Origin of the sequence: Leclercia adecarboxylata, from assembly GCF_006874705.1 — a bacterium.
Classification (GTDB): domain Bacteria; phylum Pseudomonadota; class Gammaproteobacteria; order Enterobacterales; family Enterobacteriaceae; genus Enterobacter; species Enterobacter adecarboxylatus_C.
The window spans coordinates 1546179-1601706 of the sequence record NZ_CP035382.1 but is presented as its reverse complement, the minus strand read 5'-3'; the positions used below and the strand labels follow the sequence as shown (position 1 = coordinate 1601706).

Below are 55528 nucleotides of genomic sequence, written 5' to 3'. Positions count from 1 at the left end.
GTGAGGGAAACATTGCATTCGGTATGGCAGCGCAACAGCTTCGATTATTTGTTGAACAACGCAGGCGTGGGTTTATACGCCCCTTATGTTGAGACCACCGAAGCGCAGTTTGATGAGGTGATGAACATCCATTTCAAGGGCCCCTTCTTCCTGACGCAGTGCCTGTTACCCTTGATAAAAAACGGCGGGCGGATCCTGAATGTCTCCTCCGGTCTGGCACGTTTCACTCTGCCGGGCTCGAGCACCTACGCGGCGATGAAAGGGGCGATGGAAGTGCTTACCCGCTATCAGGCAAAAGAGCTGGGGGCGCGTGGGATCACGGCCAATATTATTGCTCCCGGCGCCATTGAAACTGACTTTGGCGGCGGGCGCGTGCGCGATAACAAGGAGTTGAACCAGCACATTGCTTCACAGACGGCGCTGGGGCGCGTCGGGCTGCCGGACGACATTGGCGATGCAATTGCGGCCCTGCTTAGCGACGAGCTTGGCTGGATGAATGCGCAGCGGATTGAACTCTCCGGGGGAATGTTTCTGTAACCTGGTGCCGGGGAGGGATCCCCACGGCACCCTTAGCGGTACTCTTTCTTTAACAGCCCAAACAGCCAGTCGTTGTGCCACTGGCCTGCCAGCCAGTAGCTTTCGCGCAGTTCCCCTTCCAGCACAAACCCCACTTTTTCCAGCAGGCGTTTCGAGGCCACATTGCCTGCCGTTACCGTGGCGGTTAAGCGGCGAATGCCTCCCTGGCCGAAGGCGTAATCGCACACCGCCTGTAAGGACTCAAAGCCGTAGCCTTTTCCCTGGGCCAGGGGAGCAAACAAGAATCCCACTTCGGCGCAATCCTCATCATGATGAATATACCCGGTGACCCCGAGCGGCATCTGGCTGGTATTATCGCGCACCACCAGGCACAGCCAGCGATCGCTGCCCGGCGACCATGCCGGCAGACGCGCATCAAAAGCCTCGCGAATGGCCTCCTCCGGGCGGGCTTCGGCCACGTAGCGCATCACATCGGGGTGCTGCTGAAGCGAGAGAAAAAAGGGCCAGTCTCCTTCCTGTAGCGGGGAGCAGGTTAAACGCGGGGTGTGCAATACAGGCATGCCAGGTCTCCGGAACTTTTGTAAATGATTTTAACATTATCACTGAAATAGTGACCGTTATCGGTTATGTTTAATCTGGTATAACCACTTGAAAAAAGACCGCTCTCCGACAGCTGCCTCTGCATATGTGCGCAGCACGTAAAGGAAAATGATGACCCTCAGTAAATCGCACCTGATCCGCGAGCAGTTCGAACGCTGTCTGGGAATTATTCGTCAGGCCTCCGTGGAAATTCTGCTCCTGTTAAAGGTGCACGTTGCCGAAGGCAAAGATCCCCGTTGGTTCCTTGAGCAGCTCGATTCCGCCAGGCTGGCGCTGGGGGGCTGGGCGAGGGTGGCAAAGCAGCTCAACCTGAACGATGCGGAACTGTCGCAGTTCACCTTACAGTTGCGGCTGTTACAGCAGCGAGTGCCGCAGTATGAAAGTGGACAGGATGTAAGCGACAACCAGCTGATCGCCGCGACGCGCTTTGTGACGGCGCTTGAACATTTGCGTTTGCAGCAGCCGCTGCTGACCTACAGTACGGAAATGGGCCCCAGCGATGAGCTACGTCAGCAGCACGCACAAAAGCAGGTGCGGGCGCTGGAGCTGATGATTAAAGGGCTGATTATGCAGGCGTGGCCGGATCCGACGCGCCTGAATAATCACCTGAAAACCCTGTTCAGCGCCGATCGGGTGCGCGGCTGGCTGCGGCAGGGGGAACGTAATGACGCACTCGGCGGCATGATGTTCAGCGAGCTGGCCCTGATGCTGGTGGATAAAAAAGAGTATTCCCGCTCCTACTCGGCGCTGTTCAGCGATCCGTCTCTGCTGACGCTGATGGTGGAGCCGCGTAAAACGCTCCAGTCCTTTCTTGATGATATCCGCCTGATCCGCAACAACATCATTGCCAGCCAGCCGCTGACCTCAGCGCAGACGTTGCTGCTGGATAACTACTATGCCCAGATCGCCGGTCCCGTGCAGCGGGCATTTGAAGAGGGCCGCACCGCCGTCAACCCGGCCGGGCTGATGGCTGAAGGCGTTCACGAGCTGAATCTCTTCTGGGAGAACGCGCGCAAAAAAAATAAAGCCACTGGCGACGATATTTTTGAGGTGCGCGATACCATTGATAAACCGAACCGTCGGCCTGCGCGCACTCCGGAGCAGCGCGATTACCTGATTTCCGTCGTGCTATGGGGCGCGGTTGGGGTCATGGTGATGGGGATGATGATGATGGGCACCTGGCTGTTAATTGAAAGCAGCGCCCCGACCCAGGCGGCCAGTACCGTAGCGCCCGTGAAGGCAGTGGTGGAAGAGATGCGCGAGACGCCTTCCTCCCGCGAAACGCTGACGCGGATGGGTGTCACCTGGGATGAGAATAACTTCCGCGCGGCGATAGACCGCAACGATACCCGGGTGGCACTGTTGTTCCTGAAAGCGGGGATGAACTGGAAACTCTCCTGGACGGAGCATGCGCTCTCCGTCGGCCATCGCGAGGTGCTGGAGGTCCTGATGCGCTATCGTCTGCAAATGGCGCAGCCAAAGCCCTGTCGGCAGTTTATTACCAACCTCGGCCATGCGATGTCAGCAGGGCAGCCGCTGACGGGCCTGCGTAAGGAGTATCTCCAGGCATTTTGTACCGTCCCGGCGGTGGTAGAACGTCAGCGACGCGAGATGGATCAGGCGAAGCGGCGGGCACAAGCGCAGCCGAACGAAAGCACTAAAAAATGGCAGTCGATCCAGACGGCCATTTATGAAGTGATTCGCTGATAGGTCGGGGAGCTACGGCTCCCCGTACAGGCCAATCAGGCGGCGAACCACGCCGTTGGTCCAGCCAAACCCGTCCTGCAGGGGGTACTCACCCCCGCCCCCTTCGCGAGGCTGGCTGCTGGCGATATGGTACTTCTCAATCAGCTTGTAGTGCGTCTTGTAGAAATGGTTAACCGTCTGCAGCCAGCTCCAGGCGATTTCATCCCCCAGCGAGTCGTTGCCGTACTGCTTGAAGCCCTGGATTGCCATCCACTGCAATGGCGCCCAGCCGTTGGGTTTATCCCACTGCTCGCCGGTTTCGTACTCGGTAGCCAGAATACCGCCCGGCGTCAGCAGGCGGGCTTTTACGGCATCCGACAGACGTTCAGCCTGCTCGTGGGTGGCCATACCGACGTACAGCGGCACAATGCTGGCGGCAGAAAAGAGCGCCAGTGCCTCCCGGCGCCAGTCGTAATCGCGATAGCAGCCGTTTTCCTCATCCCACAAATAGCGGTTTACCGCCGCGCGACGATCGCTCGCCTTCTGGCGGAAGATCTCTGCCGTCTCTTTGTCCCCCTTCGAGGCCGAGATATTGGCGATGGCGCTCTCCAGCTTGAACAGGAAGGCGTTGAGATCGATTGGGATAAACTGGGTGGTGCGAATACTCGCCAGCCGGCTCGGATCCCGCAGCCAGCGCGAGGAGTAGTCCCAGCCGGAAGCGGCCCCGGCGCGCAGATCGCGATAAACCTCGTTAGGCGGACGACCGGAGTGGCGGGCGGTTTCAACGTCCTCTATCCAGGATTCGTCCCGCGGAGTGTCGCGGTCATCCCAGTAGCGGTTAAGCAGAGAGCCATCCGGCATGCGCACCGCGCTGCGGTAGGCCTGGTTGAGCAGCAGCGACTCCGCGCCGTCCATCCAGAAGGCATACTCCATTTTCAGGTGATCCAGATAGCGCTTGGCGCCGCGCACGCCGTCCTCTTCAAACAGCTCAACCATCAGGGCAAACACCGGCGGCTGAGAGCGGCTCAGATAGTAGGTACGGTTGCCATTGGGAATATGGCCGTAGCGTTCAATCATCCACGCAAAGTTGTCCGCCATGCACTTAAGCATGTCGTGGCGTCCGCTTTCGGCCAGCCCCAGCATGGTGAAATAGGAGTCCCAGTAGTAGGTTTCGCTGAATCGCCCGCCGGGCACAATATAGGCCTGCGGCAGCGCCAGCAGCGACGACCAGGGGATGTGATCCTGCGGCTCACGGGTCAGCACCGGCCACAGGTTGTCGATATGTTCCTTGAGCGAGAGGGACGGATCGGAAACATACTCGCTCGACAGGACTTCCGGCAGCCAGAAGTGATTCTCCACAAACTGGCGCAGATTGAAGTCCCGGTGACGTCTTACCTTACGGTAGCGGATGAGGATATCGAGCGGATCCATTTTTGGTGCGCAGTCGGGGAAAGTTTTGCTGTCGGCAAACAGTCGCGTCGACTGCACATGCTCAAAGAGCTCAAGGTAGCGATCGGCAGGGGTGAGCGCATCGGATGCGGGCAGCCCTTCAATCATTTCAGGTTCCGGCTCCGCCTCGAGCATTTCATCCAGTTTTAACTCGCAGGGATCGATTTCGTAGAGAAGTTCTTGTTCTATATCGAACTCTACGGTCTCTACAGTGCGTATATTCTGGTTGAACATGGTGGTCAGGACCTCCGGTTAGCGTTGTCTCGGGTCTGGTTTTATCCGGTTGCCTACTAAGCTTAGACATTCGCTTCGGTCTGTGAAGAGGTATATGTGCGGTAGATCACATTTTACTGGAAGGGAAAAACCGGCACTGCGGGTGGCATGTTGATGTTATTGCAGGCAATAAACAGCCGATCCAGCAGTGCGGAGGCGATCTAAAATTCGGATCATTCGCTTTGCGACAGAGTATGAATCAGAAGGTTTCTTCTGCTTCATCGCTTAAGCGATATTCTTTAGCGCGTTCAAAAATACCTTCAGATGAGAGGCGAGCGCGGAAACCTCTCCCTTCTGGCTGAATCACGAATTGTAATGATTCGGACAGCGCTACGGGTTGATCTTTACTGTCAGTACCGATAATGCCAGTTGGGGCGAAAGGTGCAACCGCCTCAGCAAAGGCCTGCTGCATCTCCTCATGCGTTTTATAGTGGGCATCTTCAATATTGAGGGCGCAGTGAAGAAGAGCGCAGTCAAGCATGGTGCCCTGAAGCCAGTAACATGAGGAGGAATAGGCTGCGCACCAGGTCAGTTTGCTACCTTCGATGAACATTTCCAGTTTTTCAGTTTTACTGCCCGCAAAACATGAGCCCAGCATTAACCCTTTAATGTTGAATTTCTTTGATTTTTGATTAATGGCGTCGAGGATGTCGTCGAGCGAGACATCGCCGATACGGGTTTTACTGCCATGCGCCGCAATATAGACGAGAGTGTTATCAAATTTCTGACGGCACAAGCACTCCAGCGCAATCTCGAAGCTCTTTTTGTTATAAAAATTCAGGGAATAGACCTCGGTATCGCCATGCATTTTGGCGATCCCCTGCACAAACGGCAGCACTGACGAGCGGTTGGCATCATAATCATCGAGTTTCCACGGTGATTCAAATACCAGAATAGCGTTCTTACTTTTGCTGATTGGCATGAAATATTCCCTTAAGGTAAATTATATTTTTTTCTGGTTAATAACGCTGTGTATTTGCACTTTTATTTTATCGGCCAACTCTGCAAATAATTGTCCAAAATCGCCATTGTTTCGCTACGGGCATATAAGTAATAAAGGACTTCCACACCGTCGTCATCACTTCCGATGACTACTTCAAAACAGGAAATCCTTATGAACCTTAACGCGAAGCGTCAGGGCGTTACGCCTTTTACTTTTGCAAAGCCAGCTGACTATAAATCCACTATAACAGAACTGCAGGGGTTGCTGGAAAACCGCCATTTAGTGTGGCTGGATATTTGTGAAGGTGAGAACAAAGCTATTATATTTCGCTGCAATCTAAAACAAAGTGTGTTTCGTAATATTGAGTTCAGCAGTTTATTGATTAATCACTGCTATATCGACGGGCTCTGTTTTGAGAATTGCGATATGCGTAATGTCTTTTTCTCGAATAGCGTGATTACACAGCCGATCCGCTTGCGTCATTGCCAGGTCGCGGGGATGCGTCTGTTAGAAATGCCGCGCAGAATGTTTATTTTTGAGGAGTGTACCGGCGTCGAACAGATCCTGTTTGCCTGACACCGGTGAGGCAAAATCAGTGCGCCTGCCGTGGATCGCCAGTCAGTTTCTCCGTTTTTTGCTTCGTCTCTTCGCTCTGATTCAGGGCATTGCTGGCCGCTTTTTCCGCATGAGCCGCGCTATAGGCCGCCAGATGCGAAACCACGATAGCGTAAATACTCATCAGCGAGACCCAGAGGATACTGTTTTTCCACCACAGCAGGGTGGGTATGGTTAACAACGCCCAGACAAGGGCAAGAATCAGGTGGGATTTAGCCAGGCTTTTTGCGTTGATCTTCACTTGCATTATGTTTTCTCTAACCTTAAATAATCGATCCAGATAAGCAATTAATACTTTTTAAGATTAGCCAGGTCTGCCGCCGTTTCCGGTGAATTTTGTTACCGTTTGTACAGCCGGGCTGAGGGGGCATAAAAAACCGGCCACTGAGGACCGGTCTTTATAAGCGCAGAATCGCGAGTGGCAAAGCGTATTAACGCATGGTCACAAACTCTTCTGCCGCCGTTGGGTGGATCGCCACGGTGTTATCGAAGTCTTTCTTGGTGGCACCCATTTTCAGCGCCACGGCAAAGCCCTGCAGGATCTCATCCATACCGAAGCCAATACCGTGAATACCGACGATCTTCTCCTCCGGCCCAACGCAGACCAGCTTCATGCGGCATGGCTGACGGTGAGCGGTGACGGCGGTATACATGGCGGTGAAGGCCGATTTATACACTTTCACCTGGTCGTCGCCATACTGCTCGCGCGCCTGCGGTTCGGTTAAACCGACGGTGCCGATCGGCGGATGGCTGAAGACCACGGTCGGGATGTTGCTGTAGTCGAGATGCTCGTCCGGCTTGTTGTTAAACAGACGCTCGGAAAGACGACGACCCGCGGCCACGGCTACCGGGGTCAGCTCTACGGCACCGGTGTTATCGCCCACCGCGTAAATGCCCGGCACGCTGGTGTTCTGGAACTTATCGACAACGATATAGCCTTTCTCATTGGTCTCAACCCCGGTTACGGCCAGGTTGAAGTTGTCGTTTGCCGGTTCACGACCAATGGCCCAGATCAGGCAATCAACGGTCTGGCTGCGGCCATCTTCCAGCTCCAGGGTCAGGCTGCCGTCGGCGTTTTTCACGACCGCTTTCGGAATGGCTTCCGTATGCAGATGAGGGCCTTCTGCGTTCATCACTTCCACCAGCGTATCGACGATCAGCGGATCGAAGCTGCGCAGCGGGGCGTGTTTGCGCACGAACAGGTGCGCTTCCGCGCCCAGGCCGTTAATCACGCCCGCCAGTTCTACGGCGATGTAGCCCGCGCCCACAACGGCAACGCGTTTCGGCAGGGCAGGCAGCTCAAAGAAACCGTCGGAGTCGATGCCATATTCCGCGCCCGGAATAGACGGATGGCTCGGACGGCCGCCGGTGGCGATCAGGATATGATCGGCGGTGATCGTTTCGCCGTTCACTTCGATGGTCTTCGCATCCACAAAACGGGCGAAACCGCGGATTACATCGACGTTGTTCTTACCCAGCACGTTGTCGTAGGAGGTATGAATTCGGTCAATGTATGCCGTACGGCTGGCGATCAGGCGATCCCAGTCGAAGTTATTGATGGTGGTGTCAAAACCATAATCCGGGCCATACAGGTGGATGGCCTCACGGATCTGCGCCGCATGCCACATCACTTTCTTCGGTACACAACCGACGTTGACGCAGGTGCCGCCGAGGTCTTTCGCTTCAATCAGGGCGCACTTCTGGCCATACATGGCCGCACGGTTAATCGAGGCGATACCGCCGCTGCCGCCGCCGATAGCGATGTAGTCATAATGCTTAGTCATGGTCTTATCCTTAATCGTTAATTGCCGCGATTGTATACCTGAAATCAATAGCTTCCACCGATTGCTGTAATTACTCAGGCACGATCCAGCTGACGGTGGCGTGGCCGGTACCGGCCGGAACCAGCTTTTTGTGCAGCCACGGCAGAACGTTGTTCATCTGCGCTTCCAGCTTCCACGGTGGGTTAACCACGATCATGCCGGAGGCGGTCATGCCGCGGCGATCGCTGTCCGGAAGAACCGCCAGCTCAATTTGCAGGATCTTACGGATACCGGTCGCTTCCAGATCCTTGATCATGCGCTTGATCTGCGAACGCAGCACCACCGGATACCACAGGGCATAGGTGCCGGTGGCAAAGCGTTTGTAACCTTCGTGGATACCCGCCACCACCGCCTGATAGTCACTTTTGATCTCATAAGGCGGGTCGATCAGCACCAGGCCGCGACGGGACACCGGTGGTAATTTCGCTTTCAGCTGCTGGTAGCCGTCCGATTTCTCGACGCGCGCGCGGCTGTCTTTCTGGAATTCAGAGCGCAGCAGCGGGTAGTCGCTCGGGTGCAGTTCGGTCAGCTGAATACTGTCCTGCTCGCGCAGCAGCTGACGGGCAATCAGCGGCGAGCCCGGGTAGTAACGTAGCTGGCCGCTGCGGTTGAAGTGGTTGATCACGCTGATGTAGGGCTCAAGCTCGGCCGGCAGGTCGTCCTGCTGCCAGATACGGGCGATGCCCTCGAGGTACTCCCCGGTGCGCTCGGCGTGTTCACCGCTCAGCTGATAGCGGCCCGCGCCGGCATGGGTGTCCAGATAGAGAAAAGGCTTATCTTTCTCTTTGAGCGCCTCGATAATCAGGCTCTGAACGGTATGTTTAAGAACGTCGGCGTGGTTGCCCGCGTGAAAGCTGTGGCGATAACTGAGCATGGGTAGATATGTTCCGATAATGTCGATTGGCCACAGTTTACAGCAGAACGGCGCAGATTACCCGCAGGCCCGGCACGCACCGTCGCGGCGGCGGTTTTTCTGTCACCCCAGCCATTGAAATTCACTACACTTAACCCCATCCTGGAAACAATATGCTCGCGCAGGATGCGCGCTTCATTCACTCATTTAACAGGACAGTGCTTATGACCAACCCATTACTGACGCCTTTTTCGTTGCCACCGTTTTCCTCCATTCTGCCTGAACATGTTGTTCCCGCTGTCACCAAAGCACTGGACGATTGCCGTACCGCCGTCGAGAGCGTGGTTGCGCAGGGCGCCCCTTACAGCTGGGAAAACCTGTGTCAGCCGCTGGCGGAAGTGGATGATGTGCTCGGCCGCATCTTCTCCCCGGTCAGCCACCTGAACTCGGTGAAAAACAGCCCGGAGCTGCGTGAAGCCTACGAACAAACCCTGCCGCTGCTGTCGGAATACAGCACCTGGGTCGGGCAGCACGAAGGGCTGTATAAAGCGTACCGCGACCTGCGCGAGGGCGATAACTATGCGACCCTGAACATCGCCCAGAAAAAGGCGGTTGATAACGCCCTGCGCGATTTTGAACTGTCGGGCATTGGCCTCGCGAAAGATAAACAGCAGCGCTACGGCGAAATCGCGACCCGCCTTTCCGAGCTGGGCAACCAGTACAGCAACAACGTGCTGGATGCCACCATGGGCTGGACGAAACTGATTACCGACGAAGCCGAACTGGCGGGTATGCCGGAGAGCGCGCTGGCGGCGGCGAAAGCCCAGGCCGAGGCGAAAGAGCAGGAAGGTTTCCTGCTGACCCTGGATATCCCGAGCTATCTGCCGGTGATGACCTACTGTGACAACCAGGCCCTGCGTGAAGAGATGTATCGCGCCTACAGCACCCGCGCCTCCGATCAGGGCCCAAATGCCGGCAAGTGGGATAACACCCCGGTGATGGCGGAGATCCTCGCCCTGCGTCACGAGCTGGCACAGCTGCTGGGCTTTGACAGCTACGCGGATAAATCCCTTGCCACTAAAATGGCGGAAAACCCCCAGCAGGTGCTCGATTTCTTAACCGATCTGGCCAAACGCGCCCGTCCTCAGGGCGAGAAAGAGCTGGCCCAGCTGCGCGCCTTTGCGAAAGCGGAGTTCGGCGTCGATGAGCTGCAGCCGTGGGATATCGCGTATTACAGCGAGAAACAGAAGCAGCACCTTTACAGCATCAGCGACGAGCAGCTGCGTCCGTACTTCCCGGAAAACAAAGCCGTTAACGGCCTGTTCGAAGTGGTGAAGCGCATCTATGGCATTACCGCTAAAGAGCGCAACGATGTGGAAGTGTGGCATGACGACGTGCGTTTCTTCGAGCTGTATGACGATAAAAACGAACTGCGCGGCAGCTTCTACCTTGACCTGTATGCCCGTGAGAACAAGCGCGGCGGGGCGTGGATGGATGACTGCGTAGGCCAGATGCGTAAAGCCGACGGCTCGCTGCAAAAGCCGGTGGCCTACCTGACCTGTAACTTCAACCGTCCGGTCAGCGGTAAACCTGCGCTCTTTACCCATGACGAAGTGATCACCCTGTTCCACGAGTTCGGCCACGGTCTGCACCATATGCTGACCCGTATCGAAGCGGCAGGCGTGGCCGGTATCAGCGGCGTGCCGTGGGATGCGGTCGAGCTGCCGAGCCAGTTTATGGAAAACTGGTGCTGGGAGCCGGACGCGCTAGCGTTTATCTCCGGTCACTACGAGACCGGCGAGCCGCTGCCAAAAGCGCTGCTGGATAAGATGCTGGAAGCGAAAAACTACCAGGCGGCGATGTTTATCCTGCGCCAGCTGGAGTTCGGCCTGTTCGATTTCCGTCTGCATGCCGAGTTCAGCCCGGAGCAAGGGGCGAAGGTCCTCGAAACCCTGGCGGAGATCAAGAAGCAGGTGGCCCTGATCCCTGGCCCGGCATGGGGTCGCTTCCCGCACGCGTTCAGCCATATCTTTGCTGGCGGCTATGCGGCGGGTTACTACAGCTACCTGTGGGCGGACGTGCTGGCGGCAGACGCTTACTCCCGCTTCGAAGAAGAGGGGATTTTCAACCGCGAAACCGGTCAGTCGTTCCTCGATAACATCCTGACCCGCGGCGGTTCCGAAGAGCCAATGGAGCTGTTCAAACGCTTCCGTGGCCGCGAGCCGCAGCTGGACGCGATGCTTGAGCATTACGGCATCAAGGGTTAGTTGATTCGTGAAGATTCACTTAGTAGATGAGACAGGCGCCGGAGACGGCGCCTTATCTGTTCTGGCGGCCCGCTGGGGGCTGGAACACGATGAAGAAAACCTGATGGCGCTGGTGATGACTACAGCGCATCTGGAGTTACGTAAACGTGACGAACCGAAACTCGGCGGGATTTTTGTCGACTTTGTCGGTGGCGCCATGGCACATCGGCGCAAGTTCGGCGGCGGACGTGGCGAAGCGGTCGCCAAAGCGGTCGGGATCAAAGGCAGCTATCTGCCGGACGTGGTGGATGCCACCGCCGGACTGGGGCGCGATGCCTTTGTGCTCGCCTCTGTAGGCTGTCGGGTGCGGATGCTGGAGCGCAACCCGGTGGTCGCCGCCCTGCTGGATGATGGCCTTGCTCGCGGCTATGCCGATCCGGAAATCGGCGGCTGGTTGCAGGAGCGACTACAGCTGATCCACGCCTCGAGCCTGACGGCACTGACGGATATCACCCCGCGTCCGCAGGTGGTCTATCTCGACCCAATGTTCCCGCATAAGCAGAAAAGCGCGCTGGTGAAGAAAGAGATGCGGGTGTTTCAGTCGCTGGTGGGGCCGGACTTAGACGCAGATGGCCTGCTGGAGCCTGCTCGCCTGCTGGCAACAAAGCGGGTAGTGGTGAAACGTCCTGACTATGCGCCGCCGCTGGCGGAGGTCGCCACCACCAATGCGGTGACCACCAAAGGGCACCGGTTTGATATCTACTCCGGTACGCCGGAATAAAAAAGCCGGGAGGCGGCTTCGCCTTACCCGGCCTACGTGTAGTGCCATTTGTAGGCCCGGTAAGCGTTAGCGCCACCGGGCTTTTTTACACTTACTCGTCGTCTTCGTCGCGCAGCGGCACAATCAACATGTCCACGTGCACGGTGTTAATCAGCTGACGTGCTGACGACATCAGCTTGCTCCAGAAGTCCTGGTGATGACCGCAGACCACCAGATCCATATCGTATTTCTTGATTGCATCAACCAGCACCTGGCCCAGGTCGCCGCTGCCGCTCAGGGTTTCGGTGATCGGATAGCCCGCGTTGGTGGAGAGTTCGGTCAGCGCCTGGTGGGTCTCTTCGGAGATACGCTTCTGCATGTCGCCCAGATTCACGTCAATCAGGCCGGTATAGAGATCGGAGTAATTCACGTCCACGTGAATCAAGGAAACTTTCGCATTGTACGGACGCGCCATGGATACCGCTTTATCAACCAGGACTTTGCTCTCCGGGGAGAGGTCAACCGCGATAAGAATGTGTTTATAAGCCATAGTGTTACTCCTTCCTTAAGTTATCGATGACCAATGCGTGTAGCAGTCGTCTACCTGCCTTCATTACGGCCCAGTTAAACAAAATTTTCAAGCATTGGTGTTGATAACGATTAACCTTGTGGCAAAAAAATTAGCGGATCTCCTACACTATTGAATAAGCCGTTCGGATACTAAAATGTGAAGCCGATCGGCTTTTGAGTCTCTCTTTCACTGAACCGTCTGTCAGGGCATGGGTGCGGTAGTCCCGGAGCATTGCTTCGCGGGCGGACGCCGGGGAGGAAGTATGATTAGCACCGTCGCATTATTTTGGGCGTTATGTGTAGTTTGCATCGTGAATATGGCGCGTTATTTCTCGTCTTTACGCGCCCTGTTAGTGGTACTGCGTGGCTGCGATCCATTGCTTTATCAATATGTGGACGGCGGGGGATTTTTCACCTCGCACGGGCAGCCCAGCAAACAGATGCGCCTGGTGTGGTATATCTACGCCCAGCGTTATCGGGATCATCATGACGATGAGTTTATCCGCCGCTGTGAACGCCTGCGTCGTCAGTTCATCCTGACCAGCGCACTGTGCGGCCTGGTGGTGGTGAGTATGATTGCTCTCCTCATCTGGCATTGAGCGCAAAAAAAAGCGGGCCAGTTACCTGACCCGCTCTTCGCGTAACCTGCCTGCAATTACAGGAATTGCAGGGAGATCCAGTACAGACCACCAGACAGCAGAATCGATGCCGGCAGGGTAAACACCCAGGCCATCAGGATGCTGGTCACGGTTTTGCGCTGCAGACCACCGCCATCAACCAGCATGGTACCCGCCACGGACGAAGAGAGAACGTGGGTTGTGGATACCGGCATACCGGTGTAGCTGGCCAGACCGATAGAGACCGCTGCCGTCATCTGAGCAGACATCCCCTGGGCATAGGTCATGCCTTTCTTACCGATCTTCTCGCCAATGGTTGTCGCCACGCGACGCCAGCCCACCATCGTACCGAGACCCAGCGCCAGTGCGACCGCCATGATGATCCAGATCGGTGCGTACTCGATGGTATTCAGCATGTCGACCTTCAGCTTCTTCAGCAGACGCTTATCGTCAGCAGAGACTTCAGGCAGCTTCGAGACTTTCTCGGTCACGTCAGAGATGCACAGCATGATGCGACGCATCTGGCCACGCTGCTCCGGAGTGAGCTTCTCGTAGCTTTCGACATCCGTCAGCATGCCTTTTGCCCGCTCCAGTGCGTTAATCGCATTGGCCGGATGGCAGTGGAACTCAGCCGGTTTGGTTGCGCCTGCTTCCGGAGAAGGGATCAGCTGATCAACGCCAGTCGCCTTTTTCAGCAGGTCGGGACGCTGCTGGAAATAGGTTTCGACGTTGTTGATGGCGTCGCGGGTACGGGTAATTTCGTAACCGGTGGCATTCATGTTCACCACGAAGCCCGCAGGTGCCACACCAATCAGCACCAGCATAACCAGACCAATCCCTTTCTGACCGTCGTTCGCGCCATGAGAGAAGGCCACGCCGATAGCAGAAACGATCAGGGCGATACGCGTCCAGAATGGCGGCTTTTTCTTACCGTCTTTCTTTTCACGCTCGGCTGGCGTCAGGTGGATACGGGCACGTTTTTTGGTGCCGCTCCAGTAACGACGCAGCAGGAAAATTAAGCCACCCGCCACAACCAGACCGACAATGGGAGAAACAATCAGTGAACCGAAAATACCCAGAACTTTAGGAATATTCAGTGCGTCCACCACAGACGTACCGGTCATCAGCGCATTGGTTAAACCAATACCGATGATGGCGCCGATGAGCGTGTGAGAACTGGATGCTGGCAGGCCGAAATACCAGGTACCGAGGTTCCAGATAATTGCAGCAAACAGCAGAGAGAACACCATGGCCAGGCCATGGCCGGAACTGACATTCAGTAGCAGATCCGTTGGCAGCATATGCACAATGGCGTAGGCTACGCTCAGACCCCCCAGAAGAACACCAAAGAAGTTAAACACCGCAGCCATCACAACCGCAACCTGCGATCGTAAAGCACGGGTGTAAATAACGGTTGCGACTGCGTTCGCAGTGTCGTGGAAGCCGTTAATCGCTTCGTAGAACAATACAAAGGCCAGAGCAAGCAAGAGTAAAAGCCCGGTATGAAAATCCAGGCCGGCAAACAAATGTAGCATAGGACGTTACGCCATCTTGAGGACATGAACGCGGCGCATTATCCAGGACAAATGCGCAACGGGCAAAGTGAAATATAGACTTTTTTTGATTTGCCTACTGACATAAGCGTAGCAGTAAAAGAATTATTTTTTAAATTTCAATAAAATGAACGAGATCGCGGATATTTACGCTGGCACGCTTCTTGAGGAAACTTTACAATCCGCGCCCTCAAAACCAGGAGAATCGAGACGTGGAAAAGTATGATGCCATCATTATTGGCGCCGGTGCGGCGGGTTTATTCTGTGCGGCAATGGCCGGACAGGCAGGGCGCCGGGTTCTGCTGCTCGATAACGGTAAAAAACCTGGTCGTAAAATCCTCATGTCTGGCGGGGGGCGCTGCAACTTTACTAACCTTTATATCGAACCCGCGGCCTATCTGAGCCAGAACCGCCATTTTTGTAAATCTGCTCTTGCCCGCTATACCCAATGGGACTTTATTGACCTGGTGGGTAAACACGGCATTGCCTGGCATGAGAAAACCCTGGGCCAGCTGTTTTGCGACGATTCGGCGCAACAGATTGTCGATATGCTGGTGGCCGAGTGCGAAAAAGGCCAGGTTACCCTGCGTCTGCGCAGTGAAGTGCTGGAAGTCGCCCGTGACGAGGCGGGATATACCCTGCAACTCAATGGCGAAACGGTGAGCGCGGAAAAGCTGGTGATCGCCAGCGGCGGGCTCTCGATGCCGGGGCTGGGCGCGTCGCCGTTTGGCTATAAAATTGCCGAACAGTTTGGCCTGAAGGTGCTTCCGACCCGAGCCGGTCTGGTGCCGTTCACCCTGCATAAACCCTTGCTGGAGCAGCTGCAAACCCTCTCCGGCGTCTCGGTGCCTTCGGTCATCACGGCTGAAGACGGCACCGTATTCCGTGAGAACCTGCTGTTCACCCATCGCGGCCTCTCCGGCCCGGCGGTCCTGCAAATCTCCAGCTACTGGCAGCCGGGGGAGTTCGTCACCATTAATCTGGTGCCGGACTGCGATCTAGCGAGCTTCCTGGATGAACAGCGCGCGGCGCACCCTAACCAGAGCCTGAAAAACACGTTAGCCATGCAGCTGCCGAAGCGGCTGGTGGAGTGCCTGCAGCTGCTGGGGCAAATTCCCGATGTGTCGCTGAAACAGCTCAACAGCCGTGACCAGCAGACGCTGGTGGAGACCTTAACCGCCTGGCGCGTCCAGCCCAACGGCACCGAAGGCTATCGCACTGCGGAAGTGACGCTCGGCGGGGTGGACACCAACGAACTCTCCTCGCGCACCATGGAGGCCCGCAACGTGCCGGGGCTCTATTTTATCGGTGAGGTGGTGGACGTGACCGGCTGGCTGGGCGGCTATAACTTCCAGTGGGCGTGGGCCAGCGCCTGGGCCTGCGCAGAGGCGCTGGCGGCAGAGAATAAAAACTGACCGGGTATGCAGAACCGCGTTGATGTGAGTTAAAATAGACTATCCGGCGCAGGTACATCCTGCGCCGGTTTACTTCTTAAGGGGAGAAGGCTGTTAACGGCCCCCCCTTTTTCTTTACTGGCTTCGCCAGTCTGCATGGTTTGTATTTTGTCTTCAAAAAGGGTTGTGTATGTCATCTGCTCATCTCGGTTTCCCGACGGAAACCGTTGTTGTATTCGTGGTTATGGCTGTCGGGGCGATGTTTATCGACCTCTTCATGCATCGCCATGACAAACCGATTTCACTGAAAAGTGCTTCGCTCTGGTCGATCTTCTGGGTGATGACCGCGATGGCGTTCGCCGGATTCCTGTACGTTCACCACGGTGCTGAGGTGGCGAGCCTGTTCCTCACCGGTTACGCGCTGGAAGAGGTGCTCTCCGTCGACAACCTGTTCGTGATGATGGCGATCTTCGCCTGGTTTGGCGTACCGGATCAGTACCGTCACCGGGTGCTTTACTGGGGGGTGATTGGCGCTATTGTCTTCCGCGGGATCTTCGTCGCCATCGGCACCAGCCTGCTGAGCCTCGGGCCGTACGTGGAAGTGGTCTTTGCCCTGATTGTGGCCTGGACGGCGGTGATGATGCTCAAGCGCGGTGAAGAGCAGGACGAGATCGAAGATTACTCTCAGCACCTGGCCTACCGCGCGGTCAAACGCTTCTATCCGATCTGGCCAAAAATCACCGGCAACGCCTTCCTGCTGAGCCAGAAAGAGGTGGATGCCGAGCTGGAAAAACCAGAGAACCAGGATGTGATGGTCGGCCGTGTGAAGAAGGCGAAGCGCTATGCCACGCCGCTGCTGCTCTGCGTGGCGGTGGTGGAGCTGTCAGACGTGATGTTCGCCTTTGACTCGGTGCCGGCGATCATCGCCGTTAGCCGCGAGCCGCTGATTATCTACAGCGCCATGATGTTCGCGATCCTCGGCCTGCGTACCCTCTATTTCGTGCTGGAGGCGCTGAAGCAGTATCTGGTCCATCTGGAGAAAGCGGTGATCGCGCTGCTGTTCTTTGTGGCCTTCAAGCTTGGTCTGAACGCCACGGATCACTTCTGGCATCACGGCTACGGCATCGGCGCCACGGCGAGTCTGTTAGTGGTGCTGGGCGTACTGGCGGTGGGGATTGTGGCGAGCCTGCTGTTCCCGGGGAAACGGGAAGCCTGAGTGGTATTGCCCGGCCTGTGGATGTTGTAGGCCGGGTAAGGCGAAGCCGCCACCCGGCATGTTTTACGGTTTAATAGGTGAATTCCGGCGCGCGCGCGGCGGGTGGAAATGCCGCCAGTGCGGATCCTGCGCCGCGGCCAGCAGCTCGTGATCGCCGCGGGTGTCGCCCCAGGCGCGCACGTGGTAATTGGTCAGGCTGCCATACACGTGCTCCAGCCGGGCCACCTTCTGCGCACAGCGACAGTTATGGCCGGTGATCCGCCCGGTCAGCTTGCCGTCTTTCACTTCCAGCTGGGTGCCGATAAGCTTAATGCCAAGCTTGTCGGCCCAGGGCTGCAATACCAGGGCCGGCGAGGCGGAGCAGATCGTCACTTCCGCACCGGAATTGACTTCCGCGGCCACCGCCAGTACGCCCTGCGGGCGCATCAGTTTGTTCCAGTATTTCTCGCAGAACAGCTCTGCCTGCTGACGCAGCCAGTGCTCATCCACGCCGGTCAGAAAGGTTCTGATCAGCACCTCTTTCAGCTCATCACGGGTCAGCTTGCGGCGCACACAGTGCAGGGTAGGCAAGGCCATCCGGACCAGGCGACCGGCAAAATAGCGTTTGCCGAACGCAAAGCGTAAGAAAGGGATAAAGCTGTCGTGATGCGTCAGCGTGCCATCGAAGTCGAACACCGAAAGTACGCTGGATTTTGCCACTGCCTCATCGGCAATCATATTGGTCATAGCTACGTCTTAGCTGAAATACACATTCTGCCCATCAGTTTACCTGCTTTAGCGTCAGATGCCACCCGCCAGCGGACGGGCGGCAACGGCATGGCTAGATAATATCGTCCACCACGCCGCCATCGACGCGCAGCGCCGCGCCGGAGGTAGCGGACGCCTGCTGTGAACAGACGTAGACCACCATGTTGGCGACCTCTTCTACCGTGGCGGCCCGCTGAATAACCGAGCTCGGACGGTGCGCCATGACAAACTCTTTCGCCAGCGTCTCCAGTGATTTGCCGGTTTTCTCTATCTCGTCTTTCATCATGTCGGCAAAGCCGTCCGACATCGTCGGGCCCGGCAAAACGCTGTTCACGGTAACGCCGCTGCCCGCGACAAATTTCGCCAGCCCGCGCGCCAGCGACAGCTGGGCGGTTTTGGTCACCCCGTAGTGGATCATGTCTGCCGGAATATTGCAGGCCGACTCCGAGGAGATAAACACCACCCGGCCCCAGCCCTTTTGCACCATGCCGGGCAGCAGGGCGCGCGACAGGCGTACGCCGGACATCACGTTAGTTTGCCAGTAGCGATCCCAGGTCTCATCGTCGGTGGCGTAAAAATCCTGCGGCCCGTAAATCCCGGCGTTGTTCACGAGGATATCGACGCCGGTGGCGACCTTCAGCAGAGCATCCACCCCGTCAGGGGTGCTGAGGTCGGCAATCGCCGCCCGCACCTGCACGCCGGGTATGACCTGCTGCAGCTGTTGGATCCCCCGGTTGACCGAGTCGACGCTGCGCCCGTTAACAATCACCTCGGCACCGCTCTCCGCCAGCCCTCTGGCAATGGCGAAGCCAATGCCGCCTGTGGAGGCGGTTACTAACGCCACTTTTCCCGTAAGATCGATTTTCACGGTCTGCTCCTTTTCATAGTTGAAGTTCAGACCGTTAAGCGTAGCAGTTCACCTTTACGACGGCTGGCGGAAGAGGTGCAGTAAGGTCTCAACCTGTTCGTCGAGCGGGGCGAGCGTGTGTTTTACAATCAGATGCAGCGGTGTAGCACGGCGCGTGCCGTGGTTCAGGGGCAGTGTTTTCAGCACACCGCTTTCCAGCTGTTGCTGAATTCGCTCTTCCGGCAGCCAGCCATACCCCACCTGATACATCACCGCATCGATAGCGGCATCGATGGTGGAGAAGGTCCAGGCTTCGCCGCCGGGAGGCGCGGCGTAGTTCTGCCCGGCGATCTGGATGAGTGGCCAGGGGCGTAGCATTTCATCAGTGAGCGGCGTGTCGCGTTCAAACAGTGGATGCTCCCGATGCGCCACGGCGACAAAATCGATATTCATCAGCCACTCGCCGCGCCCGGTCACATCCTGGCGGCGGGTTAGCACCATCACGTCGGCTTCGCTCTGGGTCGGCGCCTCGCCGGCGTTCTCAAGTATTTCGGTCAGATGCACCTCGGTTTGCGGATAGCGCTGTTGAAACTGGCGCAGAATGGCAAACAGATGACGGCGAGGGAAAATGCTGTCCACCACCACATCCAGTCGGGTACGCATCCCGTTGCGTAGCGTCGTGGCGCGAGTCTCCAGCAGGGTAAAGGCGTTTAGCAGCGGTTTGACCTGATTTAACAGCAGTTCCCCTTCCGGGGTCAGCACCGCCTTACGCCCCGCCTGAACCAGGAGCGCCACGCCCAGCCGCTCCTGCAACAACGCCAGGTTATAACTGACGGAAGATTGGCTGCGGTGCGTCTCCTCTGCGGCGCGGGCAAAGCTGCCTAACTCAACGACGCGTTCAAGCAGCGACCACTGCTCAAGGGTAGTTTTGTGCATGACTCATCTAATTTTTGAATAAATTTGATTAAATCATAGCGTTATTCATCCAATTTTTGCAGGCGTAAGATGGGCTCATTGAAACAGAGGAGACAGAATATGAGCCATTTTGATAAACATGATTTGAGCGGTTTCGTCGGCAAACATCTGGTCTACACCTACGATAACGGCTGGAACTACGAGATTTATGTCAAAAACGAGCAGACCCTCGACTACCGTATTCACAGCGGGATCGTGGCAAACCGTTGGGTAAAAGATCAGCAGGCTTATATCGTTCGCGTGGGCGAGAGTATTTATAAAATTTCGTGGACTGAACCGACCGGTACCGATGTGAGCCTGATTGTGAACCTCGGCGACAGGCTGTTCCACGGCACTATCTTCTTCCCGCGTTGGGTGATGAATAACCCGGAAAAAACCGTCTGCTTCCAGAACGATCATATTCCGCTGATGGTCTCTTATCGCGAGGCGGGCCCGGCCTACCCAACCGAGGTTATTGATGAGTTCGCCACCATTACCTTTGTGCGCGACTGCGGTGCCAATAACGATGCTGTCATTGACTGTGCTGCCAGCGAGCTGCCGGCAGACTTTCCGAATAATTTGAAATAAGCGGGTTACAGAACCTGAAGCGCACCGTTATGGAGGGTGAAGGGCGTTGGCGTACAGACGGCGAGGCTGAGTTCGCCGTGCTGGACGTGGCTGACGCTCAGCGCGGAGGTAAAGGTGCTATCGACGCTGACAATTTGCCAGGCGCTCCCGCCGCGCTGTTTGACGATAGCCTCTTTGCGCGTCCAGATTCGCCAGAAGGCCGACAGCTTTGCCTCGGGCGCCTCCCGCTCCAGCTCGTCGTGTTCCGCGACGCTAAAGACGGCATTCGCCAGCGCCTGCCAGTTATCCCGGGGGCGGATCACTTCGATGTCGCAGCCCACTTCGCCCTCATCGCTTAACAGCAGGGCGATATCATCCCCGCTGTGGCTGAGGTTAAACCAGTACGGATGAGCATCAACGAAGGCGGGTTTACCCTGTTCACCAAAGACGATCTCCGGCACCGGGGAGGGCGATAACGCCCGGGCGAGCAGGGTCCGCCCGGCCAGCCAGGGAGTGCGACGCGCGCCCTCAGGCGCCTGTTCGGCCAGCGCTGACGCCAGAGGGTCAGCGCTGAGGGTAGAAATTTTTCCCAGCAGGAACTGGTACATAGTCACGCCCAGCGTTTAATGATTATGGAAGTATTAATGCCGCCGAACGCGAAGTTATTGCTTTGCAGATATTCGCAATCAATGTGACGGGCTTTCCCCATAATATAATCTAACGCGCCGCATTGCTCATCTGGTTGTCTTAAATTGATGGTCGGTGCGAACCAGCCCTCGCGCATCATCTCCAGACTCATCCAGGCTTCCAGCGCACCGCAGGCACCCAACGTGTGGCCGAAATAACTCTTCAATGACGAGACAGGTACGCTGTCGCCAAACACGGCGGCGGTGGCCAGGCTTTCGGCAATATCCCCCCGGTCGGTGGCGGTGCCGTGCGCCGAAATGTAGCCAATATCCTGCGGACTCAGTCCGGCGATGCGCAGCGACTTTTCCATGCAGATCTGCATGGTTTCCCGCTGCGGCTGGGTGATGTGCGCCGCGTCGCAGTTGGTGGCGAAGCCGACAATTTCCCCGTAAATGCTCGCGCCACGCGCTTTCGCATGCTCCAGCTCTTCCAGAATCAACGTTCCCGCCCCTTCGCCAATTACCAGCCCATCGCGCTGGATATCGAAGGGTGACGGGGTGGCTTCCGGATCGTCATTACGCTGGCTGGTGGCGAAAAGGGTATCGAATACCGCCGCTTCCGACGGGCAGAGCTCTTCGGCCCCTCCTGCCACCATTACCGTCTGATAGCCGTGGCGGATGGCTTCCCACGCATAGCCTATCGCCTGGCTGCCGGAGGTACAGGCGCTGGAGGTCGGGATCACCCGCCCGCGGAGGCCGAAGAACAGGCCGGTATTGACTGCCGTGGTGTGCGGCATCATCTGCACGTAGGTGGTGCCGGTGATGTTGTTGGTGTGCTTCTCGGTGAGCATGGTGGCGAACTCGCTGACCGGGCCGGTGCTGCCGGTCGACGAGCCGTAAGCAATGCCGGTTTCGCCCTGAGTCAGGATCGGATCGTCAATCAGCCCGGCCTGCGCCAGCGCGAGTTCGGTGGCGCGGGTCGACAGTAAAGACACGCGGCCCATGGCGCGGATGCGCTTGCGGGTGTAGTGCTCCGGCAGGGTAAAATCATCGATTGGTGCCGCCAGCAGGGTATGCAGACCCTCATACACCGTCCACTCCGGCATCTTGCGTACCGCGTTTTTATACTCCAGCAAGCGGGCAGAAACCGACTGCCACTCTTCACCGAAGGCGGTCACGCCGCCCATGCCGGTAATCACCACCCGACGCGTCATAACATGCCCCCGTTAATGGAGATCACCTGGCGGGTCACATAGCCCGCAATATCCGACATCAGATAGCTGGCCAGTCCGGCCACCTCGTCTGCCTGACCCATCCGTTTCATGGGGATCATGGCCATTGCCTCTTTCAGCGCGGCCTCTTCCATCTCGATCATCCCGGTATCTATCAGCCCGGGTGCGATGCAGTTGACGGTGATTTTGCGCTTCGCCAGCTCCATCGCCAGGGCTTTGGTGGCACCGATAATGCCCGCCTTTGCCGCGCTATAGTTCACCTGACCCCGGTTGCCCATTACCCCGGAAACGGATGAGAGGGTGATAATACGCCCGCCTTTGCGGGTGCCAATCATGGGCATGATGCAGGGGTGAATGACGTTGTAAAAGCTGTCGAGATTGGTGTGGATCACGCTGTCCCAGTCCTCGTCGCTGAGCGCCGGGAAGGCACCATCCCGGGCGATCCCGGCGTTGCTGACCACGCCATACCAGGGACCGTTAACGTCCATATCCTGCTCCAGCACCTCGCGGCACTGCGCGCGATTGCCCACGTCAAACGAGAGCAGACGCCCGTTTCCCCCCGCCTGCTCGATAGCATTCAGGGTGTCCTGTGCGCCAGCGACGTCGCGGTGGTAATGCACGCCGAGGGTGAACCCGTCTGCGGCAAGTTTGAGGGCGATAGCCCGGCCAATGCCTTTGCTGGCACCGGTGACCAGAACGGAACGACTCATTGATTCACTCCCTGTTTAAACAGTGATGCTAATTCCTGCTGGCCTGGCTGGAAGGTATTGACGCGCCCGGTTGCCAGCGTCTCTTCATCTGTGAGGATGGCGCACTCGAAGCTGCTAAAGCGTTCATCCTGCATCAGCAGCGTGACCGTGATGGTTAACAGGCTGCTGGCCGGGAAGCACCCTGCGGCGCAAACCAGTTCCCGCGCCCCCAGCACCATGCCGAGCGAAATGCTCTCCTGACCCTTCTGCTGACGGTGCCAGCCTGACCAGATGCCAACGGTCTGGGCCATCAACTCAAGGGCGTACCAGCCCGGCAGATCGCCCGCGGTGTTCAGAAAGGGCGCCAGCACGCCCTGCGGACTGACGGTGACGCGGCAGACGGCAGACTCAGCGGTCACGCTGTGGACAGATTCCAGCAGCAGCATGGGGGCATCGTGGGGCAGATACTCGGTCGGGGATAAATAACTCATGACGTTCTCCCCAGCAGGATGCTGGCGTTATTGCCGCCAAAGGCGAACGAATTTGACAAGATCACCGCTTTTTTCAGCGCGGTGGGCTGATGCAGCACGCCGCAGGGGGCGAGCGTCGGATCCGGTGTATAGCGGGTGAAATCCTGGGCGGGTAAGGGGAGGTCACGGGTCAGGATCAGCCAACTCAGCGCCGCTTCGGTGATCCCCGCCGCCCCCAGCGTATGGCCGGTCAGGTGCTTGGTGGAGCTGCAGGGCACCGCCTCGCCAAACAGATCGTGCACCACCTGCGATTCAATCTGGTCATTCAGCGGCGTTGCCGTACCGTGCAGATTGATGTAGCCCACCTCATCCGGTTTTATTCCGGCCTCCTTCAGCGCCTGGTTAATGGCGCTGATGGCCCCTTCACCCTGTGGATGGGGGGCGGAAATATGGTACGCGTCGCTCGACTCGCCGGTACCCAGCAGCGCCACCGGCTGCGGCTCGCGGGTGAGAACCATCAGGGCTGCCGCTTCGCCAATGGTGATCCCCCGCCGGTCACGGCCAAAGGGCTCGCACAGCGTGGTGGAGAGTGACTCAAGGCTGTTAAAGCCATTCACCGGCATCCGGCTTAGCGTATCTGCCCCGCCGACGATAGCGATATCTGCCAGCCCGGCATCAATCAGCCGACGCCCGCTGATGATCGCCCGCGCGCTGGAGGAGCAGGCGGTCGAAAGGGTGTAAGCCGGGCCCTCCAGACCGAGCCAGTTCGCCAGAAAGCGCGACGGATCGCCCAGTTCCTGCTGAGCGTAGCGCCAGTTGACGCTGGCTTCGCCGCTCATCGACAGACGCACATGTTCGTCGCCCTCGTCGAGCCCGGAGGTGCTGGTGCCCATGACCACCGCCACCCGGTCACGGCCGTAGCGGGCAATGGCCTCATCCACGACAGGCTGGATCTGCGCCAGCGCCGCCAGCAGGAGCTGATTATTGCGCGAGCGGTGCAGGGCAAAGCTTTCCGGGATCGCAGGCAGCTCGCCGTCGACGCCGCCCAGCACCGCATCCTGACCCTGTAGCCAGCCGCTGCGCAGGCGCATGCCGGGGGCGACCCCGCGCGTCAGGTTAGCGGCAATCTCGTCAGGCGAATTGCCCAGGGCATTGATCAGGCCAACGGCAGAAATGTAGATCATCTCAGTCATCCAGATATTGAATGGTGATGTGGTAGTGGAACACCTGTTGTTCGATGCTGATCGGCACGCGCTTGCCTTTGCGCTGCAGGTAGACAATCTCCGTCACCAGCTTGCCGTCGGCATTGCGCAGCTCGCGACGGTCGCCGCGATCCTGCAACGTCCAGCCCTTCGGCAACTGCGGCAGCCAGGCGTCGATCGGCCAGTGGCTGAGCATCACGTCCGCCAGTACCTGGCTGGCCGGAGGCAGCTCTGGCGCAACAATCGACTGTTCAGTATGGATGCCCGTTTCATTATAGGTGGCGAGGAACAGGCGAATACCCACCGATGACAGCCCGGCGAGGGTCACCTTCTGCGCATCGGCATTCAGCATCACCAGCAGCGACTGGGTCTTGCCATTAAAGCTGCCGGTCAGCAACTGCTGGGAGCTCAGCGCCGGAGTAATACCCGGCGGCGGTAGCGTCACCCGGGTACCCGGCTGGAGCCATGCCTGCGGTCGGGCATCGTCACGCTTCGGGGCCGTGTGGCTGCAACCGGTCAGCAACAGCGCGCCGATCAGGGCGGCGGCGCGGTAAAAAGGGGTGATCATTGTTTTCTCTCTTTTTGGGCTGGCATCGCCAGGGGAGCCAGCAGAAAGGCGGTGAAAATACCGCTGACCAGTACAATGCCGAAACTGCCGATCGCCTGCGTGGCGCTGAATACCAGCATGCCGAGGGTTAACAGGGTGGTCATCATCGCCAGGGTAATGGCCAGCATTGAGGTCAACGGCGTGCCGCGCGGGTTGTTGAAGAATAGCGTGTAGTTGATCCCGATGCCGAGTACCAGCACCAGCGCCAGCAGGGAAAACAGGTTAACCGGATGACCCGAGACCGCCAGCGCGGCGAGGCCGCAGCCCAGCGACACCAGCGAGGGCACGAGGGTTATCAGCCCCTTACGCCAGCCGAGGCGCAGCATGGCACCGCAGGCGATCGTCGCCAGGGCGACAACCAGCAGGCCGGTCAGCACTGCGCGGTAGAGGGCAAACAGGCTGTCGAAACTCGCCTTGCGATCCACCCACACCACGCCCGGATGTTGCTCCGCCAGCTCGCGCAGCGCCGGGCTGTTTTTCACCCCATCCACCGGTACCAGCACGCCGCTTTCGCCGCCGGGCAACGTGAGCCACAGCAGACGCCAGCCTTCACTGGCCGGGCTGGCAAGCCACGTATCGACCTGCACCGGGGTGGCATTCAAATCCGGTGATACCGTCGTCATCCCGGCGTTTTGCAGGACCCTTGTCACTGCCGGAGCCGCCTGGCGCAGCAGCGCCAGATCGCGCTCTTGCTGCGCCAGCGAGTTCAGCGGCAGGGTGCGCCAGGATTTCAGGTCACCCGCCTGCTGCGCCCGGGCCAGCGTCGGGGTAAAGGCCTCCAGCCGCTCCAGCGTCTGCTGGGCCGATGCGCCATGCACCACGAACCATTTCTGATCGACACGCTGCCCGGTCAGGGCGGTAATGGTTTTCTCCTGAGCCAGAATATCCTGCGGCAGGGCCTGTAGCTGGGCGATATCGTCATCCACCCGCAGCGTGGCGATACCCGCGAGAGCGGCCAGGGCCAGCGCAACCGGCAGGCCAACCGACACGCGTCTGTCGCGCCATGCCGACAGCCAGCGCAGCATGAGCGCCCTCGCCGGAACCGGACGCACCGGTAAGCCGCGGCACAGCCACGGATGCCAGAAAATGACCGTCAGGCAGGCGGCGCTTAAGCCCGCAGCGGCAAACACCGCCATCTGGCGGATGCCCGGGAAGGGCGCCAGCATCATGATGAAATAGGCCGCCACGGTGGTGAGCAGCGCCAGCAGCAGGGCGTTGCGCACTTTCGCCAGGCTTTGCCACGGCGAGTCCTGGCCGCCGTGAACCATCCGCTCGGTCAGGTAATAAAGCGTGTAGTCCGCCGAGATGCCGATGATGCTCATGCTCATCACCAGGGTCATCAAATGCAGTTCACCAAACAGCAGCAGCGTCGTGACCGTGCCGGCCAGCGCGCCCATGGCGATGGAGAGCAGGCACAGGAGCAGCGGGCGCAGGGAGCGGAACACCGCCACAATCAGCAGGATCACCCCCAGCACGGTGGCGACGCCGAGGGTCGAGATATCCCGCTTTGCCTGCTGGCTGGCGTAGTCGCTGTAAAACACCGTGCCGCGCGACAGCAGCTGCGCCTGCGGATACTGCGTTTTCAGCTGGCTTTCGAGGTCGTGGAGCCGGGTCACCAGCCGGTGGGTTTGCTGCATATCGAACGACGAACCGGCCAGCTCGCCGTGCAGCAGATACCAGTAATTTCCGGCATCGTCTTTGGTCACCAGCCAGCCGTCCATCAGCCGTAGCTTCTGGCTGTTTTGCGCCAGCGCCAGCTGGGAGCCGCGCATCAGCATCAGCGGGTCTTTTTGCAGCTCTTTACCGCTGACTCCGGAGAAGGCCGAATACAGCTGGGATAAAATCCACTGGGCCTGCGCCTCGCCGCCGTTTTGCAGGCGCGCGCGGGTGGCAGGGTCGATCAGGCCGTTGCGGTGCTGCCAGAAAAACGCCCCCCAGGCTTTCTGCCCGGCGGCGTCCATCGGCCCTTTTACCTCGTGCAGCGACCCGGACTCGTGCAGCAGGCTCAGCCAATGCTGCGCCACCTGCGGGTCGGGTTGTTTTCCGGGGCTGACCAGCCACACCAGCTGACGATCGAGGCGTTCAATAAAGCCGTCGTTCAGGGCCGGGGGGATCGCCCCGAGGCTCTGTTTGGGCAGCATCGCCAGCACGCTGCTGTTCAGCCGCGCCCCCGGCAGCAGCGTCAGCAGCATGCCCAGCAGCGCCAGGCATACCGCGGCCCACACCAGGGCCGGGCGTCGGGCGTTACGGTGCGGCAAAGCGTTGGCGTTCGGCATCGGTCAGGCTGGCGGGCGTGAGCTGGTGGCGGGAGAGGGCGATAGCGGTACGATCGCCCTGCTTATCGTTCAGCACGATGGATTCCACATAGGTTGCACCACTCAGATCCAGCGAGGCGAAAATCTTGTCCAGCGGCGTGGTGGTGGGAGTCAGCACCAGCGACCAGCGATCTTCACCAAGATCTTTAAAGTTGATGCGGAAATTCTCCTCCAGCACCTTGCGATCCGCCTGGAACAGGGCGCGCAGCAGGTGATTGAACTGGAACATCTGCGGGTTGTTTTCAGCGGTGATGGTCTGCGGCGGCTGGCCGTTGATGACCTGCACCATCCGTTTGTCGTCCAACAGCAGCGTCATCGGGAAAGGCGCTTTTTGATCCCACAGCAGCCCGCTGTCGCGGGCGATCAGCATCTCACCCTGGGATCGCAGCGGCTGGGGCAGATCCTTGATGGTGCGGGACTGCTCAAAGTGGGCGCGTACTACCGGCTGTTCGGTAAAGCGCTGCTGTAATTCATCCAGCGTGACGGCGTTGACCCACGGACTGATCAGCAGGGCAAGCAGCAATAATCTCTTCATGGCGTAACTCCCATACGCTCAAACAGGATCGCCGGGCTGACAAAACACAACTCGCGGCTCTTCTCTTCCACCGCCACCTGAATGGTGTAGCCGGTGGTGGTCCGTTTGCCGCTGGTGGCGTCAAAAATCTGATAGGCGATACGCAGGCGGTTCTCAAACTCTTCGATATGGGCCCGGACGCGGATCCGTTGCTCAAAGGTGAGGACATCACGGTATTTCACCCGGGTGTCGACCACCGGCCAGAGATAGCCGGATGCCTTCATCTGGCGATAGCCATAATCGAACTGGTTGAGCAGGGCCTCGCGGGCAATCTCAAAATAGCGGAAATAGTTGCCATGCCAGACCACGCCCATCATATCGACGTCGTGAAACGGCACGGTCAGTTCTACTTCGGTCGTAAAGCGGGGATCGGTCAGCACCCTTTACTCCTTCTCTTTGGCATCCGGCAGACGCCAGAAATCGAAAAAATTAAACCAGTCGAGCGGGGCCTGCAGCGCAAAGTGCTCCAGCCGTTGGGCATAACGGTCGACGGTCTGCTGTAACGCCTGCTGGCGCCCGCTGCGCGGTAACAGTAGCGGATCGGCAAAGTCTTCGCAGTGGATATGCAGCTTCTGCTGCTGGCGCAGGGCGAAAATCAGCATCACCGGGCAGCGCATCAGCGAGGCGAGAATAAATGGCCCCTCAGGAAACGGCGCAGGCTGGCCCATAAAGTCGCTCCATACCACGCGCCAGCTGCCGCCGCGCTGCGGATCGACGGCGATCCGATCCCCGACGATCGCCACCCATTCCCCGTGATCGATCTTCTCTTTCAGGAGGATGGCGGTCTCCGGGCCAATATCGGTCACCGGGATCAGGTTCAGCCCGGCCTGCGGCGCCATCTCCTGCATAATCTGTTTGAAGCGTTGGGCGTTATCGCTGAAGACCAGCGCATTGATGGTCTTGCCGCCGTCGAGCTGCGCCAGGGCGCGGCACGCCTCGACATCGCCGAGATGGGAGGCCAGCAGCAGCTTGCCCTCAGGCACGCTAAGATCGAGCTTTTCCCGTGCGCCAGGGGCGAAGACCACGTCCCTGCCCAGTCTGAGTTCGCCCTGCCAACTGGCGACCTTATCCAGCATCGCATTGCCAAAACGCAGGAAGTGGAAAAAGCTGTTCAGGCGCGCGGGCTTTGGCTGCTGGCGCAGCGCCAGCGTCTCGCTCACGCGGGCGATCCACTGTTGCGATGCCTGGCGGGCCGGGCGGGCCGTCAGCCAGTAGACGGCAATCACCGGCCACAGCAGGAGGGTAAACGCCCTGCGCCCGAGCAGCTGCCAGACCCGTAACATCAGGCGCATGCCGTACAGGCCTTTCACCTCCTGCTGCTGCGCCCAGTGCTGGCTGCGGCGGCGAAAGAGCAGGGAAGGGATGCGCGGCAGCATGCCGAAGAACAGCCGGGTGTGCATCCAGGAGATGCGCAGGTTGTCGTTCAGGGCATCGAAATGGGAGATGCCATCCTGCGGATAGGTCACCCGGGTGGGCAGAAAATAGCTGGTATTGCCCTGCCAGTAGAGGCGCACCATGATTTCGGTATCAAAATCCATTCGCTTGCCGAGCGGCACACTGTTGATGACCTGTAACGTCGGGGCCACCGGGTAGACCCGGAAGCCACACATGCTGTCTTTGAGCTGCAATGACAGGGTTTCGATCCAGACCCAGACATGGGTGATCCAGCGGCCATACAGTCGCGAGCGGGGGATCGAGTCATCAAAGACCGGCTGGCCGGAGATCAGCGCCTGCGGGTGGCGCTCTGCCAGCGCCAGCAGCCGGGGGATGTCCTCAATGGCATGCTGGCCGTCGGCATCCACCTGCACCGCATGGGTAAAACCTGCCCCGGCGCAGACTTTCAGTCCACGGATCACCGCCGCCCCTTTGCCGGCATTGTGTATCAGCCGCACCAGCGTCACCTGCGCATTGTCGGCAGCCAGGCGATCCAGTTCCTGACGGGTGCTGGCATCGCTGCCATCGTCGACCACAATCACCGGCAGCTGAAACGGCGCCAGACGGCTCAGGACGTTCGCCATCATCGCCCCATGGTTGTAGCAGGGGATCAGAATGCAGGGGCGAAAGGTTAACGGCATAAGCGAATCTTCCCGCTGCTGGCCAGGAGGCGCTGTTCACCGTCGTGGCGTTGATAGCTGAAGGTGAGGGTCTGGCGCTCCGCGTTCCAGTCGAGGGTCAACGTTACGGTGGCATCGGGGAGCAGCGGTGCCTGAAATTTAACGTTCTGGATACTGTGAAAACGATACTCCGGTGCCAGCAGCGTGGTGGCGTAGTGCATTACCCAGTCAAGCTGAGCGACGCCGGGCAGCAGCGGCTGCACGGCAAAATGGCCCTGGAACCAGAACAGCGCCGGATCGAGGTGCAGGACGATCTCAAGTTGCTGCGGTTGTGCCTGATGGCGCTCGATTTCATGGATTTTCATGAAATAACTCCTGTAACTGCGCATAGACACGCTTGTTCATACTGTTTACCGGCATTTCATCAATGATGCGCCAGTAGCGAGGGATCGCGACCGGTTCGAGCCACGGCCGCAGGGCGCGTCGCCAGGCCATGATCTGCGCTTTAATGCCGCGCTGGTGCAGCTGTTGACGCGCGGCGTCATCCAGCACCAGCAGTACGCCAACGCCCTGGCGTCCACCGCGCGTAACCGGCAGCGCCGCCGCTTCGCAGATGCCGTCCAGCGCCAGCAGACGCTGTTCAACCTCGGTCAGCGAGATACGTTTCTCTTCGATTTTCACCACCCGTCCCTGGCGGCCAATAAGACTGAACTGACCATCATCCCCGACGTGCAGAATATCGTCGAGCAGAACGCCGTCCGCCTCATCGATCAGCGGCGAGGTAACGCGCAGGGCGCCATTATCGCGGCTAAAGGTCACCCCGGGGAAGGGTTGCCAGAGGCATTTGTCCGCCTGACGGTAACGCCAGGCGAGGACGCCGGTTTCGCTACTGCCGTAAATTTCATCCGGCCAGAGTCCCAGCCAACGGTAGGTATTGCAGGCCGACTCCCACATCAGTACGCCTCCGGCCGAGACCAGGACGGCAACGGGCGGCGGGGCGAGCTGCGTATCGAGCCGCTTCAGAAACGCCGGGCTGCTGATAAACAGGTAGCGCCGGGTATGATCCACGGCCGCCAGCTGTTCGGCATAGGAGATCATCTCCGCATGCAGCGGCAGCGCCAGCGACATCGGCAATACAATGCGAAACGTCAGGCCGTACAGATGCTGGGGCACAACCGAGGAGACCACGCAGCAGCCGTTCAGCCGCTCGCCAAAGCGGGCTGCCAGCAGCCTGGCTTCCCGATCGAGCTGGGCGACACGCTTGACGATCCGTGCAGGGGCTCCGGTCGAGCCGGAGGTGAACAGTTCGATAACGCGGGCGTCATCAATGGCCGGCAGCGGCATGAACGGCGGCGCACTGCGGCGGGCAGAGCTGACCACCAGCAGGCGGCCCCGGAAGCTCAGCGTCCTGTCGCTCAGCACGCCGCTGAACAGTCCCTGCTGCTCCTCCAGCAGCGATTCCCGGCTGTGTCCGGGCAGCACCGGGGTTTTGCCCGCATGCAGCGTTGCCAGCAGGGCAACGATAAACAGATAGCTGTTGTCAAAACAGAGCGCCCAGCGATCGCCTTCCTGCTGCTGCAAACAGGCCGTCAGGGCGCTGACGTCGTCGCGCAGCTGCCCGAGCGTCCAGCAGCGATCGCCAGACCAGGCGACAGGGGTGTCGTCCGGGCGTGGGGCGTTCAGCCACTGGCTCAGCGGGAGGGGGTTATGCATCGCGCTGCTCTTTTTTGATTATCCGTTGACGCACTATCCACTCGCTTGCCATTAACGTTCCCATCAGGATATAGGCGATCATGCCGTTCCACAGCGTCCAGAGGTGCATGTCACCCCGCAACACGGTGAACAGCGCCATTCCCCCGTTGAAGATGAAAAAGCCGCACCAAACCCGGGTGACAACGCGGGTATAGCGCACACCGGAAGGGGATAAATTCGGTTCCCGCAGTCGCGCCAGCCGTTCGACCAGCGGCATCGCCGTCCACAGCGACCCGCCGAAAACGACCAGCATCGCCAGGTTAACGATCACCGGATAGAACAGCAGCCACTGATGCGCTTTCAGGAGGTAGCTGGCGGCGCACAGGACGATACCCGCCAGGGCAACGCTCTGGGTCACATAGCGCATCGGCCCGGAATTAAGCCGCGCCTGGCGAAAACGGAACAGCAGCAGGATTGCCATCAGCGGCAGCAGCCAGTGCAGGCTGTTGTGCGACAACCCGAAGCCAATCAGAAAGGGCCATGCGACCAGCATTAACCCCGTCAGCAGTGGGATTGCCGGGAAGGATCGTCCGCCACGCATGGTGTCTTATGCTTCACGCAGGAGCTTTTCTACCGCATCCACTACGTCCTGCACGGTACGTACCGACTTGAAGGTTTCCGGTTTGATTCGGGCGCCGGTTCGTTTCTGCAGGTGAACAACCATGTCGACGGCGTCGATGCTGTCCAGCTCCAGATCCTCATACAGGCGCGCCTCCGGGGTGATGGCTTCCGGCGCAATTTCAAACAGGGTGATCAGGAGAGTGGTGACTTCCTGATAAACGGATTTGTGTTCTGTAGTCATGGTAAATTCGGTCTCAGGCGCGTTGGGCGGTGATGAAAGAGGCCAGGGTGGCGACGGAGTAAAAATGTTGACGCATCTCTTCGCTTTCGGCAGACAACACCACGCCGTACTGGTTTTTTACCGCCAGCCCCAGCTCAAGGGCATCGATCGAGTCAAGGCCCAACCCATCGCCAAACAGCGCGGCATCCGTATCGATATCCTCTGCGGTCAATTCGTCCAGATTGAGGGTAGTAATGATAAGATTTTTAATTTCAAGGTAGAGCGCTTGCATCATTCATTCCTGACAAAGATTGAAGACCGGATGTTAAGCGATGCTGCAGGTGCCGGTTGAGCTGTCTTGCCGCCAGGGCTGGCTCCTGTACTGCTGCATCGTAAAAATCACTAATACTGACCCGCTCACGGACATCGACCGTGAAAAAGGGTTTGTCTGGCGGTATGTCATACCACCGGCTGTGTTTATCAAGCAGGTGCTCGCTGCAGTGGATGAGCACCACCCGCAGGTCGCTGGCGCAACGCACGGCAATATTGGCCGCACCGCGTTGCAGCGTGATGGCTTTCCCCGCCTGCGTGCGCGTCCCTTCCGGGAAGATCAGCAGGGTGTCGCCCTGGCTCAGCCGTTGCTGACAGGCGCTTAACAGGGCGTCGGCTTCGCTGTTGATCAGGTAATCGGCCGCCCGGATCGCCCCGCTGAGAAAAGGGTTACGCAGCAGGGCGCTTTTCACCAGGCAGTCGGTTTCCGGCATCACCGACGCGATCAGCACGTAGTCGATAAGCGTCGGGTGGTTCGCCACTACCAGACAGCCGCGTTCGTGGCGCAGCGCGTCGAGGTTATTGAAGCGGTAATCGAGCACGCCGAGGGTGCGGGCGACGGTTAAAAAAGCACGGAAGCTGGCGGCAATACTGCGTCGGGCGAGGCGACGACGACGCACGCGATCGCGCTGGACCAGGTTCAGCAGGTTGAACCACACCAGCGACAGCAGCAGTCCGCCCGCGCCAAACAGCACGAAGCACAAGCCGGTCATCACCAGCCGCCAGCCGCGGCTGAGGGCCGCCCTTACGCGTATCATGCGCGGGTCCACTGCCACAGCAGGCGCTCGCCGGGCACCACAAACTGCCGATCGCCTCGCAGGTAGTGGCGCAGGAACAGCAGGCTCTGCGGCAGCGAGAGCGCTTCGGGGCAACGGACGGATTGCGTTTCGCAGCGCAGAGTGTCACCGGCTTCGATGACCAGCGCCAGGGCATAGGGCCAGGTCGGCATCTGCGGCGGGAGTGCAGAGCGGTAAAAATCGGGCAGGGCGCCATCGAAATCGACCATTAACACCCGCGTATATCCGGCATGCAGCAGGCTCAGCACTTCGCACAACCCCTGCTGGAAGGTGTCCATTCCGGCGGAGAGGGATGACGAGACAATCGGCTGACGCGCCGCGATAGTCAGATTGCCCACCGCAGAGTTGTGGACCGACATGGCGAAATCGGTCGGGGAAACATCCTGTCCGGTCGCCAGCGCATGCAGGAGGCGATAGTTACGCTCCAGCTCACCGTGACGGCTGGTGTAAACCACGGCATCAATGGCATGTTTTCGCACCATCGCCATACCGCAATCGACCGCCAGTTTACTGCCGGAACTGAGGCGGCGGGCGGTCATCATCGGCAGTTCGGACAGTTTGGCCTGCGGCGCAGCAGGATCGATGGCATGCAAACCCTGTGACCATGCCTGCCAGTGGCTGGCATCACTAAGGCCTGGCGCTCTGGCTTGCCAGTCGAGAATGTTAAGTGCAAATTTCATCTGCGCGCGTCCGCGATAAACCCGTTATCCAGTAACGCAGCCGAAGGTCAGGGCGCGTTATTGTTTATTTTCTGGCAAATCAATAAGGTGTGGCCCACACCGAGATTGTCATGCCGTTGTTCTACCCGGAATCCTGCTCTCTCCAGATAGTGATAAAATTTCTCTACGCTGTAAAAACGGCTGTTGCCGTTCGCCATACAGGTGAAATAGAGCGAGGTTGCGTTCAGGCTGAAGGAGGCCGCTTCGAATCGTTGCGCATCCCAGAACAGCTCCAGAATGCACAGGCGGGCACCTGGCTTCATCACCTTCGCCACGTTGCTCAGCAGGGTCACAATCTGATCGGGAGAGAAGCAGTCCAGAAACTGGCTCATCCACCAGATATCAGCGTCATCCGGCAGAGCAGCGTCGCTAAGCATATCGACAGGATAGAGCCCAATACGATGAGATAATCCTGCTTTTGCGATATTTTCCTGGGCCAGGGCAATTTGCTGCGGCAGATCGAGCAGCGTCACGGCGATATTTTCATCGTAACGACAGCAGCGTAGCGCCCATTTACCCGTATTTCCGCCGACATCGTACAATTTTGTCGGCGAGCTTGCGAATATATAGGGTAACGCGGCATCAAATGCGCCATCGGAATAGAAGTGATCGAAAGCAAACCAGCTCCGCTGCGCCTGTTCGGGTAGGGCGGAGAGTGCCGGATAAATGGTTGGCCACTCGCCAAAGACGGTGAGCCCGGCCGGTTTTTCCGCTTTCAATGCATCGGCAAGATGAAACAGGCCCTGATAGCAAACATCCTGGGTGAAATCCATATTGACGCGGGTCATGCTGTCATGCAGCAGATAGTGACCAATTTTGGCCAGATAATATCGCCCCTCGCTGTGGGTCACTATCCGCCCGCTTAATCCCATATCCAGCAATACGCCAGCGCCATATTCGCTGAGCGTGCTGTTCGCCACGATCTCCTCGAGAGAAGCGCCCCGCGTGCCCTGTTTATCCAGCCAGGCGAGGATGCCGGTGTTACGCAGACAGAGCGCGGTCTGAAACAGCATCGGGGCAAAGGCGATACGTTGCGCTTCGGTGATGGCCTCCAGCGCGCTGAGGGTGTCCTTTTCGTACATGCGTTATCCCGGTAAGCGGCTTTTCGGTCGGCCCGGGCCGAGCAGGATCGCCAGCTTGCTGCCCCCCTGGGTGGTCTCCATCCAGATCTTACAGACGCTGGTCAGCGGAACGGACAATAACATCCCGACCGGGCCCAGTAACCAGCCCCAGATCAGTAACGACAGGAACACCACCATGGTGGACATCCCCAGCCGGTGGCCCATCATCCGGGGCTCAACGATATTGCCCAGCACCATATGGACGATCAGGAACAGCGCCCCCACCATGGCGCATTCATAGAGACCATTGAACAGAAACGCCTGGATCATCGGCGGGACGGCGGAGATGACCGCGCCAATATTAGGCACATAGTTCAGCAGGAAGGCCAGCACACCCCACATCAGGGCGAACTGTACCCCCAGCAGCGTCAGCCCCAGCCAGACAATCGCGCCCGTCCACAGGCTTAACAGCGTTTTCAGCGCCAGATAATGGGAAACACCCTTCAGCGCCCGGTGCAGACCGGCGATGTGGATCTGCGGGTTATTGAGGGCAAAACGCATTTTGTACGGCACGTGGCGCACTTCAAACAGCATAAACACCACCGTCATCACCAGCAGCAGGACGCTGGCCATCGCCCCGGAAAGCTGGGTCATCAGCGCGGTGGCAAAGGTCATCACCTTTTCCGAGTCCATCCGTTTCAGCATCCGCTCCGGGGAGATATGCAGGTTGAGGAACGGAAACATCTCCTGCACATCGACCAGTTTGCGCGTCAGCTCTTTATTGTATTTCGGCAGCAGGGCGGCAAATTCATTGAGCGAGGCCGCCAGCACCCCAAACAGCGCCGTCAGGCCAATCAGCATCACCACCACCACAATGGTGATGGCCAGGGGGCGGCTAAATCCGCGACGCAAAAACCAGGTGACGAGGGGGTTGAGGACGATGGCGAAAAAGAGCGCCAGCAGCAGCTGCACGAGAATATCCGCTGCGGCGTGAATACCTGCGAGGATCACCACCAGGCAGGCCAGTTTGAGCAGAATATGAAGACCGGATTTATCAGGCTGTGTAAGACCCGGTTTACCGGGTGGCGTGGTTAACATAGTGTTTCCTCTTATGAGATGCTCATAAGTGTAGTGCGCGCGCAGCGCTTCGGCGGAGGCCGTTAATCTTAAAGTCGCTGCTGCATTTCGGCCCCTGTCATGGTAATAGTGAAACACTGTTGTAAAAATTCTGGTGAACCTGATGCCCGAACCCGCCGCCGAACCGGCACTGAGTGGATTACGCCTCAACCTGCGTATTGTTTCCGTCGTTATTTTCAACTTTGCCAGCTACCTGACCATCGGCCTGCCGCTGGCCGTGCTGCCGGGCTATGTCCATGACATTATGGGCTTTAGCGCCTTCTGGGCGGGCCTTGTGATCAGCCTGCAATACTTCGCCACGCTGTTAAGCCGCCCTTACGCGGGGCGCTATGCCGACCTGTTTGGCCCGAAAAGCATTGTGGTGCTGGGGCTCTGCGGCTGCTTCCTGAGCGGAGTGAGCTATCTCCTCGCCGGGTTAACCAGCGCCTGGCCGATGGTGAGCCTGGCGCTGCTCTGTCTTGGTCGGGTGATCCTTGGGGTCGGGCAAAGCCTCGCCGGAACCGGCTCCACGCTGTGGGGCGTCGGGGTGGTGGGAGCATCGCACATCGGGCGGGTGATCTCCTGGAACGGGATCGTCACCTACGGGGCGATGGCGATGGGGGCCCCGCTCGGCGTGCTCTGCTATCGCTACACCGGCCTGAGCGGGCTGGCGCTTACCATTATGGTGGTGGCGCTGCTGGCGATTTTATTTGCGCTGCCGCGACCGAAAGTCAAAGCCAGCAAAGGCAAGCCGATGCCGTTTCGCGCGGTGCTGGGGCGCGTCTGGCCCTACGGCATGGCGCTGGCCCTTGGCTCGGCAGGCTTTGGGGTGATCGCCACCTTCATCACCCTGTTCTACGCCGATAAAGGCTGGGACGGCGCGGCCTTTGCGTTGACCCTGTTCAGCTGTGCCTTCGTCGGGACGCGGCTGCTGTTCCCGAACGGCATCAATCGACTGGGCGGGCTGAACGTGGCCATCATCTGCTTTAGCGTCGAGATTGTCGGCCTGCTGCTGACCGGTATCGCCGATGCGCCCTGGATGGCACGGATCGGGGTGTTCCTCGCAGGCGCGGGCTTCTCGCTGGTGTTCCCGGCGCTGGGGGTGGTGGCGGTGAAAGCGGTGCCGCAGCAGAACCAGGGCGCGGCGCTGGCGACCTATACGGTGTTTATGGATATGTCGCTGGGGATCACCGGGCCGCTGGCCGGGCTGGTGATGGCGTGGGCCGGGGTACCTGTTATCTATCTGGCGGCAGCGGGGCTGGTGGCGGTGGCGTTACTGCTGACGTGGCGGCTAAAAAAATGGCCTCCGGAGGAGGCCATCTCATCGTGAGAACTTACTGAATCACGAGGGTATTGATGATGTTCTCTGCGGCAGTTTGCGCTTTCTGCTGATCGTCAGCAGGCAGCGTGATCTGCAGGGTCAGCAGCTTGTTGTCCACTTTGCCCAGCACTACGGAGGAGTAAGCCGTCTGGCCTTTGGCAGAGATAATGCTGTCCAGCTGTTGCAGCTTGTGGTCTTTCAGCTCGATGGCTTTATTGGTCACGACCTGCAGCTGCGGGTCGCGGCTGCGCTGCTGATCTTCCAGACGCTTCGCCAGCACGCCCAGGTCTTCATTGGTGTCATCACCAACGATCACGATCACCGCTTTTTGCCCGGTAGCATCGGAATAAACGTGCATGTTGTTCGCCTGGGTGCCCAGCTTGCCGCTCTGATCGGTCATATCCGCCGGCAGAGAGAAGCTGAGTTTGCCATCCATCAGGCTGACCGGTTGGCCCGTGGCGTTGCTTTCAGCAGACGCAGCCTGAGCAGGCGTTTTGGTGTCGCTGTTATCACAGGCTGCCAGCCCCATCACCAGCAGGCCAATCCCGACATATTTAACCAGATTGCGCATTACATTCTTCCTTTCGATAAACGGCCATAACGGCGCATCAATCCATCTTATCACAACTGTTCAGGGGAACCCTTAACCAGCCTGCAATCCCGGGATTTCAGATTTATCCGCGAATCTTTTCAGCAACATATTCAGCAGCACGCCGTACATCGGCAGGAAGAAGACCAGGCTGATAAGCACCTTAAAGGCGTAGTCCACGAGCGCAATTTCCATCCAGTGTTGCGCCATGAACGCATCCGGGCTGCGCCAGAAGGCGATAAAGAAAAAGGCCAGGGTATCGCTGACGTTGCCAAACAGCGTGGAGGCGGTCGGCGCCATCCACCAGCGATGGTTCTGCCGCAGGCGGTTAAACACATGTACGTCGAGGATCTGTCCCAGCGCATAGGCCATAAAGCTGGCGGCGGCGATACGGGCGACGAACAGGTTAAAGTGCGTCAGCGCCTCAAAGCCCTGCCAGCTGCCCATATAGAACAGCGAGGAGATCACGTACGAAACAAACAGCGCCGGAAGCATGACGGCAAAAATAATGCGTCGGGCCAGCGGGGCGCCAAAGATACGGACGGTGAGATCGGTCGCAAGGAAGATAAACGGGAAACTGAATGCGCCCCAGGTGGTATGAAAACCAAAAATGGAGATGGGCAGCTGCACCAGGTAGTTACTGGAGGTGATCACCAGCAGATGAAAAAGCGAAAGCCAGAACAACGCTTTTACGCGCTGCGATTGAGAGAACTGCGTCATATTGTGACCTTTTTGATTAGAATTTGGGGTGAGGGAACCCAATATGAATCTGGCCCATTAGGCTATTTTATTCGCCATTCTGAATCCGGGCAGTGCTCGAAATCCTCACGTACTAAGTGTACGCTCCGGTTTCTGCGCGCTGTCCGTCTCCAGACTGGCTTCAACAATAACGCCTAATGGGCCAGATTCTGAAAGCCGCCGCATGATACTGCTTTAACGACAGTTTGCAATGGCTAATTTTCACGCAATCGTTAACCTGGTTTGCTTTGCCCGGCTCGCGGCGTAAACTACTGCCGTTTTTATCTGGACGAGACCAAGATGACCGATCTGTTTACCCACCCGGACCACACCCTTGACGCGCAGGGCCTGCGCTGCCCGGAACCCGTCATGATGGTGCGCAAAACCGTGCGCACGATGCAGTCCGGCGAAACGCTGTTAATTATCGCCGACGATCCGGCCACGACCCGCGATATTCCGGGCTTCTGTACCTTTATGGAACATGAGCTGCTGGCGCAGGAGACCGGGGTATTGCCGTACAAATATCTTATCCGCAAAGGGTAATAGACCTTGTAGGCCGGGTAAGGCATCGCCGCCACCCGGCGTGCCCGGCGGCGCTGCGCTTGCACGGGCCTACGATTGCCATTTCGTTTGACCTCCATCACCCAAATAAACCACCATTTCATTTTTTAGCGCTTTTTGTGAAGTGCTTCACCTACGCTTTCCAGGCAGTAGTCTAGTTTTTAAACGTTCAAAACTAAAACAACGTTCCGATACTTACCTCACTACCCTGGAGTTGACTCAATGAAAACGACCCTCAAGCCGTTGCTGGCCGCTCTGTGCCTGTCTGCTTTTGCCTGCTCTGTTTCTGCTCAAACCATTAAAGCCGCTGATGTGCATCCCGAAGGCTACCCGAACGTGGTGGCGGTGCAGCACATGGGTGAAAAACTCAAACAACAAACCGACGGCAAGCTGGAGATCAAAGTTTTCCCTGGCGGCGTGCTGGGCGATGAAAAGCAGATGATTGAGCAGGCGCAGATGGGGGCCATCGATATGATTCGCGTCTCCATGGCCCCGGTTGCCGCCATCCTGCCGGATATTGAAGTCTTTACGCTCCCCTATGTCTTCCGTGACGAAGACCATATGCACAAAGTGATCGACGGCGATATCGGGAAATCGATCGGCGATAAACTCACCGCCAACCCGAAATCGCGGCTGGTGTTCCTCGGCTGGATGGACTCCGGCACCCGTAACCTGATCACCAAAGATCCCATTGTTAAACCGGAAGATCTGAAGGGTAAGAAAATCCGCGTGCAGGGTAGCCCGGTGGCGCTGGCCACGCTGAAAGATATGGGAGCCAACTCGGTGGCAATGGGGGTAAGTGAAGTCTACAGCGGCATGCAGACCGGCGTTATCGACGGTGCCGAGAACAACCCGCCGACCTTTATCGCCCACAACTACATGCCTGTCGCCAAAAACTACACCCTCAGCGGCCACTTCATCACCCCGGAAATGCTGCTCTACTCCAAAGTGAAATGGGACAAGCTGAGCGCCGACGAACAGCAAAAAATTCTGACCCTGGCCCGCGAAGCGCAGTTTGAGCAGCGCAAGCTGTGGCAGGCCTATAACGACGAAGCTCTGCAGAAGATGAAGGCGGGCGGCGTGCAGTTCCACGACATTGATAAAGCGGTCTTCGTGAAGGCGACAGAGCCGGTGCGCGCCCAGTATGGCGACAAGCATCAGGATCTGATGAAAGCTATCGCTGACGTCCAGTAACCCCCTCGTTGTGGAGGACGTATGTCCGAACGCTATTTGAAGTGGATGGATCGCCTGTACCTGCTCGCCATGGCGGTGGCGGGCATTTCGCTGCTGGTGATGACCATCGTGATCCCGATTGGGATTTTTTCCCGCTACGTCCTCAACCGCGGCGAGTCGTGGCCGGAGCCGGTAGCCATTATCTGCATGGTGACCTTCACCTTTATCGGGGCCGCCGTGGGTTACCGCGCCGGATCCCATATCGCGGTAAATATGCTCACCGACCGCCTGCCTGCGGCGTTAAAAGCGTTGTGCGCGAAGGTGGTGGATGTGCTGATGCTGCTGATCTCGCTGATTATCTTCTGGTACAGCTATCTGCTCTGCGTCGAGCTGTGGGAACAGCCGGTGGCGGAGTTCCCGATCCTGACCTCCGGTGAGAGCTATCTGCCGCTGCCCATCGGTTCGGCGATCCTCATTTTGTTTGTCCTGGAGCGCCTGATGTTTGGCTCTCAGGAAAACCGCCCGGTCGTGATGATCGGCAACCACGGTTAAGGGGTGAATCATGGACGCGTTTGTTTTGCTCTTCACCCTCGCCATTTTACTGGCGCTGGGGATGCCGGTGGCCTTCGCCGTCGGCTTAAGCGCCGTGGCTGGCGCGCTGTGGATTGACCTGCCGCTGGAGGCGCTGATGATCCAGATCACCAGCGGGGTGAATAAATTTACCCTGCTGGCGATCCCGTTCTTTATCCTGGCGGGGGCGATCATGGCGGAAGGGGGCATTGCCCGCCGGTTGGTGAACTTTGCCTATATTTTTGTCGGCTTTATTCGCGGCGGCCTGTCGCTGGTGAATATTGTCGCCTCGACCTTCTTCGGTGCCATTTCGGGCTCGTCGGTGGCGGATACCGCCTCCATCGGTAGCGTGATGATCCCGGAGATGGAGAAGAAGGGTTATCCGCGTGAGTACGCAGCGGCAGTGACCGCCAGCGGCTCGGTGCAGGCGATCCTGATCCCGCCCAGCCATAACTCGGTGATCTACTCCCTGGCCGCAGGCGGAACGGTGTCGATTGCGACGCTGTTTATCGCCGGCGTCCTGCCGGGCCTGCTGCTCGGCGTCTGTCTGATGGTGCTGTGCCTGGGCTTTGCCCACAAGCGCGGTTATCCGAAAGGCGAGAGGATCCCCTTTAAGCAGGCGCTGAAGATTTTCTTCGATGCCCTGTGGGGTCTGATGACGGTGGTGATCATTCTCGGCGGCATTTTGTCGGGGATCTTTACCGCGACGGAATCGGCGGCGGTCGCCTGCCTGTGGGCGTTCTTTGTCACCATGTTTATCTACCGTGACTACAAGTGGAACGAGCTGCCGAAGCTGATGTGCCGCACGGTGAAGACGGTAACGATCGTAATGATCCTGATCGGCTTTGCAGCGGCCTTTGGCGCGGTGATGACCTACATGCAGCTGCCGATGCGGATCACCGAGTTCTTCACCTCGCTCTCGGACAACAAGTACGTGATCCTGATGTACCTTAACGTCATGCTGCTGCTGATCGGCACCCTGATGGACATGGCACCGATCATCCTGATCCTGACCCCGGTGCTGCTGCCGGTGACCAACTCGCTGGGTATCGATCCGGTGCATTTTGGGATGATCATGATGGTCAACCTCGGGATCGGGCTGATTACGCCGCCGGTGGGGTCGGTGCTGTTTGTCGCCAGTGCGGTGAGTAAGCAGAAGATCGAAACCGTGGTCCGGGCGATGCTGCCGTTCTACGGCGCGCTGCTGCTGGTGTTGGGGATGGTGACCTACATCCCGGCGATATCGCTGTGGTTACCGCGGATGTTGGGGATGCAGTAGTGATAATGCCGGGCGGCGCTACGGTTCATGGGTTTTTGTAGGCCCGGTAAGCGTAGCGCCACCGGGCGTTTTTTTACCTCTGGCGCAACAGCCGCAACGCGTTCGCCGTCACCAGCACCGTTGCCCCGGTATCCGCCAGCACCGCCAGCCACAATCCCGTCATGCCCAGCAGGGTAGTCACCAGGAAAATCCCCTTCAACCCCAACGCGATGGCGATGTTCTGCCGGATATTGGCGCGGGTGGCGCGGGCCAGACCGATCATCTGCGCCAGCCCGGTCAGGCGGTTGTGGGTGAGCGCCGCATCGGCGGTCTCCAGCGCCACGTCGGTGCCGCTACCCATCGCAATGCCAAGCGTTGCCGCCTTCATCGCCGGGGCGTCGTTAATCCCGTCCCCGACCATCGCCAGCGGCGCTTGCGCATTAAGGGCCGTTACCGCCTGCACTTTATCGGCTGGCAGCAGCCCCGCCCGGTAATCCAGCGCCAGCTCACCGGCAATGGCTGCGGCGGCGCGCGGGTTATCGCCGGTCAGGATCACGCCGTTGACGCCGAGCTGATGCAGGGCGCTAACGGCCTCTTTCGCGTCATTACGCAGGGTATCACGCAGGGCGATCAGTCCTTTTGTCTCGCCGTCCTGGACCACCATCACTACCGTCTGCCCGGCCTGCTCCAGAGTAGCGATTTGCGTTACAAAGTGCGGAGCAGGGAATTTATCTGCCGTGCAAATGAGCACCTTGCTGCCCGCGACTTCAGCTTCGATCCCCGAGCCCATCAGCGCCCGCTGGCCGGTAGCCGTCGGAACAGCCAGCCCGCGGGTCTGCGCTTCACGCACAATCGCCTGCGCCAGCGGGTGGGTGGAACCCTGCTCTACCGCGGCGGCGAGCGCCAGCAGATCCTGCTCGCCAATCTCGTGCGGATAAATGCCCGTCACCTGCGGCTTGCCCACCGTCAGGGTGCCGGTCTTGTCGAACGCCACCTGCTGCACCTGCGCCAGCTGCTCCAGTGCGGCACCGCCCTTAATCAGCGCCCCACGGCGTGCGGCGGCCGCCAGCCCGGAGGTGATGGCCGCCGGGGTGGAGATCACCAGCGCACACGGGCAGCCAATCAGCAGCAGGGTCAGCCCTTTGTAGATCCAGCCCTCCCAGGGCGCGCTGAACAGCAGCGGCGGCACTACGGCGACCAGCAGGGCAATCAGCATAATCACCGGGGTATAGATCCGGCTGAAGCGGTCGATGAAGCGCTCCACCGGGGCGCGGCGCTCTTCCGCCTCTTCGATCAGCTTCAGGATGCGGTCGATAGCGCTGTCGCCCGGTTCGGACAAGACCGTCAGCTGTACCAGACGATCGACGCTGGTGGCCCCCGCCGGGACTTTTTCACCCGCCGCACGGTCGACCGGAATGGATTCGCCGGTGAGGGCGCTTTCATCAAAGCTGGCCGCGGCGGTGAGCAGCGTCCCGTCAGCAGGCAGACGACCCCCGGCGGCAACTTCAATCACATCCCCCGGACGCAGCGCGGCAATAGGCACGGTTTTACGCTCGCCATTAATGACCTGAGTTGCAGTTTCAGGCTTCAGCGCCATCAGCGCGCTGACCCCTTTACGCGCCCGGCTTGCCGCCCAGCCTTCGAGCCGCTCGCCAATCAAAAACAACAGCAAGACCATCGCCGCTTCCGCCGTGGCGCCGATAAACAGCGCCCCGATGGCGGCCACGCTCATCAGGGTTTCAATGGCGAACCAGCTGCCGCTTTTCATCAGGCGCAGCGCCTGGCGGGCCACCGGCCAGAGCCCGACCAGGGTGGTGGCGATAAAGGCGAGGTTACCGAGCGGGTGGTTGAACTGCTCCAACCCCCAGCTTATGCCCATCAGCAGAACCAGCGTGATGAGCGGCAGATTGTCGCGCAGCACCGAGGCTTTTTCGGCGGGAGCGTTCTCATTACGCAGCGTATAGCCCGCATTGATGACCGCCGCTTCGACCTGGGCGCTGACGTTGCTGCCGGCATCGACCAGCAGTTTTTCGGTGGCAAACAGGACCTGGACATGATTGACGCCCGCCACCTGGCGGACGGCGGTTTCCACTTTGCGGGCGCAGGCGGCACAGTCCATGCCGTTGACCACCCAGCTGTAACGCTGGCCCTGGACGGGCGCCACGGCTTCGGCCTGCACAGGACCGTGATCCGCGGCGCAGCAGGCCTCTTTGGCGGGAAGGGGGGCGAGCTTAAGTGCCGAAAACTGCGGCACTTTTTTTGGCGTTTCTGGAGTCGACATGGCACTCTCCGGCAATGATAATTTTCTCATTAACCGCAGTATGCACTCTGGAGTCGACTCCAGAGTCAAGCGCTATTTAAATATACAGCGAACGCACAATCAGGAAATGCCCGGCGAAGTAGCAGGCGGCGGCAATGGCATTATCGGCGCCGAAACGGCGACGATAGTGGCTACCCAGCCAGACGATATTGCCCAGCAGCAGGAGCGTGGCGCCGATGAAGGCCGACAGGGCAGGAGCCGTCGGACGGAAGAACCACAGCTCGCCCGCCAGCCAGACCATCACCAGGGTCATGGCGATAAAGGTACATACCGCCCAGCGCAGCTCTTCCAGACGCGACCAGATCACGGCGATCAGCAGCGCGCCAATGACCAGCAGCGCCAGCGGCAGCGGCCAGAAGAACGACAGCGTCATCTGGCTGGCGAAATAGATGGTATAGAGCAGGTGCGATAAGAAGAACGCCCCCACGGCATAGAGCAGACGCTGGCGCGGCAGCAGGGTCAGAGCATCGCCCACCAGAGACGCGCAGAGCCCGGCGAGCACCAGGTAACTGATGGCGTTAAACATCGGCGCTTGCCAGGCCAGCAGTAACAGGAGCAACAAGGTGACGGGTTTAAACAGCCAGCGCTGCCAGGCAGGGCCGCGGTAGGACGCATCGACATACAGCCATGCGGAGAAACAGACAGCGATAAATGACCAAAGCATATTAAGTCCCTGTATCTGTTATTGTTGAACAAACAGTTTCACTTCAGTGTAGTGGTGCAGACGGGCCAATAGCAATGCACAGCGTGGCACGCTATCCTGATTTCAGCCTGGTCTTAAGGATTGTCTAATGAGCAAGATGCCGCTTTTTTTTATTATTGTGCTGGCGATTATCGTCATTGCCGCCTCGTTTCGCTTTGTGCAGCAGCGTCGGGAAAAGGCGGATAACGACGCCGCCCCGCTGCAGCAAAAGCAGGTGGTGGTGAGCAATAAACGGGAAAAAGCGCTCAACGATCGCCGATCGCGGCAGCAGCAGGTGACGCCAGCTGGCACTGCAATGCGCTATGAGGCGAGCTTTAAGCCGGAGAGCGGCGGTCTGGAGATGACTTTTCGCCTCGACGAGAAGCAGTACCATCAGCTGACGGTGGGGGATAAAGGGACGTTGAGCTACAAAGGGTCGCGGTTTGAGGGGTTTAGTCCGGCGCCGTGATTATCGGCCCGGACGAACCGTAGGCCCGGTAAGCATCGAGCCACCGGGCAACAGCGCGCAGATTACTTCTTCGCCTGCGCCTTAAACTTATTCATCCACACCAGCAGTTCAAACACGCCAAAAATAAACACCCGCAGCTGCTGCCAGCCGGTCATTTTCGGGCCATCCTTCGGCATGCCGTTTTTGAGCATCACCATCTGCAGGGCGTGCATAAATGAGGTGAAGATCAGCGCCACGTTGACGAAGATATTCATCGGACGCGGGAAGGGGTGGACGAGGTTAAGCAGCAAAAAGGCCCAGACCCCGATCATCAGCAAACGACCCAGATTAATCAGTACCGGCATCAGTCTCTCCTTGTGATTGACGGTGATAAAGACGATAGGCGACCTGGCCGGCCACTTTTTCCCGGTGCAGATCCCAGTGGGCGGGCACCGGCGGTAAACCATTTTCTACCTCGCTCTCGACGTAGATTAGCGCATCATCCGCCAGCCAGCCGTTGTTTTCCAGCAGCGTCAGCGTCTCTTCCAGCAGCCCTTTGCGAAAAGGCGGATCGACAAACACCACATCGTGCGGCCTGCCCGCCTGCGCAAGGAAGGCGAGGGTGTTGGTATTTTCGACTTTCGCGTGTGCGGCCTTCAGGGTGACCAGGTTTTGCTGCAACTGCTGGGCCACGCTGCGATCCATCTCCAGCAGCGTGGCGCTGGCGGCGTAGCGCGACAGGGCTTCGAGACCCAGCGCACCGCTTCCGGCGAAGCAATCCAGGCAGCGGGCATCTACCATTGAAGGTGCCAGCCAGTTAAACAGCGTCTCGCGAACGCGGTCGGTGGTTGGGCGCAGACCGGGGCTATCCGGTACCGGCAGTTTACGGCCTCGCCACTGGCCGCCGATAATGCGTATCTGGCCCGCTGCGGCACGGTTGGGTTTCTTCATATCTTTGCTCGGGAACACCGACGGCCTGCGCTTGCAGGCGGTGATGTGCGTTAAGTTAAGTGATAAACTATTTCATCATTTTTTTAGCTTCCATGTATATAGCGCCAGTAATTAACCGCGAGGGGTGTAGTCGCAGATGGCAAAAGAGAAAAAACGTGGCTTCTTTTCCTGGCTGGGCTTTGGTCAAAAAGAGCAGGAAACCGAGCAGCAGAACGAAGAACAACAGATCGCCGAACAGCCTGCCGCTGTTGAACAGCCGCAGCCTGAAACCCCTGTTGAGACCGTCGCTGACGTAGAAGCAGAAGCGCGCACCCACAGCCAGCAAGAGACTGAAGCCTTCGCTGAAGAGGTGGTTGAGGTCACAGAGCAGGTCCAGGAGAGCGAAAAACCGCAGCCGGTTGAGCCAGAGCCTGTGATCGTTGAGCCAGAGCCAGTGGCCGTTGCGTCAGAGCCTGTGGAAGAGAGTGTCGAGCCGGTCGCTGAGGTGGAACCTCCGCAGGCGATTGAGCATGAAGAATTACCGCTGCCGGAAGAGATCCTCGATGAAATTGAGGAAGCGATCCCGGAAGAGTACCTGCCAGAGACCGACGTTGAAGAGCCCATTAGCGATGAAGAGCTCGAAGCTCAGGCGCTGGCGGCCGCAGCCGCAGAAGAAGCGGTTATCGTCGTCCCGGTAGCGGAAGAGGAAGAGCCGGTTGAAGAGCTTGCCCAGGAGCAGGAAAAACCAACCAAAGAAGGTTTCTTCGCGCGCCTGAAACGCAGCCTGATCAAAACCAAAGAGAACCTCGGTTCCGGATTTATCAGTCTGTTCCGCGGTAAGAAAATCGACGATGATCTCTTTGAAGAGCTGGAAGAACAGCTGCTGATTGCCGACGTTGGTGTGGAAACCACCCGTAAAATCATCAACAGTCTGACGGAGAGCGCCAGCCGTAAACAGCTGCGTGACGCCGAGGCGCTGTACGGCCTGCTGAAAGAAGAGATGGGTGAAATCCTCGCAAAAGTTGACGAACCGCTTAATATTGAAGGCAAAATGCCATTTGTTATTCTGATGGTCGGCGTTAACGGCGTGGGTAAAACTACCACTATCGGCAAGCTGGCGCGTCAGTTCGAACAGCAGGGCAAATCGGTGATGCTGGCCGCGGGCGATACCTTCCGTGCCGCCGCCGTAGAGCAGCTGCAGGTGTGGGGCCAGCGCAACAACATTCCGGTGATTGCCCAGCACACCGGGGCGGATTCCGCCTCCGTGATCTTTGACGCTATTCAGGCGGCCAAAGCGCGTAATGTGGATGTGCTGATTGCCGATACCGCAGGGCGTTTGCAGAACAAATCGCACCTGATGGAAGAGCTGAAGAAGATCGTCCGGGTAATGAAAAAGCTGGACGAAGATGCACCGCATGAAATTATGCTGACTATTGATGCCAGCACCGGGCAGAACGCCATCAGTCAGGCGAAGCTGTTCCACGAAGCGGTAGGATTGACCGGGATCACGCTGACCAAGCTGGATGGCACCGCGAAAGGCGGGGTGATCTTCTCGGTGGCCGATCAGTTTGGTATTCCTATCCGCTACATCGGTGTTGGCGAACGTATCGAAGATTTACGTCCGTTTAAATCGGGCGACTTTATTGAGGCACTTTTTGCCCGAGAGGATTAACAATGATTCGCTTTGAACACGTCAGCAAGGCCTATCTCGGTGGGAGACAAGCGCTGCAGGGGATTAACTTTCACCTGCAGCCGGGCGAGATGGCATTTCTGACCGGCCACTCCGGCGCAGGGAAAAGTACCCTGCTCAAGCTTATCTGCGGGATCGAACGGCCCAGTGCCGGGAAAATCTGGTTTAGCGGCCACGACATTAGTCGTCTGAAAAACCGTGAAGTGCCGTTTCTGCGTCGGCAGATCGGCATGATTTTCCAGGATCACCATCTGCTGATGGACCGCACGGTATTCGACAACGTGGCGATCCCGCTGATTATTGCGGGCGCCAGCGGGGATGACATTCGTCGTCGCGTGTCGGCGGCGCTGGATAAGGTCGGGCTGCTGGACAAAGCGAAGAACTTTCCGATCCAGCTCTCCGGCGGTGAACAGCAGCGCGTCGGCATTGCCCGCGCGGTGGTGAATAAACCGGCGGTGCTGCTGGCGGATGAACCTACCGGTAACCTGGACGACGCCCTTTCCGAAGGGATCCTGCGTCTGTTTGAGGAGTTTAACCGCGTTGGGGTGACAGTACTGATGGCGACGCACGACATGGGGCTTATCTCCCGTCGTTCGTACCGCATGCTGACGCTGAGCGACGGTCATTTGCACGGAGGCCTCGGTGAATAAGCGTGACGCAATAAACCAGATGCGGCAGTTTGGCAGCAAGCTTGACCGTTTCCGTAAATCGGCGGGCGGACCGGGCGATGGCAACCGCAATGCGCCGAAGCGCAGCAAAGTCGCGCCAAAACCCAACTCGCGCAAGTCCAACGTCTTTAACGAGCAGGTGCGGTACGCCTTCCAGGGTGCGCTGCAGGATCTGAAAAGCAAACCGCTGGCCACCTTCCTGACGGTGATGGTGATCGCCATCTCCCTGACCCTGCCCAGCGTCTGCTACATGGTCTACAAAAACGTTAACCAGGCGGCGTCGCAGTACTATCCCTCCCCGCAGATCACCGTTTATCTCGACAAAGCGCTCGACGATAACGCGGCGGCGCAGGTGGTGGGGCAGCTGCAGGCGGAGCAGGGCGTTGAGAAGGTAAACTACCTGTCGCGGGATGAGGCGCTGGGCGAGTTCCGCAACTGGTCCGGCTTTGGCGGCGCGCTGGATATGCTGGAGGAGAACCCCCTGCCCGCAGTGGCGGTGGTGATCCCGAAACTGGACTTCCAGGGAACCGAGTCGCTGAATACCCTGCGCGATCGCGTCTCCCGCATCAACGGCATTGATGAAGTACGCATGGACGACAGCTGGTTTGCCCGTCTGACGGCGCTGACCGGCCTTGTCGGGCGCGTGGCGGCAATGATCGGCGTGCTGATGGTCGCGGCGGTGTTCCTCGTTATCGGCAATAGCGTCCGTCTGAGCATCTTCGCCCGTCGCGATACCATCAACGTGCAAAAGCTGATCGGCGCAACCGACGGTTTTATCCTGCGCCCGTTCCTGTATGGCGGCGCACTGCTCGGTTTTTCCGGCGCATTTCTTTCACTGATTTTGTCAGAAATTTTGGTGATGCGTCTTTCCGCAGCGGTCACCGACGTGGCGCAGGTTTTCGGAACTAAGTTTAATATCAGTGGCTTAGCATTCGATGAGTGCCTGTTGCTGCTGCTGGTGTGCTCGATGATCGGCTGGATCGCAGCATGGTTAGCGACTGTGCAACATTTACGTCACTTTACCCCTGACTAAAAAATCTCTGGTATAATCTTTCCCTGCATTGAGAATCACCGTGCAGGGAAAGAGCCCCTGTTGTCTCTTACCCCGCATAATCATCCCCATGTCACATTTTGTGCGTAATTTATTCACAGTTTCACTCGGAACTTGTGGATAAAATCACTGTCTGATAAAAGAGTGAATGATATTCTCGTTGCTCATTAATTCTGGCATGTTCGTTGCCTGATGGGGACAAACCGCCGCCAGAAAGAATCGATTGAGAGGAATGAATGACCAAAGAAATGCAAACTTTAGCTTTAGCCCCTGTTGGTAACCTGGAATCATATATCCGGGCTGCGAACACCTGGCCGATGTTAACGGCCGAGGAAGAAAAGGAGCTTGCTGAAAAGCTGCATTACCAGGGCGATCTGGAAGCAGCTAAGACGCTGATCCTGTCTCACCTGCGCTTTGTTGTTCACGTTGCTCGTAACTACGCGGGCTACGGCCTGCCGCAGGCTGACCTGATCCAGGAAGGCAACATCGGCCTGATGAAGGCGGTGCGTCGCTTCAACCCGGAAGTGGGTGTGCGTCTGGTCTCCTTCGCCGTGCACTGGATCAAAGCGGAAATCCACGAATACGTGCTGCGTAACTGGCGTATCGTGAAGGTCGCGACCACTAAAGCACAGCGTAAACTGTTCTTTAACCTGCGTAAAACCAAGCAGCGTCTGGGCTGGTTTAACCAGGATGAAGTAGAAATGGTTGCCCGCGAGCTGGGTGTTTCCAGCAAAGACGTGCGCGAGATGGAATCCCGTATGGCTGCGCAGGACATGACCTTTGATATGTCCTCTGACGACGATGCGTCAGACAGCCAGCCGATGGCTCCGGTCCTGTATCTGCAGGATAAATCGTCCAACTTTGCCGACGGCATTGAAGACGACAACTGGGAAGAGCAGGCCGCCAACAAGCTGACCTTTGCAATGGAAGGTCTCGACGAGCGTAGCCAGGATATTATCCGTGCCCGCTGGCTGGACGAAGACAACAAGTCCACCCTGCAGGAGCTGGCCGATCGCTACGGTGTCTCCGCTGAACGTGTGCGTCAGCTTGAGAAAAACGCCATGAAAAAACTTCGCGCCGCTATCGAAGCGTAATTTTCGCGAAGTCCCCGATAACCCTCGAATGCAGATTCGGGGGTTTTGTTTTTTTAGCGCCTCTTCTCGCGAATTCCCTTCTCCTCGCAAACACTTATCGAACTGTTGTGCGCTGACTCGTTAAAGCCTCGCTTACCTTATATACATATCAAAATAGCTATTCCAAATAGATAAAAATGGGGTATGTTTTAGCAGAGTATGCTGAAAAGGCGCGTACAGCAGACGCATAATCGAAATAAAGCGCCATAAAACAACATCACAACAAACACAATAACCATCACAATGGGGATTCTCAGGATGAATATGAAGGGTAAAGCCTTACTGGCAGGATGTATCGCGTTGGCATTCAGCACCATGGCTCAGGCGGATATCAAAGTGGCCGTGGTTGGCGCCATGTCCGGTCCGGTAGCGCAGTACGGCGATCAGGAGTTCACCGGTGCAGAGCAGGCGGTTGCTGACATTAATGCCAAGGGCGGTATCAAAGGCGAAAAGCTGCAGATCGTAAAATATGATGATGCCTGTGACCCGAAACAAGCGGTTGCAGTCGCCAACAAAGTGGTCAACGACGGCATCAAATACGTGATCGGCCACCTGTGCTCCTCTTCCACGCAGCCTGCGTCTGACATCTATGAAGACGAAGGCATTCTGATGATCACTCCTGCCGCCACCGCGCCGGAACTGACCGCCCGTGGCTACAAGATGGTGATGCGTACTACCGGTCTGGACTCTGACCAGGGCCCAACCGCCGCGAAATATATTGTCGATAAAGTGAAGCCGCAGCGTATCGCCATTGTCCATGACAAGCAGCAGTACGGTGAAGGCCTGGCGCGTTCCGTGCAGGACAACCTGAAAAAATCCAATGCCAACGTGGTGTTCTTCGACGGTATTACCGCCGGTGAGAAAGATTTCTCGACCATGGTGGCGCGTCTGAAGAAAGAGAACATCGATTTCGTCTATTACGGTGGTTACCACCCGGAGATGGGCCAGCTCCTGCGTCAGGCGCGTGCTGCCGGTCTGAAAACCCAGTTCATGGGCCCGGAAGGGGTGGCGAACGTCTCCCTGTCTAACATCGCCGGTGAATCGGCTGAAGGCCTTCTGGTCACCAAACCGAAGAACTACGACCAGGTTCCAGCCAACAAACCGATCGTAGACGCGATCAAAGCTAAGAAACAGGATCCAAGCGGCGCGTTCGTCTGGACCACCTACGCTGCGCTGCAAACTCTGCAGGCGGGCCTGAATCAGTCTGCGGAACCGGCTGACATCGCCACCTGGCTGAAAGCGAACTCCGTTGAGACCGTGATGGGGCCGCTGTCATGGGATGAGAAGGGCGATCTGAAAGGCTTTGAGTTCGGCGTGTTTGACTGGCATGCCAATGGTACAGCAACCGACGCTAAGTGATGTTAGCGCCGGGTGGCGGCTTCGCCTTACCCGGCCTACATATAGCACGTCGTAGGCCCGGTAAGCGTAGCGCCACCGGGCATTTTTTTAATGCTTTTCCCACCCGTTGCTTTGCGCCGTAAACCCCAGGGCCTGCATAAAGGCCGCCATCACACCCCTGTCTTCCACGCCGACATCCGCCATCCACCACGAGGCCACGCTCGGGTTATCGCGCATCACTTCTTCAATCAAATATTGCCCCACGCCGCGACGGCGGGTGACCTCCCGCACGCGCAGGGAGTCCAGCGCTCCTTGCGTACCGCTCAGCGTTACCCGCACCGCCCCTAACAGCCGCTCGTTAAAGCGCGCAGCATAAATACGGTGTGTTTCATCAACGGTGAGCGAGGAGGGAGAATATTCCGGCCAGATCTTGTTGAGGTCGATATGATCCTGGTCGCTAAATTTCTCCAGACGGTGGATGGTCAGTTTCATTAGCCGCTTGTCCAAATCAAAAAGAGTGCTGGCAGTGTCTCAATTTATTCTGTCAGACGCTTCCACTTTTTAAACCCATTCCCCAGCTGATTACTTTTTTAGCGTTACGTTGCGTAGTCTTAAAACGCAGGGATCGAAAAATAAGCAGAATTTTAACCTAAAAGGCAGCGTTTTATTCGGCGCTTTGTACCGTTATTTTATGCTGCAACTCGCGCTTTTATTTGTTTATCTCTGCCTGATTTCAGAATATTATCTTTGCTTAATCGCCTGAAATATAGAGATTTTAGTCTGGTTTTAAGCAAAAAACTGCGCTAAACCATTAAAGGCAATAGCAAAAGTTGCGTTGTTTAATAAAAGTACAGAATGCTTTTTAACCATAATAAAACAAAATATATACATCACGTCACGAATGGGGATTCCTGGATGAGAATGAACGCGAAAACATTAGTCGCGGGGATGGTTGCACTGGCGATTTCGCAGTCAGCTATGGCGGAAGATATTAAAGTTGCCGTGGTAGGGGCGTTATCCGGCCCTGTTGCCCAGTGGGGCGATATGGAGTTCAACGGCGCGCGCCAGGCCATTAAGGACATCAATGCCAAAGGCGGCATTAAGGGTGACAAACTGGTCGGCGTGGAATATGACGATGCCTGTGACCCGAAACAAGCCGTCGCCGTCGCCAACAAAATTGTTAACGATGGCATTCAGTATGTGATTGGCCATCTCTGCTCGTCCTCTACCCAGCCTGCGTCCGACATCTATGAAGACGAAGGCATCCTGATGATCACGCCGGGCGCTACTAACCCTGAACTGACCCAGCGCGGCTATCAGTACATCATGCGTACCGCCGGTCTTGACTCCTCCCAGGGACCCACCGCGGCGAAATACATCATCGAAACCGTCAAGCCGCAGCGCATCGCTATCATTCACGATAAGCAGCAGTACGGTGAAGGGCTGGCTCGCTCGGTGCAGGACGGCCTGAAAAAAGGCGGCGCGAACGTCGTCTTCTTCGACGGCATCACTGCGGGCGAGAAAGACTTCTCGGCGCTGCTGGCGCGTCTGCAGAAAGAGAACATCGACTTCGTTTACTACGGCGGCTACTACCCGGAAATGGGCCAGATGCTACGCCAGGCCCGTGCTGTCGGCCTGAAAACCCAGTTCATGGGCCCGGAAGGGGTGGGTAACGCCTCGCTGTCGAACATCGCGGGCGACGCGGGCGAAGGCATGCTGGTGACAATGCCAAAACGCTATGACCAGGATCCGGCCAACGCTGCTATCGTCGATGCCCTGAAAGCGGAGAAGAAAGACGCGAGTGGTCCATACGTGTGGATCACCTATGCCGCCGTGCAGTCTCTGGCCACCGCCATGGATCGTACCGGCAGCAAAGAACCGCAGGATCTGATTAAAGATTTAAAAGCACACGGGGCTGACACCGTGATTGGGCCGCTGAACTGGGACGAGAAAGGCGATCTGAAGGGATTTGAGTTTGGTGTCTTTAAGTGGCACGCCGACGGTTCATCCTCGGTCGCCAAATAATCATTATCCCACCGCCCGGCAGGACCGGGCGGGAATAGAAAGGTTATCTTATGTCCGAGCAGTTTCTCTATTTTTTGCAGCAGATGTTTAACGGCGTCACGCTGGGAAGCACCTATGCACTGATCGCCATCGGCTATACGATGGTGTACGGCATTATCGGCATGATCAACTTCGCCCACGGCGAGGTGTACATGATCGGCAGCTATGTCTCCTTTATGATTATCGCCGCGCTGATGATGATGGGCATCGACAGCAGCTGGCTGCTGGTGGCTGCCGGGTTTGTCGGCGCGATTGTAATTGCGAGCGCCTACGGCTGGAGCATCGAACGCGTGGCCTACCGGCCCGTGCGCAGCTCCAAGCGCCTGATCGCGCTGATCTCCGCCATCGGGATGTCCATCTTCCTGCAAAACTACGTCAGCCTGACCGAAGGCTCACGCGACGTGGCGCTGCCAAGCCTG

At 58.2% G+C, this 55528-nt stretch carries 58 protein-coding genes and 1 pseudogene (2 of these 59 only partly in view); 22 read left to right on the top strand and 37 right to left on the bottom strand.

Annotation, left to right across the window (positions count from 1 at the left end; all coding sequences use genetic code 11):
• Positions 1–537 carry the 3' portion of an SDR family NAD(P)-dependent oxidoreductase gene (locus ES815_RS08690; RefSeq protein WP_142487471.1) on the top strand. It extends 222 nt beyond the left edge of the window, so 537 of the gene's 759 nt are visible here — the last part of the coding sequence; its start codon lies off the left edge, out of view; it ends in the stop codon at positions 535–537.
• A 32-nt stretch (positions 538–569) separates the two neighbouring features.
• On the opposite strand, the gene ES815_RS08685 is transcribed toward ES815_RS08690, so the two are convergent.
• Entirely contained in the window at positions 570–1097 is a 528-nt protein-coding gene (locus tag ES815_RS08685; RefSeq protein ID WP_142487470.1) for a GNAT family N-acetyltransferase, read from the bottom strand.
• Positions 1098–1248: 151 nt separating this feature from the next.
• On the opposite strand from ES815_RS08685, the gene ES815_RS08680 reads away from it, so the two are divergent.
• A complete protein-coding gene (locus ES815_RS08680; protein WP_142487469.1) occupies positions 1249–2844 on the top strand; it encodes an STY4199 family HEPN domain-containing protein in 1596 nt (531 codons plus the stop codon).
• Positions 2845–2856: 12 nt separating this feature from the next.
• Here the strand turns inward: ES815_RS08680 and ES815_RS08675 are convergent, their stop codons facing one another.
• Together ES815_RS08675 and ES815_RS08670 are read right to left on the bottom strand one after the other, a co-directional pair.
• Complete coding sequence (locus ES815_RS08675) at positions 2857–4506, bottom strand: alpha,alpha-trehalase (RefSeq protein WP_142487468.1); 1650 nt, start codon at positions 4504–4506, stop codon at positions 2857–2859.
• A 238-nt stretch (positions 4507–4744) separates the two neighbouring features.
• Entirely contained in the window at positions 4745–5467 is a 723-nt protein-coding gene (locus ES815_RS08670; RefSeq protein WP_142487467.1) for a hypothetical protein, read from the bottom strand.
• Between the two features lie 192 nt (positions 5468–5659).
• Here ES815_RS08670 and ES815_RS08665 point away from each other — a divergent pair, with 192 nt between their 5' ends.
• Positions 5660–6064, top strand: a complete 405-nt coding sequence (locus ES815_RS08665; protein ID WP_142487466.1) for a hypothetical protein — start codon at positions 5660–5662, stop codon at positions 6062–6064.
• Positions 6065–6080: 16 nt separating this feature from the next.
• On the opposite strand, the gene ES815_RS08660 is transcribed toward ES815_RS08665, so the two are convergent.
• The 3 genes from ES815_RS08660 to ES815_RS08650 form a co-directional block, all read right to left on the bottom strand.
• Positions 6081–6350 (bottom strand): monooxygenase, encoded by a 270-nt coding sequence (locus ES815_RS08660; protein WP_142487465.1) that lies wholly within the window; start codon positions 6348–6350, stop codon positions 6081–6083.
• A 184-nt stretch (positions 6351–6534) separates the two neighbouring features.
• A complete protein-coding gene (gorA, locus tag ES815_RS08655; protein ID WP_142487464.1) occupies positions 6535–7887 on the bottom strand; it encodes a glutathione-disulfide reductase in 1353 nt (450 codons plus the stop codon).
• Between the two features lie 70 nt (positions 7888–7957).
• Positions 7958–8800 carry a 23S rRNA (adenine(2030)-N(6))-methyltransferase RlmJ gene (locus tag ES815_RS08650; protein WP_142487463.1) on the bottom strand — a complete coding sequence of 281 codons (843 nt, stop codon included), beginning with the start codon at positions 8798–8800 and terminating at the stop codon, positions 7958–7960.
• A gap of 203 nt (positions 8801–9003) precedes the next feature.
• On the opposite strand from ES815_RS08650, the gene prlC reads away from it, so the two are divergent.
• Together prlC and rsmJ are read left to right on the top strand one after the other, a co-directional pair.
• Positions 9004–11046, top strand: a complete 2043-nt coding sequence (gene prlC, locus ES815_RS08645; protein ID WP_142487462.1) for an oligopeptidase A — start codon at positions 9004–9006, stop codon at positions 11044–11046.
• 7 nt (positions 11047–11053) lie between these two features.
• Positions 11054–11806, top strand: coding sequence for a 16S rRNA (guanine(1516)-N(2))-methyltransferase RsmJ (gene rsmJ / locus ES815_RS08640; RefSeq protein ID WP_142487461.1), 753 nt, complete (start codon positions 11054–11056; stop codon positions 11804–11806).
• Between the two features lie 91 nt (positions 11807–11897).
• Here rsmJ and uspA read toward each other — a convergent pair whose 3' ends face one another.
• Positions 11898–12335 carry a universal stress protein UspA gene (uspA, locus tag ES815_RS08635; protein ID WP_032615029.1) on the bottom strand — a complete coding sequence of 146 codons (438 nt, stop codon included), beginning with the start codon at positions 12333–12335 and terminating at the stop codon, positions 11898–11900.
• 283 nt (positions 12336–12618) lie between these two features.
• On the opposite strand from uspA, the gene uspB reads away from it, so the two are divergent.
• A complete protein-coding gene (gene uspB / locus ES815_RS08630; protein ID WP_032615027.1) occupies positions 12619–12954 on the top strand; it encodes a universal stress protein UspB in 336 nt (111 codons plus the stop codon).
• Positions 12955–13010: 56 nt separating this feature from the next.
• On the opposite strand, the gene pitA is transcribed toward uspB, so the two are convergent.
• Positions 13011–14507 carry an inorganic phosphate transporter PitA gene (pitA, locus tag ES815_RS08625; RefSeq protein WP_142487460.1) on the bottom strand — a complete coding sequence of 499 codons (1497 nt, stop codon included), beginning with the start codon at positions 14505–14507 and terminating at the stop codon, positions 13011–13013.
• Between the two features lie 230 nt (positions 14508–14737).
• Here pitA and ES815_RS08620 point away from each other — a divergent pair, with 230 nt between their 5' ends.
• Both ES815_RS08620 and ES815_RS08615 read left to right on the top strand, forming a co-directional pair.
• Complete coding sequence (locus ES815_RS08620; protein WP_142487459.1) at positions 14738–15940, top strand: NAD(P)/FAD-dependent oxidoreductase; 1203 nt, start codon at positions 14738–14740, stop codon at positions 15938–15940.
• Positions 15941–16109: 169 nt separating this feature from the next.
• On the top strand, positions 16110–17135 hold the full coding sequence (locus ES815_RS08615; RefSeq protein WP_142487458.1) for a TerC/Alx family metal homeostasis membrane protein: 1026 nt from the start codon (positions 16110–16112) through the stop codon (positions 17133–17135).
• Between the two features lie 63 nt (positions 17136–17198).
• Here the strand turns inward: ES815_RS08615 and ES815_RS08610 are convergent, their stop codons facing one another.
• The 3 genes from ES815_RS08610 to ES815_RS08600 all read right to left on the bottom strand — a co-directional run bounded on the left by ES815_RS08610 (position 17199) and on the right by ES815_RS08600 (position 19665).
• Entirely contained in the window at positions 17199–17861 is a 663-nt protein-coding gene (locus ES815_RS08610) for an HAD family hydrolase (protein ID WP_142487457.1), read from the bottom strand.
• 94 nt (positions 17862–17955) lie between these two features.
• Positions 17956–18750, bottom strand: coding sequence for an SDR family NAD(P)-dependent oxidoreductase (locus ES815_RS08605; protein ID WP_142487456.1), 795 nt, complete (start codon positions 18748–18750; stop codon positions 17956–17958).
• A 54-nt stretch (positions 18751–18804) separates the two neighbouring features.
• On the bottom strand, positions 18805–19665 hold the full coding sequence (locus ES815_RS08600) for a LysR family transcriptional regulator (protein ID WP_142487455.1): 861 nt from the start codon (positions 19663–19665) through the stop codon (positions 18805–18807).
• 99 nt (positions 19666–19764) lie between these two features.
• On the opposite strand from ES815_RS08600, the gene ES815_RS08595 reads away from it, so the two are divergent.
• Positions 19765–20271 (top strand): phenolic acid decarboxylase, encoded by a 507-nt coding sequence (locus ES815_RS08595; protein WP_039032475.1) that lies wholly within the window; start codon positions 19765–19767, stop codon positions 20269–20271.
• 5 nt (positions 20272–20276) lie between these two features.
• Here the strand turns inward: ES815_RS08595 and acpT are convergent, their stop codons facing one another.
• The 19 genes from acpT to ES815_RS08500 are packed head-to-tail and all read right to left on the bottom strand — an operon-like array spanning position 20277 to position 36557.
• Positions 20277–20858: a 4'-phosphopantetheinyl transferase AcpT gene (gene acpT, locus ES815_RS08590; RefSeq protein WP_142487454.1), complete on the bottom strand. Its 582-nt coding sequence runs from the start codon at positions 20856–20858 to the stop codon at positions 20277–20279.
• Between the two features lie 2 nt (positions 20859–20860).
• Positions 20861–22090: a beta-ketoacyl-ACP synthase gene (locus tag ES815_RS08585; protein WP_142487453.1), complete on the bottom strand. Its 1230-nt coding sequence runs from the start codon at positions 22088–22090 to the stop codon at positions 20861–20863.
• On the bottom strand, positions 22087–22818 hold the full coding sequence (locus ES815_RS08580) for a 3-ketoacyl-ACP reductase FabG2 (RefSeq protein WP_142487452.1): 732 nt from the start codon (positions 22816–22818) through the stop codon (positions 22087–22089). Before ES815_RS08580 ends, ES815_RS08585 begins: the two co-directional genes overlap by 4 nt.
• A complete protein-coding gene (locus ES815_RS08575) occupies positions 22815–23288 on the bottom strand; it encodes a 3-hydroxy-fatty acyl-ACP dehydratase (protein ID WP_142487451.1) in 474 nt (157 codons plus the stop codon). The genes ES815_RS08580 and ES815_RS08575 overlap by 4 nt, the downstream gene beginning before the upstream one ends.
• Positions 23285–24451, bottom strand: a complete 1167-nt coding sequence (locus ES815_RS08570) for a beta-ketoacyl-[acyl-carrier-protein] synthase family protein (protein WP_142487450.1) — start codon at positions 24449–24451, stop codon at positions 23285–23287. Before ES815_RS08570 ends, ES815_RS08575 begins: the two co-directional genes overlap by 4 nt.
• 1 nt (position 24452) lies before the next feature.
• Positions 24453–25037, bottom strand: coding sequence for a DUF3261 domain-containing protein (locus ES815_RS08565; protein ID WP_142487449.1), 585 nt, complete (start codon positions 25035–25037; stop codon positions 24453–24455).
• Positions 25034–27352 carry an MMPL family transporter gene (locus ES815_RS08560; protein ID WP_142487448.1) on the bottom strand — a complete coding sequence of 773 codons (2319 nt, stop codon included), beginning with the start codon at positions 27350–27352 and terminating at the stop codon, positions 25034–25036. Before ES815_RS08560 ends, ES815_RS08565 begins: the two co-directional genes overlap by 4 nt.
• Positions 27321–27926, bottom strand: a complete 606-nt coding sequence (locus ES815_RS08555; protein ID WP_142487447.1) for an outer membrane lipoprotein carrier protein LolA — start codon at positions 27924–27926, stop codon at positions 27321–27323. Before ES815_RS08555 ends, ES815_RS08560 begins: the two co-directional genes overlap by 32 nt.
• Positions 27923–28345: an acyl-CoA thioesterase gene (locus tag ES815_RS08550; RefSeq protein WP_106995282.1), complete on the bottom strand. Its 423-nt coding sequence runs from the start codon at positions 28343–28345 to the stop codon at positions 27923–27925. Before ES815_RS08550 ends, ES815_RS08555 begins: the two co-directional genes overlap by 4 nt.
• 3 nt (positions 28346–28348) lie before the next feature.
• Positions 28349–30040 (bottom strand): glycosyltransferase family 2 protein, encoded by a 1692-nt coding sequence (locus tag ES815_RS08545; RefSeq protein WP_142487446.1) that lies wholly within the window; start codon positions 30038–30040, stop codon positions 28349–28351.
• Positions 30031–30384: a hydroxymyristoyl-ACP dehydratase gene (locus ES815_RS08540; RefSeq protein ID WP_142487445.1), complete on the bottom strand. Its 354-nt coding sequence runs from the start codon at positions 30382–30384 to the stop codon at positions 30031–30033. The genes ES815_RS08545 and ES815_RS08540 overlap by 10 nt, the downstream gene beginning before the upstream one ends.
• On the bottom strand, positions 30371–31732 hold the full coding sequence (locus ES815_RS08535; protein WP_142487444.1) for an acyl-CoA synthetase: 1362 nt from the start codon (positions 31730–31732) through the stop codon (positions 30371–30373). The genes ES815_RS08540 and ES815_RS08535 overlap by 14 nt, the downstream gene beginning before the upstream one ends.
• On the bottom strand, positions 31725–32312 hold the full coding sequence (locus ES815_RS08530) for a hypothetical protein (protein ID WP_142487443.1): 588 nt from the start codon (positions 32310–32312) through the stop codon (positions 31725–31727). The genes ES815_RS08535 and ES815_RS08530 overlap by 8 nt, the downstream gene beginning before the upstream one ends.
• A gap of 6 nt (positions 32313–32318) precedes the next feature.
• Positions 32319–32573 (bottom strand): acyl carrier protein, encoded by a 255-nt coding sequence (locus tag ES815_RS08525; protein WP_142487442.1) that lies wholly within the window; start codon positions 32571–32573, stop codon positions 32319–32321.
• 13 nt (positions 32574–32586) lie between these two features.
• Positions 32587–32844, bottom strand: coding sequence for a phosphopantetheine-binding protein (locus ES815_RS08520; protein WP_106995276.1), 258 nt, complete (start codon positions 32842–32844; stop codon positions 32587–32589).
• Complete coding sequence (locus ES815_RS08515) at positions 32825–33640, bottom strand: lysophospholipid acyltransferase family protein (RefSeq protein ID WP_142487441.1); 816 nt, start codon at positions 33638–33640, stop codon at positions 32825–32827. The genes ES815_RS08520 and ES815_RS08515 overlap by 20 nt, the downstream gene beginning before the upstream one ends.
• On the bottom strand, positions 33637–34359 hold the full coding sequence (locus tag ES815_RS08510) for a beta-ketoacyl synthase chain length factor (RefSeq protein ID WP_142487440.1): 723 nt from the start codon (positions 34357–34359) through the stop codon (positions 33637–33639). Before ES815_RS08510 ends, ES815_RS08515 begins: the two co-directional genes overlap by 4 nt.
• Before the next feature lie 47 nt (positions 34360–34406).
• A complete protein-coding gene (locus ES815_RS08505) occupies positions 34407–35480 on the bottom strand; it encodes a methyltransferase (RefSeq protein WP_142487439.1) in 1074 nt (357 codons plus the stop codon).
• 3 nt (positions 35481–35483) lie between these two features.
• Positions 35484–36557 carry an AI-2E family transporter gene (locus ES815_RS08500; protein ID WP_142487438.1) on the bottom strand — a complete coding sequence of 358 codons (1074 nt, stop codon included), beginning with the start codon at positions 36555–36557 and terminating at the stop codon, positions 35484–35486.
• Between the two features lie 108 nt (positions 36558–36665).
• Between ES815_RS08500 and ES815_RS08495 the strand changes: the two are divergent.
• Positions 36666–37905, top strand: a pseudogene (locus tag ES815_RS08495) (MFS transporter).
• Positions 37906–37909: 4 nt separating this feature from the next.
• Here ES815_RS08495 and ES815_RS08490 read toward each other — a convergent pair.
• Entirely contained in the window at positions 37910–38467 is a 558-nt protein-coding gene (locus tag ES815_RS08490; protein ID WP_032614966.1) for a DcrB family lipoprotein, read from the bottom strand.
• 72 nt (positions 38468–38539) lie between these two features.
• A complete protein-coding gene (locus ES815_RS08485) occupies positions 38540–39205 on the bottom strand; it encodes a 7-cyano-7-deazaguanine/7-aminomethyl-7-deazaguanine transporter (protein ID WP_106995269.1) in 666 nt (221 codons plus the stop codon).
• A gap of 318 nt (positions 39206–39523) precedes the next feature.
• Between ES815_RS08485 and tusA the strand changes: the two genes are divergently transcribed.
• From tusA to ES815_RS08465, 4 genes are all read left to right on the top strand, one after another.
• Positions 39524–39766, top strand: a complete 243-nt coding sequence (gene tusA, locus ES815_RS08480; protein WP_142487436.1) for a sulfurtransferase TusA — start codon at positions 39524–39526, stop codon at positions 39764–39766.
• Between the two features lie 240 nt (positions 39767–40006).
• Positions 40007–40978 (top strand): TRAP transporter substrate-binding protein, encoded by a 972-nt coding sequence (locus tag ES815_RS08475; protein WP_142487435.1) that lies wholly within the window; start codon positions 40007–40009, stop codon positions 40976–40978.
• 21 nt (positions 40979–40999) lie between these two features.
• A complete protein-coding gene (locus ES815_RS08470; RefSeq protein WP_142487434.1) occupies positions 41000–41509 on the top strand; it encodes a TRAP transporter small permease in 510 nt (169 codons plus the stop codon).
• Between the two features lie 10 nt (positions 41510–41519).
• Complete coding sequence (locus ES815_RS08465) at positions 41520–42806, top strand: TRAP transporter large permease (protein ID WP_142487433.1); 1287 nt, start codon at positions 41520–41522, stop codon at positions 42804–42806.
• A gap of 73 nt (positions 42807–42879) precedes the next feature.
• Here ES815_RS08465 and zntA read toward each other — a convergent pair whose 3' ends face one another.
• Together zntA and ES815_RS08455 are read right to left on the bottom strand one after the other, a co-directional pair.
• Complete coding sequence (gene zntA / locus ES815_RS08460) at positions 42880–45066, bottom strand: Zn(II)/Cd(II)/Pb(II) translocating P-type ATPase ZntA (RefSeq protein ID WP_142487432.1); 2187 nt, start codon at positions 45064–45066, stop codon at positions 42880–42882.
• A 76-nt stretch (positions 45067–45142) separates the two neighbouring features.
• The gene (locus tag ES815_RS08455) at positions 45143–45769 is read right to left on the bottom strand and encodes a lysoplasmalogenase (protein WP_142487431.1); all 627 of its coding nucleotides are present in this window, start codon (positions 45767–45769) and stop codon (positions 45143–45145) included.
• 127 nt (positions 45770–45896) lie between these two features.
• On the opposite strand from ES815_RS08455, the gene ES815_RS08450 reads away from it, so the two are divergent.
• On the top strand, positions 45897–46256 hold the full coding sequence (locus ES815_RS08450) for a DUF2500 domain-containing protein (RefSeq protein WP_142487430.1): 360 nt from the start codon (positions 45897–45899) through the stop codon (positions 46254–46256).
• 62 nt (positions 46257–46318) lie between these two features.
• On the opposite strand, the gene ES815_RS08445 is transcribed toward ES815_RS08450, so the two are convergent.
• Complete coding sequence (locus ES815_RS08445; protein ID WP_032614948.1) at positions 46319–46600, bottom strand: DUF1145 family protein; 282 nt, start codon at positions 46598–46600, stop codon at positions 46319–46321.
• Positions 46584–47186, bottom strand: coding sequence for a 16S rRNA (guanine(966)-N(2))-methyltransferase (rsmD, locus tag ES815_RS08440; protein WP_142487429.1), 603 nt, complete (start codon positions 47184–47186; stop codon positions 46584–46586). Before rsmD ends, ES815_RS08445 begins: the two co-directional genes overlap by 17 nt.
• A gap of 136 nt (positions 47187–47322) precedes the next feature.
• Here rsmD and ftsY point away from each other — a divergent pair, with 136 nt between their 5' ends.
• The 5 genes from ftsY to ES815_RS08415 all read left to right on the top strand — a co-directional run bounded on the left by ftsY (position 47323) and on the right by ES815_RS08415 (position 53066).
• On the top strand, positions 47323–48837 hold the full coding sequence (ftsY, locus tag ES815_RS08435) for a signal recognition particle-docking protein FtsY (protein WP_142487428.1): 1515 nt from the start codon (positions 47323–47325) through the stop codon (positions 48835–48837).
• A gap of 2 nt (positions 48838–48839) precedes the next feature.
• A complete protein-coding gene (ftsE, locus tag ES815_RS08430) occupies positions 48840–49505 on the top strand; it encodes a cell division ATP-binding protein FtsE (protein ID WP_106995258.1) in 666 nt (221 codons plus the stop codon).
• A complete protein-coding gene (gene ftsX, locus ES815_RS08425) occupies positions 49498–50556 on the top strand; it encodes a permease-like cell division protein FtsX (RefSeq protein WP_142487427.1) in 1059 nt (352 codons plus the stop codon). Before ftsE ends, ftsX begins: the two co-directional genes overlap by 8 nt.
• A gap of 254 nt (positions 50557–50810) precedes the next feature.
• The gene (rpoH, locus tag ES815_RS08420) at positions 50811–51668 is read left to right on the top strand and encodes an RNA polymerase sigma factor RpoH (protein WP_106995256.1); all 858 of its coding nucleotides are present in this window, start codon (positions 50811–50813) and stop codon (positions 51666–51668) included.
• Positions 51669–51965: 297 nt separating this feature from the next.
• Entirely contained in the window at positions 51966–53066 is a 1101-nt protein-coding gene (locus tag ES815_RS08415) for a branched-chain amino acid ABC transporter substrate-binding protein (protein ID WP_142487426.1), read from the top strand.
• A gap of 87 nt (positions 53067–53153) precedes the next feature.
• Here ES815_RS08415 and panM read toward each other — a convergent pair whose 3' ends face one another.
• Positions 53154–53537, bottom strand: coding sequence for an aspartate 1-decarboxylase autocleavage activator PanM (gene panM / locus ES815_RS08410; RefSeq protein ID WP_142487425.1), 384 nt, complete (start codon positions 53535–53537; stop codon positions 53154–53156).
• Between the two features lie 423 nt (positions 53538–53960).
• Between panM and livK the strand changes: the two genes are divergently transcribed.
• Positions 53961–55070: a high-affinity branched-chain amino acid ABC transporter substrate-binding protein LivK gene (livK, locus tag ES815_RS08400; protein ID WP_142487424.1), complete on the top strand. Its 1110-nt coding sequence runs from the start codon at positions 53961–53963 to the stop codon at positions 55068–55070.
• Positions 55071–55120: 50 nt separating this feature from the next.
• A protein-coding gene (livH, locus tag ES815_RS08395; RefSeq protein ID WP_039032510.1) for a high-affinity branched-chain amino acid ABC transporter permease LivH crosses the window boundary here: on the top strand, positions 55121–55528 show its beginning. It continues 519 nt past the right edge of the window; the window shows 408 of its 927 coding nt (coding positions 1–408); the start codon lies at positions 55121–55123; its stop codon lies off the right edge, out of view.

Coding starts and splice junctions, on each gene's coding strand:
- ES815_RS08685 (WP_142487470.1), bottom strand. CDS start 1,097: ATGCCTGTATTGCACACCCCGCGTTTAACCTGCTCCCCGCTACAGGAA.
- ES815_RS08680 (WP_142487469.1), top strand. CDS start 1,249: ATGACCCTCAGTAAATCGCACCTGATCCGCGAGCAGTTCGAACGCTGT.
- ES815_RS08675 (WP_142487468.1), bottom strand. CDS start 4,506: ATGTTCAACCAGAATATACGCACTGTAGAGACCGTAGAGTTCGATATA.
- ES815_RS08670 (WP_142487467.1), bottom strand. CDS start 5,467: ATGCCAATCAGCAAAAGTAAGAACGCTATTCTGGTATTTGAATCACCG.
- ES815_RS08665 (WP_142487466.1), top strand. CDS start 5,660: ATGAACCTTAACGCGAAGCGTCAGGGCGTTACGCCTTTTACTTTTGCA.
- ES815_RS08660 (WP_142487465.1), bottom strand. CDS start 6,350: ATGCAAGTGAAGATCAACGCAAAAAGCCTGGCTAAATCCCACCTGATT.
- gorA (WP_142487464.1), bottom strand. CDS start 7,887: ATGACTAAGCATTATGACTACATCGCTATCGGCGGCGGCAGCGGCGGT.
- ES815_RS08650 (WP_142487463.1), bottom strand. CDS start 8,800: ATGCTCAGTTATCGCCACAGCTTTCACGCGGGCAACCACGCCGACGTT.
- prlC (WP_142487462.1), top strand. CDS start 9,004: ATGACCAACCCATTACTGACGCCTTTTTCGTTGCCACCGTTTTCCTCC.
- uspA (WP_032615029.1), bottom strand. CDS start 12,335: ATGGCTTATAAACACATTCTTATCGCGGTTGACCTCTCCCCGGAGAGC.
- uspB (WP_032615027.1), top strand. CDS start 12,619: ATGATTAGCACCGTCGCATTATTTTGGGCGTTATGTGTAGTTTGCATC.
- pitA (WP_142487460.1), bottom strand. CDS start 14,507: ATGCTACATTTGTTTGCCGGCCTGGATTTTCATACCGGGCTTTTACTC.
- ES815_RS08615 (WP_142487458.1), top strand. CDS start 16,110: ATGTCATCTGCTCATCTCGGTTTCCCGACGGAAACCGTTGTTGTATTC.
- ES815_RS08610 (WP_142487457.1), bottom strand. CDS start 17,861: ATGACCAATATGATTGCCGATGAGGCAGTGGCAAAATCCAGCGTACTT.
- ES815_RS08600 (WP_142487455.1), bottom strand. CDS start 19,665: ATGCACAAAACTACCCTTGAGCAGTGGTCGCTGCTTGAACGCGTCGTT.
- ES815_RS08595 (WP_039032475.1), top strand. CDS start 19,765: ATGAGCCATTTTGATAAACATGATTTGAGCGGTTTCGTCGGCAAACAT.
- acpT (WP_142487454.1), bottom strand. CDS start 20,858: ATGTACCAGTTCCTGCTGGGAAAAATTTCTACCCTCAGCGCTGACCCT.
- ES815_RS08585 (WP_142487453.1), bottom strand. CDS start 22,090: ATGACGCGTCGGGTGGTGATTACCGGCATGGGCGGCGTGACCGCCTTC.
- ES815_RS08580 (WP_142487452.1), bottom strand. CDS start 22,818: ATGAGTCGTTCCGTTCTGGTCACCGGTGCCAGCAAAGGCATTGGCCGG.
- ES815_RS08575 (WP_142487451.1), bottom strand. CDS start 23,288: ATGAGTTATTTATCCCCGACCGAGTATCTGCCCCACGATGCCCCCATG.
- ES815_RS08570 (WP_142487450.1), bottom strand. CDS start 24,451: ATGATCTACATTTCTGCCGTTGGCCTGATCAATGCCCTGGGCAATTCG.
- ES815_RS08565 (WP_142487449.1), bottom strand. CDS start 25,037: ATGATCACCCCTTTTTACCGCGCCGCCGCCCTGATCGGCGCGCTGTTG.
- ES815_RS08560 (WP_142487448.1), bottom strand. CDS start 27,352: ATGCCGAACGCCAACGCTTTGCCGCACCGTAACGCCCGACGCCCGGCC.
- ES815_RS08555 (WP_142487447.1), bottom strand. CDS start 27,926: ATGAAGAGATTATTGCTGCTTGCCCTGCTGATCAGTCCGTGGGTCAAC.
- ES815_RS08545 (WP_142487446.1), bottom strand. CDS start 30,040: ATGCCGTTAACCTTTCGCCCCTGCATTCTGATCCCCTGCTACAACCAT.
- ES815_RS08540 (WP_142487445.1), bottom strand. CDS start 30,384: ATGAAAATCCATGAAATCGAGCGCCATCAGGCACAACCGCAGCAACTT.
- ES815_RS08535 (WP_142487444.1), bottom strand. CDS start 31,732: ATGCATAACCCCCTCCCGCTGAGCCAGTGGCTGAACGCCCCACGCCCG.
- ES815_RS08530 (WP_142487443.1), bottom strand. CDS start 32,312: ATGCGTGGCGGACGATCCTTCCCGGCAATCCCACTGCTGACGGGGTTA.
- ES815_RS08525 (WP_142487442.1), bottom strand. CDS start 32,573: ATGACTACAGAACACAAATCCGTTTATCAGGAAGTCACCACTCTCCTG.
- ES815_RS08520 (WP_106995276.1), bottom strand. CDS start 32,844: ATGCAAGCGCTCTACCTTGAAATTAAAAATCTTATCATTACTACCCTC.
- ES815_RS08515 (WP_142487441.1), bottom strand. CDS start 33,640: ATGATACGCGTAAGGGCGGCCCTCAGCCGCGGCTGGCGGCTGGTGATG.
- ES815_RS08510 (WP_142487440.1), bottom strand. CDS start 34,359: ATGAAATTTGCACTTAACATTCTCGACTGGCAAGCCAGAGCGCCAGGC.
- ES815_RS08505 (WP_142487439.1), bottom strand. CDS start 35,480: ATGTACGAAAAGGACACCCTCAGCGCGCTGGAGGCCATCACCGAAGCG.
- ES815_RS08500 (WP_142487438.1), bottom strand. CDS start 36,557: ATGTTAACCACGCCACCCGGTAAACCGGGTCTTACACAGCCTGATAAA.
- ES815_RS08490 (WP_032614966.1), bottom strand. CDS start 38,467: ATGCGCAATCTGGTTAAATATGTCGGGATTGGCCTGCTGGTGATGGGG.
- ES815_RS08485 (WP_106995269.1), bottom strand. CDS start 39,205: ATGACGCAGTTCTCTCAATCGCAGCGCGTAAAAGCGTTGTTCTGGCTT.
- tusA (WP_142487436.1), top strand. CDS start 39,524: ATGACCGATCTGTTTACCCACCCGGACCACACCCTTGACGCGCAGGGC.
- ES815_RS08475 (WP_142487435.1), top strand. CDS start 40,007: ATGAAAACGACCCTCAAGCCGTTGCTGGCCGCTCTGTGCCTGTCTGCT.
- ES815_RS08470 (WP_142487434.1), top strand. CDS start 41,000: ATGTCCGAACGCTATTTGAAGTGGATGGATCGCCTGTACCTGCTCGCC.
- ES815_RS08465 (WP_142487433.1), top strand. CDS start 41,520: ATGGACGCGTTTGTTTTGCTCTTCACCCTCGCCATTTTACTGGCGCTG.
- zntA (WP_142487432.1), bottom strand. CDS start 45,066: ATGTCGACTCCAGAAACGCCAAAAAAAGTGCCGCAGTTTTCGGCACTT.
- ES815_RS08455 (WP_142487431.1), bottom strand. CDS start 45,769: ATGCTTTGGTCATTTATCGCTGTCTGTTTCTCCGCATGGCTGTATGTC.
- ES815_RS08450 (WP_142487430.1), top strand. CDS start 45,897: ATGAGCAAGATGCCGCTTTTTTTTATTATTGTGCTGGCGATTATCGTC.
- ES815_RS08445 (WP_032614948.1), bottom strand. CDS start 46,600: ATGCCGGTACTGATTAATCTGGGTCGTTTGCTGATGATCGGGGTCTGG.
- rsmD (WP_142487429.1), bottom strand. CDS start 47,186: ATGAAGAAACCCAACCGTGCCGCAGCGGGCCAGATACGCATTATCGGC.
- ftsY (WP_142487428.1), top strand. CDS start 47,323: ATGGCAAAAGAGAAAAAACGTGGCTTCTTTTCCTGGCTGGGCTTTGGT.
- ftsE (WP_106995258.1), top strand. CDS start 48,840: ATGATTCGCTTTGAACACGTCAGCAAGGCCTATCTCGGTGGGAGACAA.
- rpoH (WP_106995256.1), top strand. CDS start 50,811: ATGACCAAAGAAATGCAAACTTTAGCTTTAGCCCCTGTTGGTAACCTG.
- ES815_RS08415 (WP_142487426.1), top strand. CDS start 51,966: ATGAATATGAAGGGTAAAGCCTTACTGGCAGGATGTATCGCGTTGGCA.
- panM (WP_142487425.1), bottom strand. CDS start 53,537: ATGAAACTGACCATCCACCGTCTGGAGAAATTTAGCGACCAGGATCAT.
- livK (WP_142487424.1), top strand. CDS start 53,961: ATGAGAATGAACGCGAAAACATTAGTCGCGGGGATGGTTGCACTGGCG.